Genomic DNA, 57671 nt, shown 5'->3' with positions numbered 1-57671 from the left:
ATCAAAGGTTCGCATACCTGGGGCAAGGGCTTCCGGCCCATGCGCTTCGACGGCACGCGGCTCTATGCCAACGACGATTTCGAAGTGATGCCCGATATCGAGGCGATGCGCCCCACGCTCGACGTCGCGGGCTGGGACATGCAGCCGGGCGACGCCATCGCCTTCAATTTCCGGACGGTGCACGGCGCGCCGGGTAACCAGTCGCCGCGCGCGCGCCGTGTCTTCTCGGCGCGCTGGGTCGGCGACGACGCCGTCTTCGCGAAGCGCGCCGGCCGGACCTCGCCGCCCTTCCCCGATCTCGGGCTGCAGGATGGTGACCCTCTCGACACGCCGCTCTTTCCCGTCGTCTATCGTTCGTAACACTCAGATCAAAGGGAGCTTCATCATGTCCAAGTTCACAGCAGTGGCCGCCGTTCTGGCGGCAACGGCCTTCGCCGGCGGCGCCGCGGCGCAGGACACCAAGGTCGCCATCGGCATCTCCGGCTGGACCGGCTTCGCGCCGATCACGCTCGCCAAGGAGGCCGGCATCTACAAGGCCAACGGCCTCGACGTGACGATCAAGAAGATCCCGCAGAAGGACCGCCACCTCGCCATCGCCTCGGGCGACCTGCAGTGCGCCGCGACCACGGTCGAGACCTGGATCGTGTGGAACACCAACGGCATCGCCACCACCCAGCTCTTCAAGATGGACCAGGGCATGGGCTCGGACGGCATCGTCGCCCGCAACGACATCGCCAAGGTCACCGACCTCAAGGGCAAGACGGTCGCCGCCTCGGCGCCGGGCACCAACCCGCACTTCACCCTGGCCTGGATCCTGAAGAAGAACGGCATGTCGCTGAAGGACGTGAAGCTCGTCACCCTGGAGCCGGCGCCCGCCGCCAACGCCTTCGTCACCGGCAAGGACCTCGACGCCGCCGTCACCTACGAGCCCTATCTCAGCCTGGTGCGCGACAAGCCCGAGACCGGCAAGCTGATCGCCGATTCGCTGCAGTACCCGATGGTGTTCGACTCCTTCGGCTGCACGCCGAAGTTCATCAAGGAGAACCCCAAGGCGGTGAAGGCGCTGGTCGAGAGCTACTTCCAGGCCCTCGACATGATCGAGAAGGACAAGCAGAAGGCCTTCACGATCATGGGCGCCGACGTGAAGCAGACCGCCGAGCAGTTCGAGAAGTCACAGGCCAAGATCAAGTGGGCCGACCGCGAGGCCAACAAGAAGTTCTTCAGCGGCGAGATCCAGGCCTTCAACAAGGAAGCCGCGGAGCTGCTGCTCGAGATCGGCGTGATCAAGAGCAAGCCGGACAACATGGATACGCTCTTCGACACGACGTACATCAAGTAGCCAGCCTTTTGCCTCCCCCGTTAGCGGGGGAGGTGCCTCGTCCTGTGAGGCGGAGGGGTCATGACCCCTCCGTCGGCGTAGGACGCCGACACCTCCCTATTTGAATGGGGAGGAAGGTTTGAGAAGAGATCATGAAACTGCTGGTTCCCGTCAAACGGGAGAATCGCATCGTCCTGGGCGTGGCGTTCTTCGTCGCCTTCGTCGCGCTCTGGTGGCTGATCACCTGGACCGGCGCCGTCCCGAAGCACTTCCTCGCCTCGCCCTGGCAGACGCTGGTTTCCGCCTGGAGCCTCTTTGCCACGCAGGGATTCACCTACGACGTCGGCATGACCATCTGGCGCGTGGTCGGCGGCTTCGTGCTCGCCGCCGTCATCGCCGTGCCACTCGGTATCGCGATGGGAGTCTACAAGCCGATCGAGGCCTTCTTCGAACCCTTCGTCTCCTTCGCGCGCTACCTGCCGGCCTCGGCCTTCATCCCGCTGCTGATCCTGTGGGTCGGCATCGGCGAGGCGCAGAAGCTCACTGTCATCTTCATCGGTTGCTTCTTCCAGCTCACCCTCATGATCGCCATGATCGTGGCCGGCACGCGCCGCGACCTGGTCGAGGCTGCCTATACGCTGGGCTGCAAGGATACCGGCGTGATCCGCAGGGTCGTCCTGCCCGGCGCCGCGCCCGACATCGCCGAGGCGCTGCGCCAGGTGCTGGGGCTGGGCTGGACCTACATCATCGTCGCCGAGCTGATCGGCGCCTCGTCGGGCATCGGCCACATGATCACCGACAGCCAGGCCCTGATGGCTACCGATCACATCATCGCGGGTATCGTGGTGATCGGCCTGGTCGGCCTGATCTCCGACGTGCTGTTCAAGAAGGTGAACCAGTACCTCTTCGCGTGGAGCCTGCTGCGATGAGCCGGCTTTCCATCCGCAACGTTTCCAAGACCTTCCCCGGCCACCGGCGCAACGTGCCGCCGACGCAGGCGCTGTTGCCGGTCGATCTCGAGGTCGGCGACAACGATTTCATCACCGTGCTGGGTCCCTCGGGCTGCGGCAAGTCCACCCTGCTGCGGCTGGTCGCCGGGCTCGAGACGCCGACCACGGGCGAGATCAAGCTCGACGGCACGAACATCTCGGGCGCCGGCGCCGACCGTGGCGTCGTGTTCCAGAGCTACACGCTCTTTCCCTGGCTGAACGTGCGCCAGAACATCTGCTTCGGCTTGCGCGAGAAGGGCATGAAGCTCTCGGAGCAGCGCGAGATCAGCGACCGCTTCATCGCCCAGGTCGGCCTGCGCGGCTTCGAGGACCATTTTCCCAAGCAGCTTTCGGGTGGCATGCAGCAGAGGGTGGCGATCGCCCGCGCGCTGGCCAACGACCCCAAGATCCTGCTGCTCGACGAGCCGTTCGGCGCACTCGACAACCAGACGCGCGTCCTGATGCAGGAGCTGCTGCTCGGCATCTGGGAACAGGCGCAGAAGACGGTGATGTTCATCACCCACGACATCGACGAGGCCATCTTCATGGCCAGCCGGGTCGTTGTGTTCAGCGCCCGGCCGGGTCGCATCAAGACCGAGCTGGACGTCGGCCTGCCCCATCCCAGGCACTACACGGTCAAGACCACGCCTGAGTTCATGGCGCTGAAGGCCCGCCTCACCGAGGAGATCCGGGTCGAAGCCATCGCCGCGGATCACTGAGGGGCCGATGGAACCGACCGCGCTCTACCAGCAGGTCGAGGACTATATCGTGCGCCACATCCAGGACGGATCGTGGCCGCCGGGCCATCGCCTGCCTTCGGAGCACGAGCTGGTGAGCCGGTTCGGCATGTCGCGCATGACCGTGAACCGGGCGCTGCGCGATCTCGTCCAGCAGGGCCGCATCGTACGGGTCGCGGGAGTCGGCAGCTTCGTGGCCGAGGACAAGCCGCAATCGACTCTTCTGCACATCGCCAGCATTGCCCGCGAGGTTCGCCAGCGCGGCCACGACTATCGCTGCGCGCTACTCTCGGCCGAGAGGGTGGCGGCGCCCGGTGACATCGCCGCCTGGCTCGGTTTGCGCTCGGGACAGTCGGTCTTTCATTCGGTGTGCCTTCACCTCGAGAACGAGGTGCCGGTCCAGTTCGAGGACCGCTACGTCAACCCGCAAGTGGTGCCGGCCTTCCTGGAGCAGGATTTCAGCGACATCCCGCCGGGTGAATATCTGGTGCAGAACGTGCCGTTCGACGAGATCGAGCATGTCGTCGACGCCGTCCTGCCGACGCCGGAGCAGGCGAACCGCCTGCAGATCGAGTCCTCGGAACCCTGCCTGTTGCTGACGCGGCGCACCTGGACGCGTACGACGCCGGTCACGATGGTGCGCTGCCTGCACCCCTCATCACGGTACAGGCTGGGCTGCCGCTTCGATGCGGTGGGAAATCAGAGATTAGGCTGAAGAGCCTTCGTGGCCGTAAGGGCCGCCCAGGACCGTGAGGCCTGCTGGGCCCAGAGCGCCCGCTTCATCTCGGCTTCGAGGCGTTCACGGGCGGTGCGGTCGGCCGGTTGGATCGGCTCTTCGGAAGAGGGGGTATCGCGGGGCATGCGGATCAAACGCCGCAGCCCACGATAAAGTTGCATCGATCAGGTCGCCTTGAGTTTCATCCCCGGCGGCGGCACCGCCGCTTCCGGATCGACGGCGCGGATCACATAGGCGTAGGCTTCGGGCTCGTACTTCGTCCAGAGACGGGCCAGTTCGGCGATCGGCTGGGCATGATCGTCGATTCGCAGATCGACATAGGGAAAGGACTCCCTGTCGACGACGAGCAAGGCCGCCGAGGTCACCGGCTGGAATTCACCGCCCGCCGCCTCGCCGGCCGCCAGCGCATCGAGCAGGCGGCGCGCCAGCGGCAGATCCGGAGACGCCTCGAAGGCTCCCACCATGACCTGAGGCAGCGACGCCGATCGCACGATATTGGCGATGGAGGCGCAGTCCTTGCCCTGCGCCTCGCCGCGCTCGGCCCGGACATTTGCGCCGGAATAGACGGCGGTGCGGCCGGCCGCATCGATCAGGGCCAGTTGCCGCCAATGCCGGTGCGGCGTCGCCGCGACCACCGCCTGCATCGCCTCCGGCGCCGAGAAACCATGGGCCAGCAGGTCCAGCGCCAGCGGCCCCAGCCTCGGATCGGTGCGGTGCTGCGTGAGCGCCGCGCCGATGCCCGCCCGCGCATGTGAGCAGCGCGAGCCGACCGAAATCGATGAGGTGGTCACTGCAGCGCCCAGCATACCGGTCCGCGCACAGCGTCCGACGATCGAGAAGGTCATGTCAGTATCCCCATTCTTCACCTCCCCGTTTGAGGGGGAGGAAAGATTCTCAAAGACTAGGCAGATTGAGCCCCTTCTCGCGGGCGCAGTCGATGGCGTCCTGATAGCCGGCATCGGCATGGCGCATCACGCCGGTCGCCGGGTCGTTCCACAGGACGCGCTCGACCCGCTTGGCCGCCTCCGGTGTGCCGTCGCAGACGATGACCATGCCGGCATGCTGGGAGAAGCCCATGCCGACGCCGCCGCCATGATGCAGCGACACCCAGGTCGCGCCCGAGGCGCAGTTGAGCAGCGCGTTGAGCAGCGGCCAGTCGGACACCGCGTCCGAGCCGTCGCGCATGCCTTCGGTCTCGCGGTTGGGGCTGGCGACCGAGCCCGAGTCGAGATGATCGCGGCCGATCACGATCGGCGCCTTGAGTTCGCCCTTCGCAACCATCTCGTTGAAGGCGAGGCCGAGGCGATGACGGTCGCCGAGCCCGACCCAGCAGATGCGCGCCGGCAGGCCCTGGAATTTGATGCGCTTCTTCGCCATGTCGAGCCAGTTGTGGAGATCCTTGTTGTCCGGCAGCAGCTCCTTCACCTTCTCGTCGGTGCGATAGATGTCCTCGGGATCGCCCGAGAGGGCGGCCCAGCGGAACGGCCCGACGCCACGGCAGAACAGCGGACGGATATAGGCCGGGACGAAGCCCGGGAAGCTGAACGCGTCGGCCACACCCTCTTCCAGTGCCATCTGCCGGATATTGTTGCCGTAATCGACCGTGGGCACGCCGAGCTTGTGAAACTCCAGCATCGCGCGCACGTGACCGGCCATCGACTGCTTCGCGGCTTTGGCGACGCCGGCGGGATCGCTGGCGCGCCTGGCTTCCCAGTCCGCCAGGGTCCAGCCCTTGGGCAGGTAGCCGTTCACCGGATCGTGGGCCGAGGTCTGGTCGGTCACGCAGTCGGGCCGCACGCCGCGGCGCAGCAGCTCGGGCAGAACATCGGCAGCGTTGCCCAGCAGGCCGACCGAGACGGCTTTCTTCTCCGTCACCGCCTTGGCGATGATCTGCAGCGCGTCATCGAGGTCCCTGGCCTGGACGTCGAGATAACCGGTGCGCAGGCGGAACTCGATGCTGCTGGGACGGCATTCGACGGCAAGGCACGAGGCACCGGCCATCGTCGCCGCCAGGGTCTGCGCGCCGCCCATGCCGCCCAGGCCTGCGGTCAGGATCCAGCGGCCCGCGAGGCTGCCGCCGTAATGCTGGCGCGCCATTTCGACGAAGGTCTCGTAGGTGCCCTGCACGATGCCCTGGCTGCCGATGTAGATCCACGAGCCGGCCGTCATCTGGCCGTACATCATGAGGCCCTTGCGATCGAGCTCGTTGAAATGCTCCCAGGTCGCCCAGCGCGGCACGAGGTTGGAGTTGGCGATCAGCACCCGGGGCGCATCGGCATGGGTGCGGAACACGCCGACCGGCTTGCCCGACTGGACCAGCAGCGTCTCGTCGGCCTCGAGCTTGCGCAGCGATGCCACGATGCGGTCGAAGCTCTCCCAGTCGCGCGCGGCGCGGCCGATGCCGCCGTAGACAACGAGCTCGCCGGGCTTCTCGGCGACGTCGGGATCGACGTTGTTCATCAGCATGCGCAAGGGCGCTTCGGTCAGCCAGCTCTTGGCGGAGAGTTCGGTGCCGTGCGGCGCCCGGATGGTGCGGGCATTGTCGATGCGGTTCATGGTGTCTCCTGAAGGGCGGGCAGGAAGCCGGGGCCGACGGTGGCGACGATCGTGCCGTCGGCAACGAGCGAGGTGGCCTTCTCGATGTCGGGATGGAAATGGCGGTCGTCCTCGAGATGCGGCACGGCGTTGCGCAGCAAGGTGCGGACGGCCTCAAGCGGCGGGCTGGAGACCAGCGGCCGATGGAAGTCGCATCCCTGCGCCGCCGCCAGCAACTCGATGCCGATGACGGCGGAAAGATTGGCCGCCATGTCGAGCAGACGGCGCGCGCCGTGCGCGGCCATCGAGACATGGTCTTCCTGGTTGGCCGAGGTCGGGATCGAATCGACGCTGGCGGGATGGGCGCGCTGCTTGTTCTCCGACACCAGCGCCGCGGCCGTGACCTGCGGGATCATGAAGCCCGAGTTGAGGCCGGGCCGCGGCGTCAGGAAGGCTGGCAGGCCTGACAGGGCCGGATCGACCAGCATGGCGATGCGGCGCTCCGACAGCGAGCCGATCTCGCACAGCGCCAGCGCGATGATGTCGGCGGCGAACGCCACCGGTTCGGCGTGGAAGTTGCCACCCGACAGCGCTTCGTCGGGATCGGTGAAGATCAGCGGATTGTCGGTGACGCCATTGGCTTCCGTTTCCAGCGTCGCCGCCGCCTGGCGCAATATATCGAGAACGGCGCCCATGACCTGTGGCTGGCAACGCAGGCAGTAGGGATCCTGCACCCGCTCGTCGCCCACCAGATGCGAGGCGCGGATCGGCGAGCCCGCCATCAGACGGCGAAGCGACTCGGCGGCCGCGATCTGGCCGCCGTGACGGCGCAGGTGATGGATGCGCGGATCGAACGGCGCGTCCGAGCCGCGCGCCGCGTCGGTCGAGAGCGCGCCGGTGACCAGCGCCGCGCCATAGAGGTTCTCGGCCTCGAAGAGACCGGCCAGCGCATAGGCGGTCGAGAACTGCGTGCCGTTCAGCAGCGCGAGCCCTTCCTTGGCGCCCAGCACCAGCGGCTTCAGCCCGACATCGCCCAGCGCCTTGGCAGCCGGCACGACCTCGCCCTCGACCAGGAAATTGCCGACGCCGATCATCGCCGCGCTCATATGCGCGAGCGGCGCGAGATCGCCCGACGCGCCGACCGAGCCCTGGCAGGGCACGACCGGAGTCAGGCCTTCGGCCAGCAGCGTTTCCAGCAGCCGCACCGTCGCGGGCTGCACACCCGACGCGCCCTGTGACAGGCTGCCGAGCTTCAACGCCATCATCAGGCGCACGACGGCGACCGGCATCGGCGCACCGACACCGGCGGCGTGGCTGAGCACGATGTTGCGCTGCAAGGTTTTCAGGTCGGCTTCCTCGATGCGGACGCTGGCCAGCTTTCCGAAGCCCGTATTGATGCCGTAGACGGGTTGGTGCCTGGCGAGGATCGACGATACCGCCCGCGCCGACTTCTCGATCGCCTCATAGGCGGCGGGATCGAGGCTCACCGCCGCACCGCGATAGATGTCGCGCCAGGCCGACAGCGGAACCGTTCCCGGCGTGATCACGATCGCCTTCATCGGCCCCTCCAGACTCGCGCGTGCAGCGGATTGAAGCCCATGCGGTAGACCAGCTCGGCCGGGCGCTCGATGTCCCAGATCGCGAGATCACACCACTTGCCGGCCTCCAGCGTGCCGACATCGTCGAGACAACCCAGCGCCCGCGCCGCCTCGCGCGTCACGCCCGCCAGGCATTCGTCGACCGTCAGCCGGAACAAGGTGGCGCCCATGTTCATCGCCAGCAGCAGCGAGGTGAGCGGCGAGGTGCCGGGATTGCTGTCGGACGCCAGCGCGATCTTCACGCCGTGTTGCCGCAGCAGATCGACCGATGGCTTGTGCGTCTCGCGCACGAAATAGAACGCACCCGGCAGCAGCACGGCGACGGTCCCGGCTTGCGCAAGCGCCTTCACGCCCGTTTCGTCGATATGCTCCAGATGATCGGCCGAGAGCGCGTTGTAACGGGCCGCCAGGCTTGCGCCATGCAGGTTGGAAAGCTGCTCGGCATGCAGTCTTACGCGCAACCCCTTGGCCTTGGCCGCCTCGAATACCCGTTCGATCTGCTGCGGCGTGAAGGCAATGCCCTCACAGAAACCGTCGACCGCATCGGCCAGCCCGGCTTTTACCACGGCCGGCAGCATCTCGTCGCAAACGACGGCAATGTAGGCATCCTTGTCGCCCTTGGCTTCCGGCGGCAGCGCGTGCGCACCGAGGAAGGTGGTCTTGACCGAAAGCGGCCGTACCTCGCCGATGCGGCGCGCGGCGCGCAGGGATTTCATCTCTGCGGCCGTATCGAGTCCGTAGCCCGACTTGATCTCCAGTGTGGTCACGCCCTCAGCGATCAACGTATCGACCCGCGGTAAGGCGCTGGCGACCAACTCCTCCTCCGTCGCCGCGCGAGTCGCCCGCATCGTCGACACGATGCCGCCGCCCGCGCGCGCGATCTCCTCGTAGCTGGCGCCGGCCAGACGCAACTCGAACTCGTGGGCGCGGTTGCCGCCGTAGACGATGTGCGTATGGCAGTCGACCAGGCCCGGGGTGACCCAGCGGCCGTCGCAATCGATCGTCTCGTCGGCATTGATCGACGGCGCTTCCGCTGTCGCGCCGGCAAAGACGATGCGGCCGTCGTGCGCGGCCACGAGCCCGTCCTCGACGAGGCCCAAGCCGTCGCCGGCCAGGGTCGCGAGGCGTGCGTTCTTCCAGAGGCGGTCACATTGCATGGCGGCGTTATTATGACTATACATAATAATATGTCCAGAACCGCCCTCTGGTTTCGCTCCCTGCTCCTGCCCGACGGCTGGGCCGGTGGCGTGCGCCTCGTCATGGTGGACGGGCGCATTGAAACCTTGATGAAGGGCGCCCCTGCCGAAGCAGGGGATGAAATCCACGGAATCGGCCTGCCCGGCCTGCCCAACCTGCACAGCCATGCTTTCCAGCGCGGCATGGCGGGTCTCACGGAGCGGCGCGGCAGCACGGAAGACAGTTTCTGGACGTGGCGCGAGGCCATGTATCGCTTCGTCGACCATATGGGTCCCGACGAGGTCGAGGCGATCGCCGCGCAGGCCTATGTGGAAATGCTCGAAAGCGGCTTCACCCGGGTTGGCGAGTTCCACTACGTGCATCACGATCCCGGCGGCGCGCCCTATGCGAACATCGCCGAGCTGGCGACACGGATCGCCGCCGCGGCCGGCGAGACCGGCATCGCGCTGACGCTGCTGCCTGTTTTCTATCTTCATGCAGGCTTTGGGGGTCTGCCCGCCGCTCCGGGCCAGCGCCGCTTCATCAACGAAGTCGCCCGGTACGGAAGGCTGATCGAGGCCAGCCGCAAGGCCGTATCGTCGCTGTCCGGTGCCGTGGTCGGCATCGCGCCGCACAGTCTGCGCGCAGCAACATCCGAAGAGATCGCGGCCATCCTGCCGTTCGCCAACGGCGGTCCCGTCCACATCCATGTCGCCGAGCAGACCAAAGAAGTCGAGGATTGCTTCGCCTGGTCGGGCAAGCGACCAGTCGAGTTACTGCTGGATCGCCTGCCGGTCGACGAACGCTGGTGCCTCGTCCACGCGACACATGTCACCGACGCCGAGAGCGCCGGCATCGCCGCGCGTCGCGCGGTCGTGGGCCTCTGCCCCATCACCGAGGCCAATCTCGGCGACGGACTGTTTCCCGCGCAGTCCTTCATGGCGCGCGGCGGCCGGTTCGGTGTCGGCTCGGACTCCAATGTCCTGATCGATGCCGCCGAGGAGCTGCGTCTCCTCGAATATGGACAGCGCCTCGCCCTGCGCACGCGCAACGCGCTGGCCCGGGCCTCGACGCCGTCGGTCGGACGCAGCCTGTTCGACGCGGCTCTTGCCGGCGGCGCACAGGCGCTCGGTGCGTCCTCGACGCTCGCCGCAGGCCAGTCTGCGGATCTCGTGAGCCTGAAGGCCGACGACAACGCGCTCGCGCATCGTCGCGGCGACCGGTGGCTGGATGGCTGGATCTTCTCAGGCGGCCGCCAGGCGGTGGACTGCGTCTGGCGGGCTGGCAGGAAGCTCGTGAAGGACGGCCGGCACATCCATCGCGACGCGATCGGCAAGCGCTACCGGCAGGCGCTGCACAAGGTGCTGCACGCCTCATGAGCAGCGCGGCCACTTCCCTGCACCAGAAAATCCTCGGCGACCTGCAGGGCAAGATCCTGTCGGGCAAGCTGGCGCCCGGCGCCCGCATCGCCACCGAGCATGAGCTGGCCGAAGCCTACGACTGTTCTCGCATGACGGTGAGCAACGTGCTGGCCAAGCTGGCGCGTGCCGGCCTGGTCGAGCGCCGCCGCAAGGCCGGCACCTTCGTCACGCGGCCGCAATCCCAGGCAGCGGTCCTCGAGATCCACGACATCAAGGCGGAAGTGCTGGCGCTGGGCCTTCCCTACCGCTTCGAGCTGGTCTCCCGCGCCAACAGGCGAAGCACGGCGTCGGATCGTGAGCGACTGGAGACCAAATCCGCCGGCCGCGTCGTCGAACTCGTCACCCGCCATTTCGCCGGCGACAGGGTCTTCTGCCTGGAGGAGCGTTTGATCAATGCCGAGGCAGTGCCCGAGGCAGCGCATGAACGCTTCCACGACATCGCGCCGGGACGATGGCTGCTCGACAGTGTCCCCTGGACCGCTGCGGAGCATCGCATCGGCGCAAGCAGTGCCGGCAAAGACGTGGCCGCGTCGCTGTCAGTGCCCGTGAACACGGCGTGCCTGATCATCGAACGCCGCACCTGGCGCGCGGCCTTGCCCGTCACCCACGTTCGGCTCACCTATCCCGGCGATTCCCACCAGCTGGTCGCGCGCTTCACCCCTACGTCCCTCTAACGCCGACGGAGAATGGCCCGTATCCTGCTCCGGCGGCGCCAGGGAGCGTGACATATGTCGGAAAGTGGTTGGCAGGTCGGGATCGACATCGGAGGAACTTTCACCGATCTGGTGGCCCTGCTGCCGTCGACCGGCGACGTGCGCTCGATCAAGGTTCCGACCCAGCGCAACGATCCCGTCGCCAGCATCCGCGCCGCCCTCGCGGCCGCTGATCTCTCTGCCGAGTCCGTGGACGATCTCGTCCACGGAACGACGCTCGTCACCAATGCGATCGTCGAGGACAGGGTCGAGCCCGTCGCACTGGTGGCGACGGAGGGCTTCGAGGATGTGCTCGATATCGGCCGCGCGGGGCGCCAGCATCTCTATCGGCTCGACCTGCCGCCGCGGCGCGAGGCACAGGTGCCGCCGGAACGCCGCATCGCCCTGGCCGAGCGTGTCGATTTCACCGGCGCGGCGGTCCGGATACCCGACACCGCCGCGATCGACGCGGTGGTGACACAGGCACAGGCCATGGGCATCGAGAGCATCGCCGTGTCGCTGCTCCACGCCTATGCCAATGCCGACCATGAGCGCGCCGTCGGCGCGGCGCTGGCCAAGGCCTTTCCCTTCGTCTCGCTGTCGCACCAGGTCAATCCGGAGACCCGCGAATTCGAGCGCACAGCGACCACGGTCCTCAACGCCTCCGTCATGCCGATCGCGGCGCGCTACCTCGATCGCCTGCAGCGTGAAGTGAAGGGCGCGCGCCTGCACGTCATGCATTCGGCCGGCGGCATGGCCTCCCCCGACGCCGCGGCCAGGCGGCCGCTCTCGATGGCGTTGTCCGGCCCGGCCGCGGGCATCTCCGCGGCGGCCAGCGTTGCCGCATCGCTCGGCCTGGAGAAGGTGCTGACCTTCGACATGGGCGGCACGACGACCGACGTCTGCCTGATCCTGAACGGCGCGGCCGAGATCTCCACCGATTCCAAGCTCGCAGGCCGGCCGGTGCGCCAGCCCATGGTCGCCGTCGAATCGATCGGCGCCGGCGGCGGATCGCTGGTGACCCTGGGCACCGGCGGCCTCTCCATCGGTCCCCAGAGTGCGGGCGCGGAGCCAGGCCCGGCCGCCTATGGGCGCGGCGGCACGCGCGCCACCGTCACCGACGCCAACGCGGTCCTCGGCTATCTCGACCCGGCAAAGCGCCTGGGTGGTGCCATCGCGCTCGATGTTGCCGCGGCCGAAGCCGCCCTCGCGCCGCTCGCCGCCCGCCTCGGTGTCGGCATCGTCGAGCTGGCGCTGGGCGTCCAGAGGGTCGCCAACGCCGCCATGGTGCGGGCACTGGCGAGGGTCACCGTGGAGCGCGGCGTCGACGGTCGGCAATGCACCCTCCTCGCCTTCGGCGGCGCCGGCCCAATGCATGCCGTGGGCCTCGCGCGCGAATTCGGCATCGCCGAGATCGTGGTGCCGCGCTTCTCCTCGGGCTTCTCCGCCCTGGGCTGCATCGTCGCCGACATGAGCTACACGCAGCAGCAATCCGTACGCATGCTGAGCACCGGCTGGGACGCGACCCGTTTCGCCGCGCTCCATGACGACATGCTCGCGGCGCTTATGGCGCCGCTGCACAGCCACGGACACGGCGCCGACGAGATCGACGTGGAGCGCACCGCCCTCGTCCGCTATGTCGGCCAGAGCTACGCCGTCGAGGTGCCTTTCGCCCAGCCGCTCGACCTCGACCGCCTCGGCCGCGATTTCCGCCAGCGCCACCACGAGATCTACGGCTACGCGACCGAAGAGCATTGGGAGATGCAGAGCCTGCGCATGTGCGCCCTGGTCGCGCGACGCACGACCTTCGGGCCGCTCGGCATCCCGGGCGAAGGCGCCGTGCCGACCTCGGTCAATCCCTGCTGGTTCGAGCCCGCCGCGCCGCATCAGACTCCGCGTTACGATCGCGACCGGCTGCCGACCGGTGCCCGCATCGCGGGGCCCGCGATCGTCGAGGATGCCTGGTCGACCATCGTCGTGCCGCCCGGTTACACGCTCAGCTCGGATGCGATGGGCCATCTCTGGATTCGCGAGGATGCACGATGAGGAACAGCGTCGATCCCTTCACCGTCGAGGTGATCCGGCATGCGCTGACCGCCGCCGCCGAGGAGATGTCGTTCGTGGTCATGCGCTCGGCCCGCTCGCCTCTGCTGCGCGAGGCGGGCGACCTGTCGTCCGCCCTCACCGATCACAAGGGCGACCTGATCGCGCAGGGACGGGACATTCCGATCCATCTCGGCGTCATGAGCTTCACGGTGAAGAAGTTCCTGGAACGCGTCCCGGCAGAGCGGCTGCGGCCGGGCGACGTCTGGTTCCTCAACCTGCCCGAGGTCGGCGGCAACCATCTGCCCGATGTGAAGGCGATCCGGCCGATCTTCCTCGAGGGCCGTCTGTTCGCCTTCGCCGTCAGCCTTGCCCATTGGGGCGACATCGGCGGCGCCTGGGCCGGCAGCTACTTCGCCGCCGCCACCGAGACCTGGCAGGAAGGCGTGCGCATCCCGCCGCTGCGCCTCTTCACGGCCGACGGCATCGACGAGGAGAAGCGCGACTTCCTGCTGGCCAACCTGCGCGGACCGGCCGAGCGCGAGGGCGACCTGATGGCCCAGATGGCCTCGACGCGCGCCGCCGAAGGACGGTTGCTGCGGCTGGGCGAGGAGCATGGCGCCGCCACCCTGCGCGCCGCGCTCGACCGGCTCGACGATCTCTCGGAGGCGCAGATGCGCGAGGCGATCGCCGGCCTGCCCGACGGCGTCTACGAAGGCGAAGACTTCCTCGACGATGACGGCCCCAACGGACAGCCCGCGGCCATTCGCGTGCGGGTGGAGATCGCGGGCGAGACGGCGAAGTTCGACTTCTCCGGCACCGACGACGCCGTCGCGGGGCCGCTCAACACGACGCCATTCGTAGCGATGGCGGCCGTCTACTATGCGATCAAGGCAGTCGCTGGCCCCGAGATCCAGCCCAATGGCGGCTGCTATCGTCCGCTGGAGATCCGCACACGGCCCGGCTCCATCCTCGAACCCGGTATCGATAAGCCTGTCGTCGGCGGCAACCACGAGACCTCGCAGCGTGCGGTCGACGCCATCATGCGGGCGTTCGAGAAGGCCGTGCCGGAGCGCCTCACCGCCGGCGGCTCGACCACCGCGGGCCTGCTGATCTTCGGCGGCACGCGGCGCGACGGCGCCATCGGCACCTTCTACGAGACGCACGGCGGCGGGGAAGGCGCCCGCACTGACCGCGACGGCGCGCCCGTGGTGCGCGTCCACCTCACCAACACGATGAACACGCCGGCCGAGATCGTCGAATCGGAATACATGATCCGGGTCGACGAGCAGCGGCTCCGGCGCGGCTCCGGTGGCACGGGTCGCCATCGCGGCGGCGACGGCATGCGCCGTGCCTATACGGTGATGGAAGACGGTCTATCACTCACCACCATGTTCGAACGTCGCGTGATCGCACCCTACGGGCTGCAGGGCGGCGCCGACGGAGCTCCGTTCAGGGTGACGCTCCATCGCGCCGCGGGCGGCAGCCGCGAACTGTCGGGCAAGGAGAACCTCGCGCTGGCCAAAGGCGACCGGGTGGTGATGGAAACGTCGGGCGGCGGCGGCTACGGCACGCCAGCTGAGGAACAAGCCGGGGAATGAGAAGATGACCACCACGAAAAAAGAGTTGCTGCTGCGCCGCGCCGTCGACTGTCGCGTGTCGCGCATCTCGCCGGCCGACACCAACAAATTCGCGATGCTGGTCGATCCTCTCGCCGACCGGACTCCTTTCGTCTCGGCCGTCGAGATCTTCGAGGTCGGCGGCAGGACACCGCCGCACTTCCATGCGACGGCGCACGAGATGTTCTACGTGCTGAGCGGGACCGGCCGTTGCCGCTGCGACGACGGCAGCGTCCACGAGATCGCGCAGGGCGACACGCTGGTACTGCCGCCCGGCCGCGAGCATGTGATCGAGAATACCGGCGCCGAACGGCTCTATTGCCTCACGGTCATGGTGCCCAACGAAGGCTTCGCCGAGATGATCCGCAACGGCCAGCCGATGGCACTCGACCAGACCGATCGCGCCGTCATTGCTGGTTCTGGGACTCCTCGCCCGTCGCCATCCGGCTCCAGTCCAGCTCGACCTGCTTGACGTCGTAGGCCAGCAGCGATTCCCAGTGGCGCTGCAGGTCGCCGGCGAACAGGCCGCGTGTGACGCCCGCCACCACTTTGGGAATTGCGGTCGTCATGGCGTTGATGCTGCTGCCCGACGGGCCGAAGCTCAAGGTGGCGCCGATGCCGAAGACATGGATGTCGGCCAGCCACGGCGCCTCACCCGCCTTGCGTTCGAGCAGGGCATAGTCCGGACCGAGATAGGGGTAGGCCGCGAGCAGCTCGTCCTCCTCGCCCGGCGGCGGTGTGTAGCGGTCCTTCCAGAGCGCGATCTTGTCGGCGAAGGCAGCGAGTTCGGGACGCTGCGCCGGGTCCTGGCGGATGCCGGTGCCGCAGATCGCATAGTCGGCATGGAACGGTCCGCGCGTCGTCTCGATGCGGATGCGGTCCCCCTCCATGCGTGCATCCGTCCAGGCGCGGTTGAGCTGCATGACGAAGTTCGGGAAGGCCATGACCCTCTTGTAGGTGTCGGTCGGGAAGCCTTCGCGGGCGGTGAGGATGTTGCCCATGATCCGCCAGCGCCATTCGTCGGGCATCTCGCCGATATGCTTCAGGAAGCCGGCGAAGGTAAGCCAGCGATAACGCTGCACGACCGATGGCATGGCGCGGCGCACGAAGAGATGCACGTCGGCGCCGTGCTCGAGCGCCACAGCGGCATTGTCCATGGCGGAAGCGCCCGAGCCCAGCACGGCGACGGTCTTCCCGCGCAGACGCTCGAAGTCGATCATCTCGCAGGTATGGGCGCGGCGATCCGGCGGCAGGGCGCGCACGAAATCGGGCATCCACCATTCGCCCGTGCCGTCCTGGCCGGTGGCCAGCACCAGCTTGCGCGCCGCCAGGACCTCGCCGGTCGACAGGGTGACCAGCAGGCAGGTTCCGCCGTCGTCGAGCCGGCCGGGTTCGATTGCCGTGGCGGCTACGTCGTTGCGCACGGGGATGTCGAGCACGCGGCGATACCATTGCAGATAGTCGTGCCACGCGCCGCTCGGGATGAGATGCAGGCCGGCGAAGCTGCCGGGCCCGCGCAACGCATCGTACCAGGCCTCGAAGGTGAGGCTCGGGATTCCCTGATCCGGCCCCGTCTGGTCCTTGGGACTGCGCAGCGTCGGCATGCGGGCGAAAGTGACCCAGGGTCCTTCCCGGCCCGCCGGTGCGCGATCGATCAGCAGGATGTTGTGCACCCGGTCGCGCATCAGCGCGAAACCGATACACAGCCCCGACTGGCCGGCGCCGACGATCAACACGTCGAGCGCCGGCTTGCCCCGGTAGAGTCGCGGCGTCATCCACTCCGTACGCGGATGCGCGGTCATTTCAAGGTCCCGCTTCACGCGGGCTTCGAGGGAAGAGAGATCGCCTGCCGTCATGACATCACGCCGTCTTCAAGAGCTCCGTGCGCTGCGGATCGAAATAGGGCACCGCGTCCAGGAGCATCCGCGTGTAGGCTGCCTGCGGCCGCTGGAAGATCGACTGGCTCGGCCCCGTCTCCACGACCTTGCCGGCCTGCAGCACCACCAGATCGTCGCACAGCATGCGCACGACATTCAGGTCGTGGCTGACGAACAGCAACCCGATCCCGTCCTCACGCCGCAACCGGTCGAGCAACTGCAGGATCACCGCCTGCACCGACACGTCGAGCGCCGCGGTCGGCTCGTCCAGGATCAGCAGGCGCGGTCGCGGCGCGACGGCCCGCGCAATGCCGACCCGCGCCTTCTGGCCGCCGGAGAGCTGGTGCGGAAATCGTTCGAGAAGGTCCATCGGCAGGCCGGCGCGGCGGGCGGCTTCGCGCACCCGCGTCTGCAGCGCCGGCCCGTCGCGCAGCCCTTCGAGCCGGCGCAGCGGATGGGCGATGCTGTCGAACGCCGTGTAGCGCGGATTGAGACTGTCGTTGGGATCCTGGAAAACGATCTGGATGTCGCGGCGGCGCGGCGAGAGATGGAACTCGCGCGCCGGGGTCCGCGCGATCGATTCGCCGTCGAAAACGATGTCGCCGTCGTCCGGATCGATCAGCCGGCAGATCAGGCGCGACAGGGTGCTCTTGCCCGAGCCGGATTCGCCCACGAGGCCCAGCGATCCTCCGCGCGGGATCTGGAACGAGACGTCGTCGACCGCACGGGTCGGGCCGCCGAACGACTTCACGACATGCACCAGTTCGAGCAGCGGCGGCGTGCCCGGCTTGCGCTCGCGCGGCGCTGCCACGACCGGCGGCGCATCCCGCGCCAGGTCGGGCGGCGCGAGATCGGCCAGGGTCGAAGCCCGGGTCGGCGAGGCGGCCACCAGGCGTTTCGTATAGGGATGGGCCGGGGCCTCGAACAGCGCCACGGTCTCGCCCTGCTCCACCACGCGGCCCGCCTCCATCACCGCGATACGGTCGCACCAGCGGGCGGCGAGGCCGAGATCGTGCGTGATGAGGATCATCGCCATGCCGCGTTCGGCCTGGATGCGAGCCAGCAGCTCCATGACCGTCTGCTGCGTCGTCACGTCGAGGCCCGTGGTCGGCTCGTCGGCAATCAGCAGCACGGGCTCGCAGGCGATGGCCATGGCGATCATGACCCGCTGGCACATGCCGCCCGACAGTTCGTGCGGATAGGCGCTCAATCGAGCTTCGGGATCGCGGATCAGCACGGCGCGCAGCAGGTCGAGCGCCTGCGTCCGCGCATTGGCGCGCGACAGCTTGCCATGGGCGGCCAGCACGTCGACGATCTGCTGCTCCACCGTGCGGATCGGGTTCAGCGCCGCGCGCGGGTTCTGGAAGATCATCGAGAGCGCGGAGCCGCGCAGCCGCCGCAGGTCGGCATGACCAGCATGCGTGATGTCGCGCCCCTCGAAGGTCACGCGGCCGCCGGTGATCCGGCCGGCGCGATCGAGCAGGCGCATCACGGCGAGCGAGGTGACGGACTTGCCCGAGCCGCTCTCGCCCACGATGCCCAGGGTCTCGCCGGCCTTCAGCGCGATGTCGATGCCGTGCAGCGCCGTGACAGTGCCGTGACGCGTCGAGAAGGTGACCTGCAGGTTCTCGACCCGCAGCAGGTCCTGCGTCATGTGCGCATCCGCGGATCGAGGATGTCGCGCAGCCCGTCGCCCAGCAGGTTGAAGCACAGGACCGTCAGCATCAGCGCGAGACCCGGCATGGCGACGAGCCACCACTTGCCCGTGGTGATGAAGCGCGCGCCCTCCGCGACCATGATCCCCCATTCCGGCGTCGGCGCCGTGACTCCGAGGCCGATGAAGGAGAGGCCGGCAGCGTTGAGGATCGCCCAGCCGAGGTTGAGCGAGATCTGCACCGCCATGGCCGGCAGGACGTTGGGCAACAGCACACGCAGCACGACCGAAAGATGGCTGTCGCCGCAGGCGCGCGCCGCCTCGACCCAGCCGGCATTGCGCCGCACGTTCACCTCGGCGCGCGCGAACCGGATATAGAAAGGCAGGTTGATGACCGCGGTGGCGATGACGATGTTCTCCACCCGGTTGCCCAGCGCGGCGACCATCGCCATCGCCAGCACGAACAGGGGGAAGGCCATGAGCACGTCGACGAAGCGGCCGACCCAGCGGTCGAGCCGTCCGCCGCGATAGCCGCAGAAGCCGCCGATGACGGCACCCGTGACGAACGACAGGCTGACGGCCGAAACAGCGATCACCAGGTCGAGTCGCGCCGCCCATATGATGCGACTCAATATGTCGCGCCCGAGCTGATCGGTGCCGGCCAGATGCGACCACGAAGGCGGCTGAAGCGCCTGCGGCACGTTGGAGGCGACGGGATCGTACGGTGCGAGAACCGGTGCGAGGATCGCGATCAGGACCAGCAGCAGCGTACCCGTGGCCGCCAATGCCGTGACCGGGTTCGAGCGCAGCACGTAAACGATGTGGCGGCCGGTCGAGGAACCATTGAGGACGAGGTCGCTCATGCGACGGAGACCCGCGGATCGGCAATGCCGTACAGGACGTCGATGGTGACGTTCACCATGACGAAGATCATCGCCATCAGGAGAACGAAGGCCTGCACCGGCGCGTAGTCGGAGGCGAGCAGCGCATCGAGCGCATAGGAGGCGACACCGGGCCAGGAGAAGACCTTCTCCACCAGCACGTTGGCGCCCAGCATGGTCGAGAACACGATCCCGGTGATGGTCAGCACCGGCAGCAGCGCGTTGCGCAGTGCATAGGCCACGATGATGCGCAGCCGCGACAGGCCCATCGCGTGCGCAGTGCGGATGAAGTCGCTGCCCAGAACCGCCAGCATCGAGGCGCGCGTCATGCGGGCGAGCGGCGCAAGCACGAACAGCGCCATGGTGCAGGCGGGCAGCAGGAGCTGCGAGAAGGCCGCCATCCATCCCTCCCAGTCGCCCTTCAGGGCGAAGTCGATCAGGAAGAAGCCGGTGATGTCGGGCGGGGCCGAGGCGAAGATGTCGATGCGGCCCGTCGGATCGGGCGCCCAGCCGAGCAGATAGTAGAAGGCATAGATCAGCAGCAGGCCGGACACGAAGGTCGGCACGCAGACTCCGAGCGTGCACAGCATGCGAACGACATGGTCGATCGCCGTGCCGGGCCGCAGTGCCGCCGCCACGCCTAGCGGGATGGAGAACATCAGCGCGATGAAGAGCGCCGTGCAGGTGAGTTCGAGCGACGCCGGCAGGCGGCGCGTCATGTCCGATATGACAGGCTGGCCCGTCGTCATCGAGCGCCCGAGATTGCCGGTGGCGACCTCGCCCAGATAACGCACGAGCTGCACCGGGATCGGCCGGTCGAGCCCCATGCTCCGGCGCAGTTCCTCGATCTCCTCCTTGCCGGCGGAGGGGCCGGAGGAGAAGAACACCGCCGGGTCGCCCGGCAGCACCCGCATCAGCACGAAAGTGACGACCACCACGCCGAACAGGGCCGGGATCGACGCCAGCAGGCGTCGACCGACCCGGCGCAGGATGCCGGTCAGCAAGGTGCTAGACCCGCTTGAGGTCGCGGAAATCGGCCTGGCGGTAGAACTGGTAGGTATAGCCGTCCACCGACTTGGCCATCACGGCGTCATGGTTGGGCTGCCACAGCATGATCAACGGCGTCTCCGCGTTGAACAGCTCGATCATCTGCTTGCAGTCCTCCTCGTACTTCGCCTTGTCCGTCTGGTAGCGGGCGTCGAGCGTCAGGTCCTCCATCTTCTTGCTCTTGAAGCTCGCGAAGTTCCAACGCTGGTCGCGCGTGAAGTAGAGATAGAAGAAGTAGTAGGTATAGGGCAGCCACGCGGTCGCACCGTCGGTGAAGAGCGGCATCTTCTTCTCCGACTCGAGGGTGTTGAACTCGGCATCGGGCTTCTTCTGGATCTCGACCTGGATGCCGATCTTGCCCAGCGATTCCTTGACCAGCGCCGCCATCGGTTCCGCCGTCGCCGTTTGGCCCGCGGTGAAGGCGAAGGTCGTGGAAAAGCCGTTGGGATGCCCCGCCTCGGCCAGCAGGGCTTTGGCCTTCGCCAGATCCGTCTTGTTGGGAATGGCCTGCGGGAAGCTCGCATCCGGCGGCACGGTGGACCAGGTCGCGTTGTAGAGCTTGGTGCCGCGGCTGAAGATCGCCGCCTTGAACATGTCCTCGTAGGGCAAGGCCATGGCGACGGCCTGGCGGACCTTGAGATTGTCGAACGGCGCCATCTGCGTGTTCATCGAGATGTGCGTGAAGCCGTTGGTCTGCGGGATCGACACGACCTTGGACTTGGCCGACTTCTCGATGGTCGGCAGATCGCTGGCCGCCAGATCGATGGCGAGGTCGGCATCGCCGCGCTCGATCAGGTTGGCGCGGGTCGCGGGCTCCGGCACCGTCTGGATGATGATGCGCTTGAAGAAGGGCAGCGCGCCGCCGGCGCCGCCGATCCACTTTTCATTGCGGCGGAGCACCGTGCTCTCGCCCGGCTTGTGGCTGTCCACGATGTAGGCACCGCTGGCCGCAGTATTCGTCTTCATCCATTCCATCGCCCACGGGTCGTCGGCGGTCGCATGTTTCTTCGCCAGCTTGCTGTTGATCATGATGGCGTAGCAGACGCACAGGTTGGCAAGCGCAAGACGGTCCGGCTTGTCGAGCGTCACGGTCACCGTCTGCGGATCGACGATCTTGAACTGATCGGCCTTGGTCAGCGAACCGGTGGTGAACTGCGGCGCCGCGAGGGACTTCGCCGTGACATGCCGGTCGAGCGACCACTTTACGTCTTCCGCCGTCACCGGCGTGCCGTCATGCCAGGTCGCATCAGGCCGCAAGGTGATCGTGATGACCTTGCTGTCGGGGCTGATGCTGTAGGACTTGGCCAGTTCGCCGCGGATCGTGTCGGGATCGAATGCCCAATTCTCGCCCACCTTCTTGCGGCCGAAGCTGAACAGCCGATCATAGACGTTCATGCTGAGGCCGAATGCCTCGCGCGTCGCGCCGGGCATCGTCGTATCGAGCGTGTTGATGGTCGCGCCCGTCACATAGCGCAGGGTTTCGGCGCGGCTCTGGGCCGCCGCCGGAAGTGCCCCGCCCGCCATAAACGCTGCACCCGCCGCACCCTGCAGAAGAACTCGCCGCTTCATATCGCCACCATTCATCGGATGAAAGGACGCCGTCCGCCGTCTTTCACGTCATCCATCGCCAGCGCCCCAAGACGCTTCGATGACGACTGCACCCCCATGCCACCCGCCGTAACGGGTCGTGAATCGCGAACAGTCTTTGCGGCAACGACGCAAATCCCATGCCACCGACGCCAATTCTTCCCCTCCCTCGTCTTACGGGGGAGGAGACAAGAGTGAGCTAACGGTTCGCGCGGGCGACGGCAGCGTTCAGCAGGAGGTTGGCGCCGGGAACGGAGCGGGCGAGCTCGATCGCCTCGTTCACGTTGTGGCTGATACCCTCGAAGCACGGCGTGAAGATCATCGCCGTCGGCGCCACGGTCGCCACCGCGTAGGCATCGTGACCGGCTTGGCTGCGCATCTCGCGATAAGGCAGGCCGAGCTCCTTGGCGGTTGTCTTCAGCAGTTCGATGCATTCCGGCGCAAACAGTTCGCTGCCCCAGCTCCAGCCCTCGGCGACCTCGATCTCGACATTGGCCTTCTTCGCCGCCGCCGCAATCGCGGCATCGACCTCGGCGCGCATCGCCTTGAAGCGGTCGGCATCGATGTGACGGAAGTCGATGGTGAGCTTGACCTGCTCGGCATAGGTGCCGGCGAGGTTGGGAAAGCTTTCGATGCGGGTCGTCGTGGTGCGGCCCTCGTCTTCGGCATAGGCGAGGCCGATGTCGTTGACCGCGGCGATGACGTAGCCGGCCCCGACCAGCGCGTTGCGCCGCTGCGCCATCGGCGTGCCGCCGGCATGGCCGGTATCGCCGTTGATCGTGAGCCGCAGTGCCTGGGTCTTGTAGCCGCCGACCACGATGCCGACGTCGCAGCCCTCGCGGTCCAGCACCGGCGCCTGCTCGATGTGCAGTTCCAGATAGGCGTCGAATTCACGGCCCACCGGCGCGGGGCCGGCATAGCCGATCTCGTTGAGCGCCCGCTCGACCGTGATACCGGCATCGTCGGTGGTGGCCAGCACGCTCTCCAGGGTCAGCACCTTGGCGAAGGCCATGGAGCCCATCATCGGCGGATTGAAGCGCGCGCCTTCCTCGTTGGTCCAGCAGATCACCTCGATGCCGCGCTTGGTCTGCAGGCCGCGATCGTTCAAGGTGCGCACGACCTCCAGGCCGCACAGCACGCCCAGGATGCCGTCGTACCGGCCGCCGCAGATCTGCGTGTCGAGATGGCTGCCGATCGCCACCGGCGGCAGCGACGGATCGGTACCCGGCCGGCGTGCGAAGATATTGCCGAGACGATCGATCTCGACGGTGCAGCCCGCCGTCCTCGCCCACTCGACGAACAGGTCGCGCATCTGCTTGTCCTCGGCCGACAAGGCGAGGCGACGCAGGCCGACGTCACGGAAGCGTCCGATCTCGGCCGATCGCTCGAGACTGTCCCATAGGCGCTCGGGATTGACCTCCAGGACGTTTGCGACCATGCGGCGCTCCTTTTGCATGCGGCTTTCTGAACGGGCGATGGCATTCTACCAAGAAGCATGCCAGCCCTTCGAGAGCAGTGACCCCTCATGGACAACGAGTACGACTACATCATCATCGGCGGCGGTTCGGCCGGCGCGACGCTCGCGGCGCGCCTGAGCGAGGATCCGGCGCTGCGCGTGCTGCTGCTCGAAGCCGGCCGCGACTTCCGCACCGCCGAAACGCCGCACCACCTGCGCATCCCCAATCCGCTGCGCGCCATCGGCGACGACAACTACCGCTACCCGAAGCTGCTGGCGCGCCGCACCGAGCGCCAGGAACCGAAGCTCCTGTGGCGCGGTCGCGCGATCGGCGGCAGCTCGACCATCAACGGCCAGATCGCCATTCGCGGCATCCCCGAGGATTTCGAGGACTGGGCTTCCCTGGGCGCCGCAGGTTGGGGCTGGGAGGCGGTCCTCCCCTACTTCCGCAAGCTCGAAACCGACGTCGATTTCGGCGACGCGCCCTATCACGGCAACCAGGGGCCGATTCCGGTCTATCGCGCGCCTGTCGATCAATGGGGCACGGTCGATCGTGCCCTGAGGGAAGCCGCCCTCGGCCTCGGCTATCCGTGGTGCGCCGACCACAATGCGCCGACCGGCAGCGGCGTCGGACCCTACGCGATCAACAGCCGGCAGGGCCTGCGCATCTCGACCAATGACGGCTATCTCGAGCCGGCGCGCGGCCGGTCCAACCTCACGATCGTGGGCGAAGCCGTCGTCGATACGCTTCAATTCGAGGGCAATCGCCCGCATGTCAGCGGCGTCCGCGTGAATGTCGGCGGCGAAGCCCGCAACGTGCGCGCCCGCCGCGAGGTCATCCTGTCGGCCGGCGCCATCCATTCGCCGGCGATCCTGCAGCGCTCCGGCATCGGTCCGCGCGCGCTGCTCGCGGGCCTTGGCATCGAGGTCGTGGCCGAGCGGCCGGTCGGCGAGCACCTGCTCGATCACCCGATCCTTGGCCTCATGCTCGACCTGCACGACGATGCGCGGGTGAGCACGCTGATGCATCGCCACACCAATTGCTGCCTGCGCTATTCCTCGGAGCTGGCGGGCGCGGGTGTCAACGACATGATCATGATCGCCGGCAACCTGCGGCCGGCGGAAGATGGCGGCACCGCAAGGGCGCGGCTCGCCGTCTCGGCCTTCCAGGCCTTCAGCGAGGGCACGGTACGTATCACCACGCGCGATCCCGCCATCGACCCCCGGGTCGACGAGCGCATGCTGTCGGACGAAAGCGATCTCATCCGCATGCGCGACGGCGTGCAGCGGATGCGGGACCTCTGCCTGCAGCCCGCCTTCAAGGCGATCTCGACGCGGGTCGAATACGGCACCACCGGACGCTCGATCGAGGATGCTTTCGAATCCCAGGCGCTGGACGACTGGATGTTCGACGAATGCTCCGACGCGCAGCATGCCAGCGGCACCTGCCGCATGGGCGCCGCGGACGATCCACGCTCGGTGGTCGATCCGGAATGCCGGGTGATCGGCGTCTCAGGACTGCGCGTCATCGACGCATCAGTCATGCCGACCGTCGTGCGCGCCAATACGCACTTCACGACGGTCATGATCGCAGAAAAGATGGCGGACGAGCTGAAGCGATCCCGTCCGCAGAGCGGTACCTAGCTCGGAAGAGCCTTCGAGCGGGCACGGTTCTGGGCGTCGGTGCAGTTCTGGCCCTTGAGCGGAGCGCGGATCTTCCAGCACATCGTTTCGTCATCCCTGGTGACGCCGGAGTTGCAGTAGAAGACATCCTTCTTCTTCTGCAGCCAGACGCCGCCCGGAACCGCCGCCTTGATCTCATAGCTGTCGGCCAGCAGATCCGACGTCGACAGACCCGGTTGCTCCTGATGCTGCGACGCACATGTCACTTCACCTGGCATCACAGATGATCGCGGCATAGATGCAGATTGTTGCACAGCCTGCGGGCCGGCTGAATCAGTGAACCCGGCCGTCTGCGCATAGGCAATGGCTGCAATCGACAGAACAGCAGCCGCCACACCCGAAACAATGAATTTCGTGTTCGTTTCCATGTTTCTAGACCCCAGGCTCCGAGCCGGCGCCCCACGCGCCGGCCGGAACTCGTTACCCACTTCCCACACTTTATAATTGCATCATTACGGCAACCTTTCAAGTGGCATTCTGGGTGAAATTATATGCAGGCCTCAGGCGAGGCTCTTGGAAGCGATTTCGAAGACGTCGCGCGACAGGCCAGGCTCGGCGACGATGCGCTGGAGTTCGCGCTTCATCAGCTCCTGCCTGACCGCGTCGTAGCGGCGCCAGGAACCCAGAGGGCCGAGCAGGCGGGCCGCGATCTGCGGATTGAGCCTGTCGGTGGCCAGGACCTGGTCGGCAAGAAAGCGATAGCCGGCGCCACCGGCCTGGTGGAACTGCACCGGATTGCCCGACGCGAACGCGCCGATCAGCGAATAGACGCGGTTGGGGTTCCGGCGGTCGTAGGATGGATGGTCGACGAGACGCTTCACGCGCTCCAGCGTCCCCTCGGTCGGCGTTCGGGCCTGGATGCCGAACCACTTGTCGAGGACCAGCGCCTCGCCCTTCCAGCGTTCGTAGAAGGCAGCCAGCGCCGCCTCGCCTTCAGCGCCGCCGAGTTCCGCCAGCACGGTCAGGCCCGCGATGGACTCCGTCATGTTGCCGGCGCTCTCGAAATAGGCGACCGCCCGCTTCCGCGCCGCATCCCCCTTGTCGGTCGAGAGGTACGAAAGCGCCGTGCTGCGCAGGCGACGGCGTCCCACCTCCCCGGGCGTGAAGCGGTAGGGACCGGATGCGTGGTTGGCGTCATAGACGGAGCCCCAGCGGTCGGCGAGCTGGTCGGACAGGACCGAACGAACGCGCTGCTGTGCGGCCCACAGCCCGTCGATGTCGATCTCCGGCATCAGTTCGCCCAGGAAGGCGAGACCGGGCAGGGTGACGACGTCGGCGATGAAGGAGCGGTCGAGCCGCTGGTCGTCGAGCGTGCGGCGGATGGCGTCGACGAAATGGTCCGGCACGGCCATCGGCTTGCCGGCCTTGCGCGCCTCGACAAGCTCGAGGATCAACCGGGCGGCGAGCTGCTGGCCGGCCTCCCAGCGCGCGAAGGGATCGCTGTCGTGCGCCATCAGGAAGGTCAGTTCGTCGTCCGAGCGCGGCGCGTCGAGCTTCACCGGCGCGGAGAAGCCGCGCAGCAACGAGGCGACCGGCTCCTCGGGCACATCCTCGAAGACGAAAACGTCGCGCGTGTTGCGCACATCGAGCACGCGTGTCGTGCCGCCCGCCGCCGCCTCGCCGGCAAGCTTCAGCGGCAGGTCGCGGCCGGCGCCGTCGAGCAGCCCGACGGAGAGCGGGATGTGCATCGGCTTCTTCTCCGGCTGCCCGGGTGTCGGCCGCAGATGCTGGCCGACCGTCAGCGTGTAGCGCTTTGCCGCGGCGTCGTAGCGGCCCTCGACCCTGACATCCGGCGTGCCGGCCTGCGCATACCACAGGCGGAACTGGGCGAGGTCGACGCCCGACGCGTCTTCCATGGCGCTCGCGAAATCGTCGCAGGTGACGGCCTGGCCGTCATGGCGCTGGAAGTAGAGGTCGATGCCCTTGCGGAAGCGTTCCGGCCCCAGCAGCGTGTGCATCATCCGCACCACCTCCGCCCCCTTCTGGTACACGGTCGCGGTGTAGAAATTGTTGATCTCGATGTACGAATCCGGCCGCACGGGATGGGCCATCGGCCCGGCATCCTCCGGAAACTGGCCGGCGCGCAGACGGCGGACATCGTCGATACGGGCATCCGCGGCCGAGCCCATGTCGGCCGAGAATTGCTGGTCGCGGAAAACGGTCAGCCCCTCCTTGAGCGAAAGCTGGAACCAGTCGCGGCAGGTGACGCGGTTGCCGGTCCAGTTGTGGAAGTATTCGTGGGCGACGACGGCCTCGATCGAATGATAGTCGAGATCGGTCGCGGTCTCCGGATTGGCCAGCACGAGCTTCGAGTTGAAGACGTTCAACCCCTTGTTCTCCATCGCGCCCATGTTGAAGTCGTCGATGGCGACGATCATGAACGTATCGAGGTCGTATTCGAGGCCGTAGACATCCTCGTCCCACTTCATCGACTTCTTGAGCGATTCCATCGCATGGCCGCAGCGCCCGACGTCGCCGGGGCGGACGTAGATGCGCAGCGTCACCTCGCGACCGGAGCGCGCCGTGAAACGGTCCTCGAGGCATTCGAGCGGCCCCGCGACCAGCGCGAACAGATAGGACGGCTTGGGAAATGGATCTTCCCATTTGGCGAAGTGCCGGCCGTCCCCGAGATCTCCGCTGTCGACCAGATTGCCGTTGGACAGCAGCACCGGCGCCAGCGCCCGGTCGGCCACGATGCGCGTCGTGTAGCGCGCCATCACGTCGGGGCGGTCGAGGAAATAGGTGATGCGGCGGAAGCCTTCGGCCTCGCACTGCGTGCAGAAAAGATCGCGTGACTTGTAGAGGCCCGTCAGCTCGGTATTGTCCTGTGGACTCAGGCGCGTGGTGATCTCGAGCGCGAAACTGTCGGGAACGCCGCGAAGGGTCAGGGTCTCCGGCGTCAGCTCGTGGGCCGCCGGCATGCCGTTCAGACGGACCGACACGAACTCCATCTTCTTGCCGTCGAGGATCAGATCGGCAGGCTGCGACGGCGCCGCCGGATTGCGTCGTACGGCCAGTCGCGCGACGACGCCGGTCGTCTCCGTCCCAAGCTCGACATCGAGGTCGACGGTTTCGATCAGGAACGGCGGCGGCGTGTAGTCGACACGGCGAATCGTCCCGGGCGGCGTGGTCATGTCCTTGCTGATATCCATGGTTTCTCCATACGACGGCCGCGCCACTCAACGAAATCGGGCTTGCCCCGGGTGACCGTTCGCCGCAATCCTGAGGGATCGAAAGCGACCTTCCCACGGGAATCGCGCGCTCTTGGCACGGCATCGTGCCGCAAACCCGCCACATGGCCTCTTTAGGCCTACCAGCCGGCCTTTCTTGGATGCGGATGACGATTGGATCTCTGGTAACACGGACCTTCGGCGTCGGATTGGGATTGCTGCTCCTGTCCGGCTGCGATGTGATGCAGGCGGCGCGCAACGATCTGGCCAGCCTCGGTGCGTCGAAGCCGCCGCCTCCGGCGGCGCCCGTGCGCAAGGCCGCACCGCAGCCGGTCGCAGCCGCGCGGCCCGCGAAGCCGGTATCGGCGGCAGCCGCGGCCGATGTTGCTGCCGCTCCCACGGCGGCGGCCGAGACGCCGGCGCCCTTGCTGACCGGCTATCGCGAGTCCGAGTTGCGCGCCCTGCTCGGACCGCCGACCAGCGTGGAGGATCGTCCTCCCGGCAAGCAGTGGCGCTACCGCAACGGCAAGTGCATTCTCGACGTCCAGCTCTATCCGGATGTCGAAACCAAGCAGTACGGAACCCTCTCGTACAAGGTGAAGAGCGATGACGACACAGACGAAGGACGACGCCTCTGCCTGGCCCAGCTCCAATCCCGGATACAGGCCGGACGCTGAAAGCGACGCCGGGGTCGAAACCGGCCGACGCGTCCGCATCGCCTTCGTGGAGGACGATGACGACTTCCGCGAGGCCGCGAGCGGCGAGCTCGGGGACTACGGCTTCGACGTCGCCGCCTTCCGCGACGGCACCGGCCTGGTCGAATTCCTGGAGACGGCAGGCGACATCGAGATCGTCGTCCTCGACTGGGGCCTGCCGCGCGTCTCCGGCATCGACCTGCTGCCCAAGCTGCAGCGTGCCGGCATCAACCTTCCGGTGGTGTTCCTGACGGGACACAGCGAGCCCAACTACGAACAGCTTGCGCTGGATCGGGGCGCCATCGACTTCGTCGACAAGTCGCGCGGCGTGCCGATCCTGGCCCGCCGCCTGCGGCTCATCGCGGATCGCGTCGACAAGCCGATGTCGGCGGATGGCGAAGGCAATTTCCATTGCGGCCGCCTGCTGCTGAAGCCGACCGTCAGCCGCGCCTTCTGGGACGAGACCGACCTCAACCTGACGGTGACGGAATTCAAGATCGTGCATACGCTCGCGGCCAACGTCGGCAGCTATGTGAGCTACCGGGCCGTCTACGACTGCATGCACTACGTCGGCTTCATCGCGGGGAGCGGTGAGAATGGCTACCGAACCAACGTCCGCTCCTGCATCAAGCGCATCCGCAACAAGTTCCGCGCCATCGATCCCGAGTTCAGCGAGATCCAGAACTACCAGTCGTTCGGCTATCGCTGGGGCAAGGACTGACGTTCCGGTGCTGCGCCGGCTCGCCGCGTCGCTCACGCTGAAGCTGGTGGCGCTGATCGGCCTGTTCGTGGCGCTGCCCATCGTCCTCTACGGGCAGTTCGAAAGCGCCGACGGCCAGATGCAGATCCTGGTGACGCGCGCCGTCCAGGACCGCAGCGCGCTGATCGCCGAGGCGCTGACCCCGGTGCTGCGCGAGACCGACCCGTCGGAGCCGATGAACCTCAACCGCGCGCTCGAAAAGTATGCGAGCAGCGGCACGGTCCTGAAGCTGATGTACCAGCCGCCAGCCGCGCGCACGGCGAGCCGTTTCTACCTGGTGGCGTCGGCGCCGCCCCTGGCGCCGGAAGCGGTGACGGCGGAACTGGAGGAGCTCGGCCAGCGCGGCATCCTGCAGCGCCTGTCGGAAGCCTGTACCTGGAACGCCTCCGACGAGATGCGCTACAGCCGCGCCGACGGAACGGTCGAGCTGCTGACCTCGATCGTCCCGATCCGCGTCCGGGGCAATTGCTGGATCCTGACGACCACGCACGTCGCCTCGGATTTCCTCAATACGTCGATCGGCCGCCCCTACTGGCAGACACGCGAAATCCGCATCGCCGCGGCGATCTACCTGGTCGGCGCATTGCTCGCCGTGCTGGTGGCGCTGGGCATTCGCCTCAGCCTGCGCCGCTTCCGCAACGTCGCCGACGAGATCGCTCTGGGCCGGACAGCAGACGCAACCTTCGTCCAGCGCAACACGGTGCCCGAACTGTCGGGCGTGGCGCGCGACTTCGACCGGCTGGTTCACGAGCTGCGCCGCGTGTCGCGCGAAATCCGTCAGTCGGCCGAGGACAATGCGCATTCCTTCAAGACGCCGCTCGCGGCCGTGCAGTCGGCGCTGCGTCCGGTGCGCCGCGCCGTGCCGGAGGAAGACCAGCGCGCCCGGCGTGCGCTCGAGATCGTCGACTCCTCGCTGGCGCGCCTACTGAACCTGGTGAATGCCGCCCAGCGCCACGACATGGGAACGGCCGACCTGATCGACGCGCCGCGCGTGCCGACCGACCTCGCGCTCCTCATCGAAGACGCCGCGCGGCACTTCCGGGAGATCCTCGCGGCCCGCGACATCGGCCTCGTGGTGAAGCTCGACCGCGGCGCCATCGTCCGCACGGCAACGGGCATGATGGAGATCGTCCTGCAGAACGTGCTCGAGAACGCGATCAGCTTTTCGCCCACCGGCTCGAAGATCGCCGTTTCGCTGCGCGTCTCCGCCGATACCGTGGAACTGGCGGTCGATGACGAGGGGCCGGGCATCGACGCCGAGAAGATCGACAGCGTCTTCCAGCGCTACTTCTCTTTGCGCCCGGAGGATGGCATAGGCAGCGACCGTGCCGTCGAGCATTCGGGCCTCGGCCTGTGGATCGTGCGGCGCAACGTCGAGGCATTGGGTGGTCAGGTCATCGCGGCCAACCGTCCCGGCGGCGGCCTGTCGATCAGGATGGTGCTGCCGCGGTTCGTCATCCATTAGCCGGCTTTCGAAAGGTCTGGAGTCATGAGCGCCGTCACCGCAGCCAGGAGAGTGAGCACGCCGCAGATCCGTGCCCGCAAGGGCGGCGAACCGATCGTGTGCCTGACCGCCTACACCACGCAGATGGCGCGCTGGCTCGATCCGCATGTCGACCTGCTGCTGGTCGGCGATTCGCTGGGCATGGTGGTCTACGGCTTCGACAGCACGCTGCCCGTCACGCTCGACATGATGATCGCCCACGGCTCGGCCGTGATGCGCGGCGCCGAGCGCGCCTGCGTGATCGTCGACCTGCCCTTCGGCAGCTATCAGGCGAGTCCCGAGCAGGCCTTCCGCAGTGCCGCGCGCATCATGTCCGAGACCGGCGCCAGCGGCGTGAAGCTCGAGGGCGGCGAGGTCATGGCCGCGACGGTGCGCTACCTCGTGCAGCGCGGCATCCCGGTCTGCGCGCATGTCGGGTTGATGCCGCAGGCGGTGAACGTGGCCGGCGGCTTCAAGGCGACCGGCCGTTCCAACGAGGAGGCAAGGCAGGTGACGCGCGACGCCGAGGCAATGGCCGACGCCGGTGCCTTCGCGGTCGTGCTGGAAGGAACCCTGGAGCCGGTCGCCGCCGCCATTACAGCCTCGATCTCGATCCCGACCATCGGCATCGGTGCCTCGCCGGCCTGCGATGGCCAGATCCTGGTGTCGGAGGACGTGTTCGGCCTGTTCAGCGATTTCACCCCGCGGTTCGTGAAGCGCTACGCCGACCTTGGCGGGAAGATATCCGAGGCGGCTGCCGCCTATTCAGCCGATGTGCGGGCCCGACGTTTTCCCGCGATGGAGCATTGCTTCCTGCCCAAATCCAGTGGTCAATCCAGACCATAAGGGAGGAAGCAACCGGATGGAGAGTTTCGACTATGTGATCGTGGGCGCCGGCTCGGCGGGCAGCGTGCTCGCGAGCCGGTTGAGCGAGGATCCCAACGTCACGGTCTGCGTGCTCGAGGCCGGTCCGCGCGACTGGCATCCCTTCATCCACATCCCGGCCGGCTTCATGTACACCCTGGTCGATCCCAAGGTGAACTGGCTCTACAAGTCCGAGCCCAGCGAATGGACCGGCGGCCGTGCCATCGCCGCCCCGCGCGGCAAGACCCTGGGCGGTTCGAGCTCGATCAATGGCCACATCTACAATCGCGGCCAGCGCCTCGACTTCGACGGCTGGGCGCAGCGCGGCAATCGCGGCTGGGGCTATTCAGACGTGCTCCCCTACTTCCGCCGCAGCGAACACCGCATGGCGGGCGACGCCGACGCGACCTTCCGCGGCAGCGAAGGCAACCTGCCCATCACCGACCTCGAATGGCGCGATCCCCTGTGCGAGGCCTTCATCGAGGGCGCGGTGGAACAGGGCATCCCGCGCAACCCCGACTACAACGGCACGAAGCAGGCAGGCGTGAGCTACGTCCAGCGCATCATCAGGAACGGCCGCCGGGTCAGCGCCGCGCGCGGCTACCTGCATCCCGCCATGTCGCGGCCCAACCTCACGGTGCGCACCCACGCGCAGGCGACGTCGGTCGTGCTCGAGGGCAAACGCGCCGTCGGCGTGCGCTACCGCAAGGGCGGCCGCAGCGGCACGCCGATGGAAGTCCGTGCGCGGAAGGAGGTCATCCTGAGCGGCGGCACCGTGAACTCGCCGCAGCTCCTGCAGCTTTCGGGCATCGGTCCGGCACCCCTGCTGAAGTCTCTGGGCATCGAGGTGAAGCACGAGCTGGCGGGTGTCGGCGAGAATTTGCGCGACCACTATGCGCCCCGCTTCGTCGCGCGTGTGAAGAACGCCACCAGCATCAACGAGCGCTCCAAGGGACTGCGTCTCGCCGGCGAGATCCTGAAATACGTCACGATGCGCAAGGGCCTGCTGACGCTCAATCCGACGCTGATCTACGTCTTCTGGAAGTCCGACGAGAGCATCGAGAACTACGACCTGCAGCTCACCTTCACGCCGGCGAGCTACAAGGAAGGCGTGCAGTCGACGCTTGACGACTTCCCCGGCATGACCATCGCCTCGTGGCAGCAGCGGCCCGACTCGATCGGCTATGTCCGCGCCCGCTCCGCCGATCCCTTCGAGCATCCGATCATCCAGCCGAATTACCTGGGCGCGGAGAGCGACCGGCGTGTGCTGCTGGCGGGTATGAAGCTGGCCCGGCGCCTGCTGGGCTCGAAGGCGCTCAGCAAATACTACGACCGTGAAGAGTTCCCCGGCGCAGAGAAGCAGTCGGATGCCGACCTGATGCAGGCCGCCAAGGAACGCGGCACCACGACGTTCCATCTGATGGGCTCGTGCCGCATGGCGCCGGACAGCGACCCGACCGCCGTCGTAGACGACCAGTTGCGCGTGCGCGGGCTCGAAGGCCTGCGCGTGGTCGATGCCTCGATCATGCCGACCATGCCGTCCGCCAACCTCAATGCCTCGGTGCTGATGATCGCCGAGAAGGCGGCCGACATGATCCGCGGCAAGCCGCCGCTCGAAGCGACGATCCTGAAGGACTGATGTCCGAAGAGGCCGCCATCGACGCCCTCTCCGCGCTGGTGCCCGCGACCCTGCGCGCTCTTCATGCCATCGAGTTCGCCAGCCGGCACCTCTCGCCGCAGAGCCTGCCGCAGGTGCTCGAAGCCCTGGCCGGCCGCAACGACGATCTCGGCCCGGCGCTGGACGCCTCGCGCGCGCTCGACTGGCCGGGACGGCTGGCCCCGGTGCGCGATCATCTGGAGCGGGCGGCGGTGTTCGCCGGCGAGGCGATCACGGGCCTGCTCGCCGCGCCCGAGGCGCCGCAGCCCATCGTCGCCGCCTATCGCGCGCTGCGGGGCTATCCGCGCGCCTGCGAGTCGCTGTATCCGCTGTCGCCCTATCTGAAACCCATCAGCAACTTCTTCCTCGAACAGGCCGCGCGCAGCGACGCCGATCTGCAGGCTCGTCTCGCCGCCTCCGATCCGACGCGCGAGGGCGTGGGCTTCATGCACATTGCCGGCCCGTCCGGCACCCGCGGCGCCTTTTCGCTCTACGTGCCTGAGTACTACGACCCGGCGAAGAGCTGGCCGCTGGTCGTGGCGCTGCATGGCGGCAGCGGCAACGGCGGTGCCTTCCTGTGGAGCTGGGTGCGCGAGGCGCGCACGCGCGGCTTCATCGTGCTGGCGCCCACGGCATCCGGCGCCACCTGGTCGCTGATGGAGCCGGAGGTCGACGGACCACGCATCGATCGCATGGCCGAGGACGTCGCCAACGACTGGAACATCGACGCCGCGCACCAGCTCCTGACCGGCATGAGCGACGGCGGCACCTTCACCTATGTGATCGGCCTGCGCGGCGATTGCCGCTTCACCCATCTCGCGCCGATCGCCGCGAGCTTCCATCCCATGCTGATGACCTTCGCCGATGCCGACCGCGTCCGCGGCCTGCCGGTGCACATCGTTCACGGCACACAGGACTGGATGTTCCCGCCGGAGATGGCGCAGGGCGCGCAGCGCGCGCTGCAGCAGGCCAGCGCCGATGTGACCTATCGCGAGATCACCGACCTCTCGCATACCTATCCGCGCGACGAGAATGCGCGGATCCTCGACTGGTTCCTGCCCCGCGCGAACTAGGGTTCCGTCATCTCGCAGACGCGAGCGAGGATAGCCGGCGGGCAGCGGCGTCGGCGCTGTCTTCCGGTCGCGTGTTGAATGCGATCGAGGCGTTTGGCGCGCCCCGATGCACGGCATTTATGATGCTCTCGAACAACAGGAGACTTTTGGGCGGCAGTCGAACGCCGGCGCCGACAACGACGCAATCGTACGACGCGGTACCGAGCTGCCGTTCCAGAGTGTGAGCGGCGGTCGCGTCGGGTTCGACCAGGCAGGACTCGGCATGCCAGCCGCGATCGGCCATTTGCGCCAGGGTCAGAGCAATTCCCGCACGAATCTTCTCTGCATTCATGCCTGGCGGCAGTGCGGGATCCGAAAAGTCGACGGCTTCGGGCCGTAGCCCAACGAGCAAAACGCGTGTCATGTCATCTTCCCCCTCTGGGTGCGGCTACACCGATGTGAACGCCCGGCTAGGAGCGGCGTCCCTCGTCCACGCCGACCGGTGAGAGAACGCCGGTCGTGACCGGCGGCAGCGGCGCCTTCCCGGCGAGCCGCAGGGTGCGCTCCAGCAGCAGTTCGTAGATCGGCCGTCCGCCCAATGCCTGCGATACGGCGTTGGCCGTCACACAGGTCACGATCAGCGGCAGGATGAGCGCGTAGCCGCCGGTCAGCTCGGCCGCCAGCACGACGCCGACCAGCGGCGCGCGAATGGAAGCGGAAAACAGCCCGCCCATCGCGGCGATGGCGAAGGCCGCACCCGTCAGCGGCGGCAGCGGCACGGCCATCTGCAGCAGCGAGGCCGCGATCAGGCCCACCGTGGTGGCAAGCGTCAGCAGAGGCGCGAAGATGCCGCCGGGAACACCGACCGGATAGCTCACCATGACGCCGACGAACCGCAACAGGCAGAGCAGCAACAGAATCTGGATCGGCAGGTTGGCGGTGACGAGGCCCGGAATCAGCAGTTCGCCGCCGCCGACGGCCAGAGGCAGCACGAGCGCCAGCACGCCGATCGCAGCCCCGACCACGAGCGCCGGCAAGAACGGCACTTTGCGAAAGGCAGCCGCCACCCAGTCAAGCAGGAAGAGCAGCGTGCGGTTGAAGACGATGCCGAGTCCGCCCAGGAACACGCCGAGCACGAAGAACGCCGGCAGCAGCGACAGCGGCATCTCGGCATTGTCGAGCTTGAGCTGCGGCGCGGTACCGCCCACCAGTTCCATTCCGACGGCGCTGGCCGTCGAGGCGATGATGACGGCGGTGTAGGAGCGCAGCGTGTAGCGGAACTGTTTGCGCGTCTCTTCGATCACGAAAAGGATCGCAGCCAGCGGCGCATTGAAGGCGGCCGCGAGGCCGGCCGCTGCACCGGCGGCGAGCAGACCGCGCAACTCCGCCTCCGAGAGCTTCATGCGCTCCGAGACGGCCTGCGCGATCGACGCACCCATGTGGATGGTCGGACCCTCGCGGCCCGCCACGAGCCCGGACGACAGGGCCAGCACGCCGCCAACGAATTTCACCGGCAACACGCGCCGCCAGCGTACGTCGCGCAATCCCTCCATCGCTCCTTCGATTTCCTGGACGCCGCTGCCGGCCGCTTCGGGTGCGACAAGGCGCGTGAGGAAGAAGGCCGCGACCAGTGCGGCGGCGGCAATCGCGGCGGCTGCCGCAAGGGTGAGAGCCCCGTGTCCGAGGTACGCCACCAGCCAGGACGGCCACCGGACCAGTGTATCGACGACGAGATGGAAGGCCGCGCCCAAGACACCGGTGGCCAGCCCGCAAAGGCCTGCCAGAAAGTACAAGGCGCCATCGGAGATCGATTGCTCTGGCGGCCGATCCCCTGATGTCACACATACCCTCCCACGGTGCAGCGCAATAATGCCCGGCAAAGAAAGCGTGTCAAAGCGTCAACGCGTGAAGACGACATCGGCAAGGTCGCTGCGCACTTCCCAGTGATGCCGCTCGAGTTCGGGATCGAGATGCTCCTCGGCCGGGAAGCCGAGGCACAGGTAGGCGACGAGGTTCCAGCCGGCCGGCACATCGAGCGCTTGCGTCACCTTCCTCGGATCGAGAATCGAGACCCAGCCCATGCCGATCCCGTCGGCGCGCGCGGCCAGCCACAGGGTCTGGATCGCCGCCACCACGGAGTAATGCAGCGTTTCCGGCATGGTCTGCTGGCCGAGACCGCTGCCGGTGTGCGTGCCGTCATCGGAGAAGACGGCGAGATGGACCGGCGCTTCCTTGAGGCCCGCGAGCTTCAGGCCGGCATAGATCGCGTGCTTCTCGCCGGCGTATCCCGCGAGCGCCTGCTCGTTCGCCTGCGTGAAGCTCTCCACCACGGCGCGGCGGCGCTCCGCCGATTCGACATGCACGAACCGCCAGGGCTGGCTGAGGCCGACCGATGGGGCATGGCTCGCCACCTCCAGCAGCGCGTCGATGCGTTCGCGCGCCACCGGATCGGTACGGAAGCGGCGCACGTCGCGCCGCCACAGGACGAGTTCGCGGAACTCGGCCCGGAAGGCCGCGTCGAAAACCGGATGCGCCATCAACTCCACCGAATGAACGAAAGAACGAGAATGGTCATACCCCTCGCAGAGGGATCATGACAGCGGACGGTCGACGGCATTCGACTCCGGTGCGCGGGGACGCAGGCTTCAGCCGATCAGGCCGGCCGCTTCGATGGCGGCGACGCCGCCCGCCACCATCACGAGGCAGCCGGCGATCATCAACGCGGTCCGCCGCGCCGGCCACCTGGTCGCGCCCAAGGTGATGGCGCAGGAGGCGACGCCGAGCGCGGTCTGGGCGACCAGCAGGCCCGTGACATAGGCGACGATCGGCACGGCATCGGCGCCCACCAGCACCGAGCCGAGGGAATAGCCATGCACCAGCCCCGCGACGGCGAAGACGATCGACGCCACCGTGGGACTGAGCGGTTGTCGCAGCAGGATGAGGACGCCGATGACCATCGTCGTCAGGGCCACGAAGAGGCCGTCCGCCGGAATGTCATAGGGGCTGAGCTGTATTCCCACGCCGGCGATGGCGGCCACGCCGAAGGCCAGGACGGGTATGATGCCTCGCGCGGCGATACCGACCAGGATGCCGATCCCGATCATGGCAGCGAGATGATAGATGCTGATCACAGGCAGGCCCACGCCCTGCATGAAGCCCTCGGCGAAGGTCTTCGGCAGCTCGTCCTCGACAGCCGGTTGGGCGAGTGCCGACACTTGCCACACAGCGAACAGCACGCCCCACGACAGCCCCCAAAATCGCTTCGAAACCGACATCGCCTTCCCAGGTCTTTCCTTTGACACGTTTCTTGGGGCTCCTGTTCATTCCAGATGCGGCCCTGCGTTCGCGCCCGTCAATCCATTATTCGCATTTTAAGTGAAATTTGCATACACTCAGTTTGCTCCCTCTTTTTGCTCCTCTTTCCGAGATCCATGCAAGCGCGCGTACTGATGATCCAGGGGACCGGCTCCGATGTCGGCAAATCATTGCTGGTCGCGGGCCTCGCCCGGGCCTTCGTGCGGCGGGGCCTCCGGGTGCGGCCGTTCAAGCCGCAGAACATGTCCAACAATGCCGCCGTCACGGCCGACGGCGGCGAGATCGGCCGTGCCCAGGCGCTGCAGGCGCGCGCCGCCCGCGTGGCCGCCAGCGTCCACATGAACCCGGTGCTGCTGAAGCCGCAGAGCGATGTCGGCGCCCAGCTCGTCGTGCAGGGCCGGGTCGTGGGCAATACCTGGGCGCGCGACTACCAGAGCATCAAGGCGGGCCTTCTCGATTCCGTGCTCGACAGTTTCGGCCGTCTCGCTGAAGAAGCCGATCTCGTGCTGGTGGAGGGCGCGGGGTCGGCATCCGAAGTCAATCTGCGCGCCGACGACATCGCCAACATGGGCTTCGCGCGGGCTGCGGGCGTGCCGGTCGTGCTCGTGGGCGACATCGACCGCGGCGGCGTCATCGCGAGCCTCGTCGGCACCCGGGCGGTGATCGATCCCGAAGACGCGGCGATGATCGAGGGTTTCATCGTCAACCGTTTCCGCGGCGATGCGAGCCTGTTCACCGACGGCATGACGCTGATCGCGGAGCGGACCGGCTGGCCGGCACTCGGCCTCGTGCCCTACTTCCCGGAGGCCGTCCGGCTCCCCGCCGAGGATGCGCTCAGCCTGCCCGTATCCATGGCGCCGGGCGGCATCGTGAAGATCGTCGTGCTGGCCTATCCGCACCTCGCCAACTTCGACGATGTCGATCCGCTGCGCCAGGAGCCGGACGTCGACGTCGTGTTCGTGCAGCCCGGCCAGCCGATCCCGGGCGATGCGACGCTGGTCGTCCTGCCCGGGTCCAAAGCCACGATCGCCGACCTCGGCGCCCTGCGCGAGGCCGGCTGGGACATCGATCTCAAGGCTCATCTGCGGCGCGGCGGCCACGTGCTGGGACTCTGCGGCGGCTATCAGATGCTGGGCCGACGCGTCGCCGATCCCGACGGAATCGAAGGACCGCCGTGCAGCGTCGAGGGGCTGGGCCTGCTCGACGCGGAGACCGTGCTGGGCGGCGACAAGGTCCTGATCGAGGTCACCGGCAAGACAAAGGACGAGGGCGTGCCGTTCAAGGGCTATGAGATGCATGTTGGCCGCACGATCACGAGCGCGCGCCCACTGCTCGAACTCGACGGCGGCGGCACCGATGGCGCGATCGACGCGAGCGGTCGGGTTGCCGGCTGCTACATCCACGGTCTGCTGGCCGACGATCGCCAGCGGCGTCACTGGCTGCAGCGCATCGGCGCCGCGAGTTCCGGTTTCGACTACGAGGCGGGAATAGAGGACACGCTCGACCGACTGGCCGATCATCTCGAAGAGCATGTCGATTGTGCGCGGCTCCTGGACATCGCACGCGCGCCCCGGATCGGTGCTACGAAGTAGGCGAACTCTTTCCGAGGACTCCGTGACCCATCCTTCGCGCAGGACCTTCATCGCCGGCGGCGCCGCTCTCGCGGTCAATGCCGCTTGCGAAACGCCCGCCCGGGCGCAGACGGCCCGCATCACCGGCGGCATCGAATCGGCCTTCCCGTCCGCCGAGGCGCCGGGTTCGAACGAGGGCGGCTACAACATCCTCTTCATCCTGACGGACCAGGAACATTACATGGGCCCCCGCTGGCCCATACCGCTGCCGGGACACGAGCGGCTGCGCACGATGGGAACATTCTTCGAGAACCACCAGATCGCGGCGGACATGTGCTCGGCCTCGCGCGCGGTGATCTATACCGGCCTGCACATGCCGCATAACGGCATCTTCGACAATGCCGGCGTGCCCTACATGAAGAGCCTGGATCCTTCGTTGCCGACCATCGGCAAGATCCTGCGCAAGATGGGCTACTACACCGCCTACAAGGGCAAGTGGCACCTGAACGGCGCGATGGCGATGGAGAACCATGCCGACGACATCAAGACGCTGTTCGAGACCATGATGGATCGCGACTACGGCTTCTACGACTATACCGGTGTCGGCGACTTCATCGAAGGCGCGCAGGGCGGCTACCAGTACGACCAGATCACGGCGGCCCAGGCCATCCAGTGGCTGAAGGCCAAGGGCCGGCCGATGACCGACCGGAAGCAGCCCTGGTATCTCGCGGTCAATCTCGTGAACCCGCACGACGTCATGTGGGTGAACACCGACAGGCGCGGCGAGAAGCCGGTGCAGGCGGTCGAGGCCAAGCTCAAGATCGACCATCCGCCGGACGATTCCTTCTATCGGCAGGAATGGAACGAGATTCCGCTGCAGAAGACCTGGCAGCAGTCGCTCGACACGCCCGACCGCGTGCCGGCGCATCGCATCTATAAAGGCGCCAACGCCATCCTGACCGGGCTGATCCCGCAGGAGGAATGGCGCATGCGGCTCCGGCAGAATTACTACTTCAACGCCATTCGCGACGCCGACCAGCAGATCGTGCAGGTGCTGGAGCAACTCGACCGGCTGGGACTCACCGACAAGACCATCGTGATCTTCACGTCGGACCACGGCGAGCTGCTGGCCAGTCACGGCGGCCTGCAGGGCAAGGGCACGACGACCTACAGCCAGCAGAACCACGTGCCGATGCTGGTGGTGCATCCGGAGATCAAGGGCGGCCAGCGCTGCCTGGAGCTCACCTCGCATCTCGATTTCGTACCGACCATCGTCGCGCTGACGGGCAAGTCGACGGCGCCGGTCGCCGACACGATGACGCGGATGAAGGGGCAGGATTTCTCGTCCCTGCTGCACCAGCCGGCCAATCCCGCCTTCACTCAGAGGCGTGTCGGCACGCTGTTCTGCTACAGCCAGCTCATGGTGCACGACGCCAATTTCACGCGCACTCTCTACGAAACCCTGCAGGACAAATCGATCGCCCGGTCGGAACAATTCAAGAAGATCGAGTCGTTCCCGGTCGACTGGAAGCTTCGCGTCTGCATCCGCTCCGTCGTCGACGAGCGCCACAAGTTCAGCCGCTACTTCCCGTTCCACGGCTTCAACACGCCGGCGACGCTCGAGGAACTGCGGGCGAAGAACGACCTCGAACTCTACGACCTCGTGAACGATCCCGACGAGATCGTGAACCTGGCCCACGATTTCGACCGCAACCGCGACCTGATCGCGATGATGAACGGCAAATTGAACGCCCTGATCGCCCGCGAGATCGGCACCGACGACGGACGGTTCATGCATCTCGACCGATGGATCGACTGGAAGGATGCGCGGCCGACCGCCGTCAATCTTTGACCTGTGATCGTTCTTTCTTCGACGCTCCCGGACATTGCTGCGCAATGTCCTGCCGCTCAGCGGCCGAGCTTCGCTCGGCCTACGTCCCGCAGAACGTCCGATAGACGCGCTGGTCCTCTGGCGGCGGTTCGGCGTAAGCGGCGAAGTCCGGCCGCTCCTCGTACGGCTTCGCCAGCACCGTGAGCAATTCCTCGAATGGCGCGTAATCGCCACGCTCGGCGGCGGCGGTGAGCGCCAATTCAACCCTATGATTGCGCGGGATGTAGAGTGGATTCACGGCATGCATCGCCGCGCGCCGGCTGGCGCCGTCCTGCGGTTCGCGGGACAGGCGATCCCGCCAGCGCGGGAGCCAGGCGTCGAACGATTCGGGCTTGTTCTCGAACAGGCCGCGCACTTCGGCGTCGGCCGCGGGATCGGCGGCGGCCTCTCCCAGGCGGCGGAAGGTGAGCGTGAAGTCGGCCTGCCCGTCGGTCATGGCGTTGAGCAGATCCTGCGCCAGCGCGGCATCGCCCTCCTCTTCGGTGAACAGGCCGAGCTTGCGGCGCAGGCCGCCGATCAGCGCATCGACGTAGTGCGCGCGATAGGTACCCAGCACCTCGTTGGCGATCGCCAGCGCCTTGTCGCCGTCCTCGGCCAGCAGCGGCAGCAGGGTCTCGCCGAATCGCGCCAGGTTCCAATGCGCGATGCCCGGCTGGTGGGCATAGGCGTAGCGGCCCTGCTGGTCGATCGAGCTGAACACCGTCTCGGGATTGTAGGCGTCCATGAAGGCGCAGGGGCCGTAGTCGATGGTCTCTCCGGCAATCGAGCAATTGTCGGTGTTCATCACGCCATGGATGAAGCCGACGAGCAGCCACTTCGCCACCAACGAGGCCTGCCGGGCGATCACCGCCTGGAACAGGGCCCGATAGGGCTCGGCGACCTCGCGGGCCTGCGGGTAATGCCGCGCGATCACATGGTCGGCGAGCAGGCGCAGCGCCTCGGTGTCGCCGCGTGCCGCGAAGAACTGGAAGGTGCCGACGCGGATGTGGCTGGAGGCGACGCGCGTCAGCACGGCGCCCGGCAATTCGCCGTCGCGCCAGATCGGCTCGCCGGTCGTGACGGCGGCCAACGAGCGGGTCGTCGGGATACCGAGCGCTGCCATCGCCTCGCTCACGATGTATTCGCGCAGCACCGACCCGACCGCGGCGCGGCCATCGCCGCTACGCGAGAAGGGCGTTGGGCCCGAGCCCTTGAGCTGGATATCGCGGCGCCGGCCGTCGCGGTCCACGACCTCGCCCAGCAGGATGGCGCGGCCATCGCCGAGTTGCGGCACGAAGTTACCGAACTGGTGACCGGCGTAGGCGAGCGCAATCGGCTCCGATCCCGGCGCCACGCGGTTGCCGGCCAGCATCTCCACACCCTGCGGCGAGGCCAGCGCTCCGGGATCGAGACCGAGCTGCTCGGCAAGCGCCTCGTTCAGCTTCACCAGCCGCGGCGCCGCCACCGGCGTGGGCGCCAGCCGGGCATAGAACCGCTCCGGCAACCTCGCATAGCTGTTGTCGAACGGCAGACCCAGCAAGGCGTCCATGTTGCTACTCGTCGTAACGGGCGGTGGTGATGCCGCTCATGCGGTCGTAGTGGAGCGAGATGTTATTCAGCGTGCAGAGGTTCAGGTAGCCCCAGACGGCCGGGGGGCCGCCATCGGCGAAGGTGACCTTCAGGTCGCCCATGCACCAGTCGGTCGGGGCGCGGTAGGACACTTCGCGGGCCTCGCCCGGGCGGATGATCGGCGGGCGCAGGAAGTTCGGCCCCCACATGTTGAGCTGGGTCGGCGAGACCGAGAGCTGGGCGATCGGATATTCCATCGAATTCTTCAGCCGGAAGGTGGTTTCCTGGGCGGCGGCCTGCCCCGCGAAAAGGACCAGGGCGGCAAAGGCCAGACAGCGCAACTTGGACAAAACAACCTCACAGCGATCGATGGGTTGCGGGCGACTCTGTCGCAGATCGCCGAAGCGCGCTAGAGGGGAAGCATGACGCTGCTGATCAGCCATCCGTCGTTCCTCGAGCACGACACCGGAGACTATCACCCGGAGCGGCCCGACCGGCTGCGCGCGGTGACCGCGGCCCTGGCGGACGAGGAGTTCGAAAGCCTCACCCGTCTGATCGCGCCCGCCGCCACGATCGAGCAACTGACGCGCGTCCATCCGCAGGAATATGTCGAAGCCATCCTGGGCATCCGCCCGCCGGAAGGCGAGTTGGTCCATGTCGATGCCGACACCGTGATGAGCGCCGGCAGCGCCAACGCCGCCCGCCACGCCGCCGGCGCGGTCGTGGCCGCCATCGACGGCGTGATGGGCGGCCAGGCCCGTACCGCCTTCGCCGCCGTCCGGCCGCCCGGCCATCATGCCACGCCCGACGTGCCCGGCGGCTTCTGCCTGTTCAGCAATGCCGCGATCGGCGCCCTGCATGCTCGCACCGTGTATGGCGTGCAGCGCATCGCCCTCGTGGATTTCGACGTCCATCATGGCCAGGGCACGCAGGCGGTGGTCGAGACCGATCCCGACCTGTTCTATGCCTCGTCCCACCAGTATCCGCTCTATCCCGGCACCGGCTCGCCGCGCGAACGCGGCATCGATGGCAATGTCGCGAACGTGCCGCTGGCCGCGGGCAGTGGCAGCGCGGCCTTCCGCACCGCCTGGGCCGACCGGCTGCTGCCGGCGCTCGATACTTTCGCGCCCGAACTCGTCATCGTCTCCGCGGGTTTCGACGCCCATCGCCGCGACCCGCTGGCGCAGCTCGACGTCGAGACCGAGGACTTCGCGTGGCTAACCGGGGAACTGCTGGCCATCGCCGACCGTCACGCCCACGGCCGGCTCGTGTCGGTCCTCGAAGGCGGCTACGACCTCGGTGCCTTGGCCGAGTCCGTCGCCGCGCATGTGCGGTCACTGATGCGCGCCTGAAAACGTCTTGCGCGTGTAACGGTCCCGGGCGAACTTCCCGATGCGTGAAAAATAACAGCTACTGCATTTTCATCGGCACTCTGCTTTGGGTCGCCGCCGCTGTGTTCGCCGGGCCGACGCTGGCCGCCGGCGGCGCCCATATCGTCGACGATTCCGAGGTCGAGACGCCGGGAACCTGCCATGTCGAACTCTGGGTCTCGGATTTCGTGCCGGGCGACGGCTACGGGAACTTCGCGCCGGCCTGCACCAGCCTCAAGATTCCGTGGCTCGAGATCGGCGCGGCCTATCAGCATTACTGGGACCAGACCATCGGCGGACCGCTGCTCGGCCCGCAGCTCAAGATCAACTTCCAGCCGGCCTCGAAGGGTGTCGGTTTCGGACTGGGTCTGACCGCCGCGGTCAATGTGAGGACCGGGGACCTCGGTCTGGCGAGCCTGCTCGGTCTCGTGACGATCCCCGTGACGGAGAAGTTCAGGATCAACGTCAACGGCGGATGGAGTTACCTCGACAGCGACAATCCCACCGCCTTCTTCTGGGGCGGCCAGGTCGAAGTCGATGTCGGCTGGGACATCACGCTGATGATGGAAGCCTTCGGCCGCCAGCCCGGCGTGATCGGCAACCAGATGGGCCTGCGTTACACACCGTCCGCCCATCCGAGGTTCGATTTCGACCTGCTCGTGGGGACCACCTACGATGTCGTGAACACCAAATTCTTCACGCTGGGTGTAACCGTCAGGTTCTGAAATCGTCGCAGGGCCGCAACACTGTCCGCATGATATCGAGCGGCCATGGCGGCGAGATCATCACCCTTCGAGATACGGAGGGGCGGTCAGGTATGGACGGGTATCGTCGCACTCGCCGTTGTCCTGCTCGCAGGCTTGCCCGTGCGAGCGGACGAGCCCGGCGCGTCGCGCTCGGGCTTCTATGTCGGCGGCCATGTCGGCTATCTCTTCGGCACCGCCGCGGCCACCTTCGCCGATCCGGTCCCCGGCGCGGCGGCCGGCGGCACCACGGCTTACGGCACCGTCTTCGGCGGCGTGCAGGCCGGCTACGAGCATTATTTCCCGTCCCGGCTGATGCTCGGCCTCGAACTCGACATGTCCTTTCCCGGCGCGCAGGACCTGGGGCAGGTCATGTCGTACCGGGCGACGCCCACGGCGACTGCCAACCAGCAGCTCGAGTATCTCGCCAGCCTGCGCGGCCGTGTCGGTTATGCACTGGACCGGTGGACGCCCTTCGTGACCGGCGGCATCGCCTGGGCGAGCGTTCGCTCCGAGCGCATCGACCTCACGACCGGCAATGACGACGCCACGCCCGGCAACGTGCGGGCCGGCTACGTGCTGGGGGCCGGCGTCGACTACCGGCTGGATTCGCAGTGGTCGGCGCGCGCGGAATATCTCTACACCAGCCTGCCGCTGAACGGCTTCACCTTCGCTTCGCCGTCGCGCTACGATTCGCTCTACGACCTGCATCGGGTCAGGCTCGGCCTGAACTACAAGTTCGGCGCGCCCGACAAGAAGGCGGCGGACAAGCCCGACCGCGGCCCGGGTTCGTGGGAAATCCACGGGCAGACGACCTTCATCTTCCAGGGCTATCCGCCGATCGCCGCGGCCTATTCGGGCGCCAACAGCCTGCCGCCCGAGGGTCAGAGCCGCGAGACCTGGACGGTCTCGGCCTTCCTCGGCGTGCGCCTCTGGCAGGGCGGCGAACTCTACTACAACCCCGAACTGCTGCAGGGCTTCGGCGTCGCCAACACGACGGGCGCCGGCGGCTATCCCAACGGCGAGGCGCAGAAGTCGAACTTCCCCTACCCGCGCTACAACACCTCGCGGCTGTTCCTGCGCCAGGAGATCGGCCTGGGCGGCGAGCGCGAGAAGGTCGAGGGCGAATACGGCCAGCTTTCGGGCGAGCGCGACGTCTCGCGCATCACGCTGCAGATCGGCAAGTATTCGGTGAAGGACATCTTCGACGGCAACACCTACGCCGAGGACCCACGCGTCGATTTCCTCAACTGGTCGATCTGGGCGTCCGGCGCTTTCGACTATCCCGCCGATCGCCTGGGCCTCACCTGGGGCTTCACCGCCGACCTCAACCGGCAGAACTGGGCCGTGCGCGCCGGCTACTTCCTGGTGGGCAACGAGCCCAATGCGAATACGTTCGACACGGCCCTGTTTGTCCGCGGCGGTTACGTCGGCGAACTCGAGCTGCGCTACCGGCCGTTCGGCCGGTCGGGCGCGGTGCGCCTCGGCACCTGGATGAACAGCGCCTTCTCCGGCTCCTACGACGAGGCCGTCGCACTTGCCGCCCTCACCCCCGGCCTGACCGCCAACGACACGATCGCCCAGACGCGCCGCGGCCGCACCAAGTACGGGCTCTACCTGAATCTCGAGCAGGAGATCACCGACGACATCGGCCTGTTCGGCCGCTTCAGCTGGAACAACGGCGCGTCGGAGATCATGGCCTTCACCGACATCGATACCAGCATATCGCTGGGCGCTTCGATCAAGGGAACGGGCTGGCACCGGCCCGACGACCGCATCGGCATCGCGGGCGCCCTCAACGCCCTCTCGGCCGATCACAGCAACTACCTGGCGGCTGGAGGCCTGGGCGTGCTGGTCGGCGACGGCGCCCTCACCTATGCATCCGAAGCCGTCGTGGAAGCCTACTATGCCTTCCAGATCACCAAGGGTCTCGTCGCCACCGCCGACTATCAGCTTCTCGTCAACCCGGCCTACAACGCCGTGCGCGGCCCGGTGAACGTCTTCAGCGGACGCCTCTCGGCCCGCTTCTGAAAGTCTACTTCTGGTCCATGCGCCAGGTGCCGTCCCATCCGGCCGGCGCACCGTCGCGCAGGAACCTTTCGCACCGCCCGATGAAGACGTGGCAGGGCGGGTCCTCCTCGCGTATCGCCGAGGCGGCCCGGAAGGCGGCCAGTGCGTCCTCGAAGCGGCCCGCGACATAGGCCTCACGGGCCGTCTCCCAGGCGGCAAGGAACGAAGCATGCTCGGCGCGGGTGGCGGCTTCGCCCATCGGCTCATAGACGTCGTGCGGTTCCGTGGTGCCGACGGCCACCACGCGGTCGATGTGCCGCCACACGAACAGGGTCGAGGTCGGCCCCGCGATTTCGCCGCTGGCCAGGATCTCGGTGCCGTAGACCTTGTTCATGCCTTCGAGGCGTGAGGCCTGGTTGGCGACCTGGCCGACCAGCGTGTAGTTGATGCGCTCGCGGGCGCCGACATTGCCGACCACCGCAGGACCGGTGTGCAAACCGAAGCGGGTGCGGAAGCCTGGCCGCCCACGCTCCCGCCACTTCTCCGAAAGGGCTCGGCCCGCGGCGGCGGCCTGCAGCGCGCCGCGGCAGGCGTTGGCGATGTGGTCCGGATCGGTCTCCGGCGCGTTCCAGAACGCCATGATGCTGTCGCCGATATACTTGTCGATCGTGCCGCGATTGGCCGAGATCGCCGAACCCAGCGCCTCGAAGTACCGCGACAGCCGGCTGGTCAGCAGCTCCGGCTCCATCGTCTCGGTGAGCAGCGAGAAGCCCTCGATGTCGGAGAACATCACCGTGATCTCGCGGCGCGTGCCGCCGACGCCGCTGCTCTCGGGCGACCGCATGATCTGCTGCACGAGATTCTTGGACACGTAGCGCCCGAATATTTCCAGGCCCGCGCGCATGTTCTCGACCGCATCGGACAGGCGGACGATCTCGGTGATGCGGCTGCGCACCGGCTGCCGGTCGGAGAAATCGAGCTGACGGATGCGCTCGGTCTTGAGCGCGATGCGGGCGATCGAACGCGACAGGATCAGTGACGCCGCCAACGCACCGATTGCGGCGAGTGCAACGGCCACGGCGGCGGCGGCGGCGGCTCGTTGCAGAAGCACGCGCGATTCGGCCGTCAGCTCCAGCACCGGCACCGCAGCGCCGATCACGAAGCGCTGGCCCAGAAGGGGCCGCATTCGGTGCACGATGACGCGATAGGCGTGGCCTCCGGCTTCGACCTGGCGGTCGATCTTCGCGTCGGTGGCGACCGCCTCCTCCACGGCCTTGTGCAGGAGCTGACGCACGGCCGCATCGGCCGGCAGGCACCCGGGCAGCGTCGGAGCGCAGGGTTCCGATTCGATCTCGACCTTGCCGCCCGAGTGGCCCACCACGATCACGGAGTTTTCGGTGATCTTGTATGCGGTGAGTAGCTCCGACAGGGTCCGAAGCGTGAAATCGAAACCCAAGACACCGAGACCGGTGCGCAGCGGGATGCCGGCGGAGATGCCGGCGTCGGGCGTCTGGGCGAAGCGATAGGGATCGGTGAGGATCGCCTGCTTCGCCTTCATCGCATCGACGTACCAGGGCCGGGTGCGGGCATCGAAGCTGGTCGTGGTCGTGCGGGCAGGGCCGTGGCTGCCATCCGGCAGATAGAACCAGTAGGTTTCCTTGCGCGGAGGCTCGCCTGCCTCGATCACCCGCACGATGATCGATTCTCCGTCCGGGGCATCCAGTTCGATGCGCTGCTCGATGGTGAAGGTTTCCGGCCGTCCGGCATAGATGAAACTGCCGTCGGCATAGCCGACGAATGCCGACTGAACCGCCCGATGACGGTCCAGCAGGGCAATGAGTTGGTGCCGTCGCTCCTCGTCGGTCACCGGATTTTCCGTGGCGTTGAAGCTCGGGCCGAAGGCCAGGGTCTGGCCGACGGAAACCACCACATGCAGGCCGTCGATGAGGAAATCTTCCACCGCCGACTCGAGATGGGAAACTTTCTGGTCGGCACTGCGCTGTTCGAGCAGGTCGACGGAACGCCAGCCGAGCCACAGCAGCACGCTCGTGAGCGGCACCACGACCAGGGCCATCAGCGTCAGAATCGTGATGCTGAACGGAATCGACCGCCGCACCGGCTTCATATCTCGCAGGAACGCGGAAGCCGCAAAATCAGACCTTCACCGCATTCCACTTGCAGCCACCGTCCTGGCTCTGCGCCACCAGCGTCGGCGGTGTCGCGCCGAGATCGGCGGTATAGATGATGTTCATACGGCCCAGGTCGAAGCGGCCTTCATAGACGTTCGCGCGGATCGACTTCATTTTCACGTCGATGCCGCCCGCCGACTTGAGCTCGACCTGACCGTTGACGATCGTGAAAGTGTGCTCGCGGGTAAAGGACGGATCGAGCTGGATGCAGCCCGAGATGCTGTTGGGATTCTCCTTGAACCGGAACTTCACTTCGACGTTCTGCTGGGCGGCCGCGGCCAGCGGCATAAGTGCGACGAGGACGAGTGGGGCAAGTCTCTTGATGAGCATGGCGGATCGTCCTTCATTGGTCTTGGGCTTGTCCCGCACTCTACAGCGCCCGGACGGCCCCGTCAGTCCTTGCTGCGCAGCAAACCGTAGGCAGCGCCGGCGATCGCGCCGCCCAGCAGCGGCGCCACCCAGAACAGCCAGAGCTGCGACAGGGCCGCGCCGCCCACGAACAGCGCCGGCGCCGTGCTGCGCGCCGGGTTCACCGACGTATTGGTCACCGGAATGGTCACGAGATGAATGAGCGTGAGCGCGAGGCCGATCGCGAGGCCCGCCACCGCCGGGCTGACGCGCTTGTCGGTGGCGCCCAGGATGATGGTCACGAAGCCGAAGGTCATTACGGTCTCGATGACCAGCGCCGCGACCAGCCCGTATTTGCCGGGCGAGTGATCGCCATAGCCGTTGGTCGCGAAGCCGCCGATCTCGGCGCCGGCCTTGCCGGTGGCGATGACATAGAGGATGGCGGCGCCTGCAATGCCGCCCAGTACCTGCGCGGCGACGTATTGCACGACCTCTCCGATAGGAAAGCGGCCCGCAACGGCCAGTCCGACCGTGACCGCCGGATTGAAATGACCGCCCGACACGCCGCCCACGGCATAGACCATCGTCAGGACGGTGAGGCCGAAGGCGAGCGCTACGCCTGCGAAGCCGATGCCGAGCTGAGGAAAGCCGGCGGCGAGCACGGCGCTGCCGCAGCCGCCGAGCACCAGCCAGGCCGTTCCCAGAAATTCCGCATAAAGGCGATTGGCAATAGGCATGATCATCTCCCCGGTTGCCGGAGCTGAATCTACGCCTTCTCCGCCTACTCTCCCAGCCCATGCGCAAACCTGCGGCGCATAGCACAGCGGTGGATGATCTCCCGCAGTGCAACAAGCGAAGCGTCACCGAACGGAAACCTCTCGTTCACGGAAAAGCCCTAGCGTGCCGGTCCTGTCGTCCAAGGGGTTCACGCCATGTTTCTGCGCCGCCGCGCTTTGATCGCCGCATCCGGCCTCGCCGCCACCAGCTTCGGCCTGCCGCGCATTGCGCTCGGCCAGTCCGACCGCCGGCCCGTCATCACCATCGCGGTGCAGCAAATCGCCAACAGCGCCGCGCTGGAGCCGTTGCGCGAGCAGTCCAATGTCGGCCAACGCGTCTTCTCCTTCATCTTCGAACGGCTGATCATGCAGGACCTGCTCGCCAAGCTGGAGGAGGTGCCAGGCCTCGCCGAGAGCTGGAAGCGCATCGACGACCGCACCGTCGAGTTCACCCTGCGCAAGGGCGTGAAGTTCCACAACGGCGACGAGATGACCGCCGATGACGTGGTCTTCACCTTCAGCCGCGACCGCATGTTCGGGCCGGACTACGACATCACCTCGAACAAGACGCTGTTCACCTCGGTGCTGATCCGCGACGCGGTGCAGGGCAAGAACCTGCCGCCGGAAGTGCCCGCCGTCGCCAAGCGCCTGTTCCCGGCGCTGGAGAAGGTCGAGGCCGTCGACAAGTACACGGTGCGCTTCGTCAACCGCACGCCGGACGTGACCATGGAGGGCCGCATCGGCCGCCTGGGCAGCGACATCGTCTCGCGTCGCGCCTACGAGGAGTCCAAGAGCTGGCTCGACTGGGCGCGCGCGCCGGTCTCGACCGGCCCCTACAAGGTGCGCGAGTTCTTGCCCGACCAGTCGCTGACCCTGGACGCGCATGACGATTACTGGGGCGGCCGCCCGCCGCTCAAGAGCGTGCGCATCATGGTGGTGCCCGAGGTCGCGACCCGCATCAACGGCCTGCTGGCCGGCCAGTTCGACTTCATCTGCGACGTGCCGCCGGACCAGATCCCCGGCATCGAGAAGAACCCGAAGTTCGAGGTGCTGGGCAGCACCATCGTCAATCACCGCATCACGGTTTTCGACAAGAACCATCCGCGCCTTGCCGACCCGCGCATCCGACAGGCTTTCACGCATGCGATCGACCGCCAGGCGATCGTCGACGCGCTGTGGTCGGGCCGCACCCGCGTGCCGGCCGGCCTGCAGTGGGAATTCTACGGCCCGATGTTCGTCGAGAACTGGACGGTCCCGGCCTACGACCTCGCCAAGGCCAAGGCCCTGCTGAAGGAAGCCAATTACAAGGGCGATCCGATCCCCTACCGCCTGCTCAACAACTACTACACCAACCAGGTATCGACCGCGCAGGTGCTGGTCGAGATGTGGCGTGCGGCCGGCCTCAACGTGCAGATCGAGATGAAGGAGAACTGGCAGCAGATCTTCGACGCAAACGGCGCGCGCGCCGTGCGCGACTGGTCCAACAGCGCCGGCTTCAACGATCCGATCTCCTCGCTTGTCGCCCAGCACGGGCCGCAGGGCCAGCAGCAGCAGGTCGGCGAATGGACCAACGAGGAGATGAACAAGCTGTCGGTCGCGATGGAGGTCGAGACCGACATGGGCAAACGCAAGGCAATGTTCCGGCGCATGCTCGAGATCTGCGAGCGGGAGGATCCCGCCTATACGGTGCTGCACCAGAACGCGACCTTCACGGCCAAGCGCAAGGATATCAAGTGGAAGGCTTCGCCGTCCTTCGCCATGGAGTTCCGCAGCAACAACTTCTCGATCTGAGGGCGGTGCGATGACGGCTCCTCTCGTCGCGGTGCGCGATCTCACCGTCGATTTCGCGGGCGGCGCGCAGGCCTCGCGCGCCGTCGACGGCGTGAGCCTCGACATCGCACCGGGCGAAGCCCTGGGCATCGTGGGCGAATCGGGCTCGGGCAAGAGCGTGACCTGGCTGGCCGCGCTCGGTCTCCTGCCAACCAAAGCCCGCGTGACGGGCTCGGTCCGGATCGAAGGAAAGGAACTGGTCGGCGCCGCGCGCCGCGACCTCGAACAGGTACGCGGCAAGCGCATCGCCATGATCTTCCAGGACCCGTCGAGCTGCCTCAATCCGGTCCACCGCATCGGCCGCCAGCTCGTCGAGGCGCTCGGCCTGCATCGCGGCCTCACCGGACGCGCCGCCGAAGCCGAGACCCTGCGCCTGCTCGACCAGGTCGGCATCGCCGATGCCCGCCGGCGCCTCATGGACTATCCGCATCTCCTTTCCGGCGGTCTGAACCAGAGGGTCATGATCGCCATGGCACTGGCTGGCGAACCCGACCTGCTGGTCGCCGACGAACCCACGACGGCACTGGACGCCACCATCCAGGCGCAGATCCTCGCCCTGCTGGGCAGCATCCGGCGCGACACCGGCATGGCGCTGATCCTGATCAGCCATGACCTGGGCGTCGTGGCCGAGAACGTCGACCGCGTGGCGGTGATGTATGCCGGACGCCTCGTCGAGGAAGCGCCCGGCGCCGACCTGTTCGGCGCGGCCCGCCACCCCTACACGCAGGGCCTGCTGGCGGCCCTGCCCACGCTCACCGGGCCGCGCCGCCGGCTGGCCGCCATTCCGGGCACCGTGCCGGAACCGGGCAGGGTGCCCGTCGGTTGCCGTTTCGCGCCACGCTGCCCGGTCGCCGAGACCAAATGCGCGACGGTGCCGCCGCCGTCCCGCCTCGTCGGCTTCCGGCATGCCGCCGCCTGTCACCGACGTCTCGAGCCGGGTGCCTCTGCCTGGAACCAGCCGCAGGCCGCAGAATGAGCGCGCTGCTCGAGGCCACAAATCTCCGCCGTCACTACCGGGTTCGTGCCGGCCAGGGTCTGTTCGCCCCCAAGGCCGTGCTGCGCGCCGTCGACGGCGTGTCGCTGGCGCTGCGGCCGGGTCGCACCCTGGGCCTGGTGGGCGAATCGGGGTGCGGCAAGTCGACGACCGGCAAGCTGGTGCTGGGACTGGTGCCGCCCACGTCCGGCACCGTGCACTATCGCGGACAGACGCTGCCGCCCGTCGGCACGCCGGCCTGGCGCGGACTGCGCCGACACATCCAGATGGTCTACCAGGATCCGCTGGGCGCCCTCGACCGCCGCCTGCCGATCGGCACGCAGATCGGGGAGCCGCTGGTCATCCATGAACAGACGACCGCCACGGAGCGCCGCGACCGTGCGCTGGCAGCGATGGAATCGGTCGGCCTGCAGCGGCACCAGTACGAGCGCTATCCGCACGAACTGTCGGGCGGCCAGCGCCAGAGGGTCGTGCTGGCGCGCGCCCTGATGACGGGGCCGGACCTGCTGGTCTGCGACGAGCCGATCTCAGCGCTCGACGTTTCCATCCAGGCGCAGGTCGTCAACTTGCTGCTCGACCTGCAGGAACGACTGGGCATCGCCTATCTGTTCATCAGCCACGATCTCAAGGTCGTGCGCCAGGTGAGCCACGACGTCGCCGTCATGTATCTCGGCCGCATCGTCGAGCAGGGCGAGGCGGAGAGCCTGTTCGCCGCGCCGGCCCATCCCTATACGCGTGCCCTGGTGGCGGCGATCCCGACCGTCGATTTCGGCGGCGGACCGAAACGCGAGCGCATGCTGCTGCAGGGCGATCCGCCCAATCCGGTGAACGTGCCTTCCGGTTGCGCCTTCCACACGCGCTGTCCCTTTGCCACCGCACAGTGTCGCGCCGAAGCGCCGACGCTCCAGCCTCTGGCCGGCGGCCGCATGGTCGCCTGCCACCGCGTCCACGAACCCGCCCTGCAGGTCGCCGCCTGATGCTGATGTTCGCCACCTCGCGCCTGCTGCGCGCGGGCCTCACCATCCTGTTCGTGATGACCTTCGCCTTCGTGGTGCTGCGGCTGTCGGGCGACCCGGCGCTGCTCATCATGTCGGTCGACGCGCCGCCCGAGGCGATTGCCGCCTTCCGCGAGTCCTGGGGTCTCAACCAGCCGATCTGGGAACAGTACCTGTCCTATATCGGCCATGCCCTCACGGGCGATTTCGGCAAGTCGATGCGCGACGGGCGGCCGGCCATCGACCTCGTGATGGAAAGAGTGCCGGCGACCCTCGCCATCACCCTGCCGGCGCTGGCGCTCAAGATCGGCCTCGGCATTCCCGCCGGCATCTATGCCGCGCTGCATCGCAACTCGATGGCCGACCGGCTGACCATGGCGGCGTCGGTCGCGGGCTTCACCATGCCGAGTTTCGTGCTGGCGTTGCTGCTGGTGCTGGTGTTCGCGGTGCAGCTCGGCTGGCTGCCGGCCAGCGGCAGCAGCGGGATCTCCTCCGCCATCCTGCCGATCATCACGCTGGGCACCGGGGGCGCCGCGATCATGGCGCGCTTCACGCGCTCGGCCATGCTCGAAGTCCTGGGCCAGCCCTATATCCGCGCCGCCTCGGCCAAGGGCGTGACCTGGCACGCCGTCGTGACCCGCCATGCGCTGCCCAATGCCGCCATCCCGACCGTGACCATCATCGGATTCATGGTGGGCAGCCTGGTGGCCGGCGCCGTCGTCGTCGAAAGCGTCTTCTCCTGGCCGGGCGTCGGCCGGCTGCTGGTGTCGGCCGTGGCCAACCGCGACCTCGCCGTCGTGCAGGCCATCCTGATGGTGATCGCGGCCTGGATGGTGATGGCCAACCTCACCGTCGACCTGGCCTATGGCTGGCTCGATCCGCGCGTGCGCGGCTCGGCCGCGGCGCACTAGGAGGAGCAGCATGGCCATCGCCGAACGCGCGCCCGCTCCTGCCATCCGTCGCTGGCTCCCCGCCCTGCCGCTCGGTGTCATCCTGGCGCTGGCCTGGCTCGCGCTGATGATCGTGACGGCGCTGGGCGCGGATTTTCTCGTGCCCTATTCCATCACCGCGCTCGATCTCAAGGCGCGCCTCGCACCGCCGGCCCTGATGGGCGGCACCTGGGCCCATCCGCTGGGCACCGACGAACTCGGCCGCGACGTGCTCTCGCGTCTCATCATGTCGATCCGCATGAGCCTGCTGATCGCCTTCTTCGGCACGATCATCGCGGCAACGCTCGGCACGGCGCTGGGCTTCCTGGCCGCGCACTTCCGCAGGGCCGTCGAACAGGTCGTGCTGATGGCCATCGACTTCCAGGCCAGCATGCCCTTCATGATCATCGCTCTGGCGGTGCTGGCCTTCCTGGGGAACAGCCTGCCGCTGTTCATCGCGCTGATGGGCTTCCATTCCTGGGAACGCTACGCCCGCATCTCCCGCGGCCTTACGCTCGCCGCCAACGAGCAGGGCTATGCCGCCGCGATCCGCCAGCTCGGCGCGAGCCCGGCCCGCATCTACGGCCTGCACATCCTGCCCAACATCGCCTCGACCCTGATCGTGTCTATGACGCTCACCTTCCCCGAGATCATCCTGCTGGAGAGCGGCCTGTCGTTCCTCGGCCTCGGCGTCCAGCCGCCACTCGCCTCTCTGGGCAACATGGTGGGCTATGGCCGCGAATACATCAGCCACGCGCCGTGGATCATGCTGGCCCCGGCCGCCACGATCGTCCTCACGACCCTGTCGATCAGCCTCCTGGGCGACTGGCTGCGTGACCGGTTGGATCCGACGTTGCGCTGACGCACGAAGGCGACAAAGGTCCCTCGCTTACGCTCGGGATGACAACATTGTTGAAATCGGCGCAGGTGCGTCGATGACAAAAACAATGTCATCCCGAGCGAAAGCGAGGGACCTTTCGCTACTTCTTCTTCCCCTGCGGATGGATCGTCTCGCCGCGCTTCAGCATCTCGACGAAGGAAGCAATCTTCTTCTTCCGCCCCGCCTCGGTCTTCATGTTCTGCGTCCGAAAGACCAACGCGAAGCGATTCTGGGCGCTGAGCATGGCCAGCATGGCCCTCGCCTTGGGCTCGGCGTCGATGGCCGCCTGCAGGTCGTCCGGGATCTTCGAGTCCTTGCTTCGATAGGCACGGTCCCAGCGGCCGTCCTGCTTTGCCGCCTCGACCTGCTTCAGCCCATGCTCGGTCATGCGGCCCGCCTCGACCAAGCGCGCGACGTTGTCGACGTTGATCTGGCTCCAGACACTCTTGCGGCCACGCGGCGTGTACGTTGCAGGAAGCTCGTCTCGTCGAGGCCCTTGCGGATGCCGTCGATCCAGCCCCAGCACAGGACGACGTCGATCGCCTCCTTCGGCGTGATCGACTTCAGGCCGGAGCCGACCTTGTGGATCCTGATCCAGACTTCGCTTTCCGCGTCGTGATGCTTGCCCAGCCACCTGTAGAAGCTGGCTTCCGTCGCAAACTCGCGGACCTTGTCCGGGTCTACCGTGACCGGCGCCATCAGCAGATCCGGTAGCGTTCGACGGCATCCCGATCGAGTTCGATGCCGAGGCCAGGGCCTTCCGGCAACAGGATGTGCCCGGCTTCGAGCTTGAGCGGCGTCTCGAGGAGCTTCGTGCGCAGCTCGTTGTCGCTCATGTCGTATTCCAGCATCGAGGGGTGCGGCGGATGTTCGGTGTGCGGCGTCGCCGGCAGCGCCGCGAGGAAATGGCAGGCCGTCGCGAGACCCACGGCACCGCCCCAGACATGCGGTGCGACCCGCAGGTTCTGCGCATGCGCCAGCGCCACGATGCGCTTGGCCTCGGTGATGCCGCCGACGCCGGGAATGGAGGGCTGCACGATGTCGATGCAGCGCCCGTCGATCAGCGCGCGGAAGTCGCGGACGGTATGGTGGGCTTCGCCGGCCGCCAGCGCGATCGGCGAGCGCGCTCGCAGCTCGGCGTAGCCGCGGAAGTCGCCCGGCGGCAGAGGCTCCTCGATCCAGTGGATATTGAACGGCTCGATCGCGCGGGCGCATTCCAGCGCCACGTCGACCGTATAGGCACCGTTGATGTCGACGAGCAGCAGCTTGTCCGGTCCCAGCGCTTCGCGGGCAAGCTTCACGCGCTCGACGTCGTTCCTGATGCCGCGACCGATCTTGATCTTGGCGCCGGCATAGGGATGGGAAGCCGCCTCCGCCATCATGTGTTCGAGCTGGCGGTCGGGATCGTCGGAAAAGAAGCCGGTCGAGGCATAGGCCGGGAAGCGCGTCGTGCCGCAGCCGCCGATCAGGTCGCAGATCCTCACGCCGAAGCCGCGTGCCATCGCGTCCCACAAAGCGACATTGATGCCTGCGAGGCAGGAGGTGAGCTGGT

49 protein-coding genes and 1 pseudogene (2 of these 50 cut by a window edge) are annotated in these 57671 nt (G+C 67.2%); 27 read left to right on the top strand and 23 right to left on the bottom strand.

Going from position 1 to position 57671, the window contains the following annotated elements; genetic code table 11:
* The 5 genes from EPO41_RS02550 to hutC (EPO41_RS02530) all read left to right on the top strand — a co-directional run.
* On the top strand, positions 1-360 hold the final stretch of the coding sequence (locus tag EPO41_RS02550; RefSeq protein ID WP_296319911.1) for a phytanoyl-CoA dioxygenase family protein. It extends 447 nt beyond the left edge of the window; 360 of the gene's 807 nt are visible here — the last part of the coding sequence; its start codon lies off the left edge, out of view; the stop codon is at positions 358-360.
* A gap of 25 nt (positions 361-385) precedes the next feature.
* Positions 386-1339 (top strand): ABC transporter substrate-binding protein, encoded by a 954-nt coding sequence (locus EPO41_RS02545; protein WP_296319910.1) that lies wholly within the window; start codon positions 386-388, stop codon positions 1337-1339.
* Positions 1340-1470: 131 nt separating this feature from the next.
* Positions 1471-2247 carry an ABC transporter permease gene (locus EPO41_RS02540; protein WP_296319907.1) on the top strand — a complete coding sequence of 259 codons (777 nt, stop codon included), beginning with the start codon at positions 1471-1473 and terminating at the stop codon, positions 2245-2247.
* Positions 2244-3026, top strand: a complete 783-nt coding sequence (locus tag EPO41_RS02535) for an ABC transporter ATP-binding protein (protein WP_296319904.1) — start codon at positions 2244-2246, stop codon at positions 3024-3026. The genes EPO41_RS02540 and EPO41_RS02535 overlap by 4 nt, the downstream gene beginning before the upstream one ends.
* A 7-nt stretch (positions 3027-3033) precedes the next feature.
* Entirely contained in the window at positions 3034-3759 is a 726-nt protein-coding gene (gene hutC, locus EPO41_RS02530; protein ID WP_296319901.1) for a histidine utilization repressor, read from the top strand.
* A 185-nt stretch (positions 3760-3944) separates the two neighbouring features.
* Here hutC (EPO41_RS02530) and EPO41_RS02525 read toward each other — a convergent pair whose 3' ends face one another.
* From EPO41_RS02525 to hutI, 4 genes are read right to left on the bottom strand one after another with little or no spacing between them, the layout of a single operon-like run.
* Positions 3945-4625, bottom strand: a complete 681-nt coding sequence (locus tag EPO41_RS02525) for a DUF1028 domain-containing protein (RefSeq protein ID WP_296319898.1) — start codon at positions 4623-4625, stop codon at positions 3945-3947.
* Between the two features lie 49 nt (positions 4626-4674).
* The gene (gene hutU / locus EPO41_RS02520) at positions 4675-6336 is read right to left on the bottom strand and encodes a urocanate hydratase (RefSeq protein ID WP_296319895.1); all 1662 of its coding nucleotides are present in this window, start codon (positions 6334-6336) and stop codon (positions 4675-4677) included.
* The gene (hutH, locus tag EPO41_RS02515) at positions 6333-7874 is read right to left on the bottom strand and encodes a histidine ammonia-lyase (protein WP_296319893.1); all 1542 of its coding nucleotides are present in this window, start codon (positions 7872-7874) and stop codon (positions 6333-6335) included. Before hutH ends, hutU begins: the two co-directional genes overlap by 4 nt.
* On the bottom strand, positions 7871-9070 hold the full coding sequence (gene hutI / locus EPO41_RS02510; protein WP_296319892.1) for an imidazolonepropionase: 1200 nt from the start codon (positions 9068-9070) through the stop codon (positions 7871-7873). Before hutI ends, hutH begins: the two co-directional genes overlap by 4 nt.
* A 30-nt stretch (positions 9071-9100) precedes the next feature.
* Between hutI and EPO41_RS02505 the strand changes: the two genes are divergently transcribed.
* Genes EPO41_RS02505 through EPO41_RS02485 form a run of 5 tightly spaced genes read left to right on the top strand, consistent with a single transcriptional unit; the run spans position 9101 to position 15336 of the window.
* Positions 9101-10468 carry a formimidoylglutamate deiminase gene (locus EPO41_RS02505; protein WP_296319889.1) on the top strand — a complete coding sequence of 456 codons (1368 nt, stop codon included), beginning with the start codon at positions 9101-9103 and terminating at the stop codon, positions 10466-10468.
* Positions 10465-11184: a histidine utilization repressor gene (hutC, locus tag EPO41_RS02500; RefSeq protein WP_296319886.1), complete on the top strand. Its 720-nt coding sequence runs from the start codon at positions 10465-10467 to the stop codon at positions 11182-11184. The genes EPO41_RS02505 and hutC (EPO41_RS02500) overlap by 4 nt, the downstream gene beginning before the upstream one ends.
* Positions 11185-11238: 54 nt before the next feature.
* Positions 11239-13248 (top strand): hydantoinase/oxoprolinase family protein, encoded by a 2010-nt coding sequence (locus EPO41_RS02495; protein WP_296319883.1) that lies wholly within the window; start codon positions 11239-11241, stop codon positions 13246-13248.
* Positions 13245-14846 (top strand): hydantoinase B/oxoprolinase family protein, encoded by a 1602-nt coding sequence (locus EPO41_RS02490; protein ID WP_296319880.1) that lies wholly within the window; start codon positions 13245-13247, stop codon positions 14844-14846. Before EPO41_RS02495 ends, EPO41_RS02490 begins: the two co-directional genes overlap by 4 nt.
* Before the next feature lie 4 nt (positions 14847-14850).
* The gene (locus EPO41_RS02485; RefSeq protein ID WP_296319877.1) at positions 14851-15336 is read left to right on the top strand and encodes a cupin domain-containing protein; all 486 of its coding nucleotides are present in this window, start codon (positions 14851-14853) and stop codon (positions 15334-15336) included.
* Here the strand turns inward: EPO41_RS02485 and EPO41_RS02480 are convergent.
* From EPO41_RS02480 to EPO41_RS02455, 6 genes are all read right to left on the bottom strand, one after another.
* Entirely contained in the window at positions 15272-16666 is a 1395-nt protein-coding gene (locus EPO41_RS02480; protein WP_296319873.1) for an NAD(P)/FAD-dependent oxidoreductase, read from the bottom strand. The genes EPO41_RS02485 and EPO41_RS02480 overlap by 65 nt on opposite strands.
* 58 nt (positions 16667-16724) lie before the next feature.
* The gene (locus EPO41_RS02475; protein WP_296319868.1) at positions 16725-18395 is read right to left on the bottom strand and encodes an ABC transporter ATP-binding protein; all 1671 of its coding nucleotides are present in this window, start codon (positions 18393-18395) and stop codon (positions 16725-16727) included.
* A complete protein-coding gene (locus EPO41_RS02470) occupies positions 18392-19258 on the bottom strand; it encodes an ABC transporter permease (RefSeq protein WP_296319863.1) in 867 nt (288 codons plus the stop codon). The genes EPO41_RS02475 and EPO41_RS02470 overlap by 4 nt, the downstream gene beginning before the upstream one ends.
* Positions 19255-20280, bottom strand: a complete 1026-nt coding sequence (locus tag EPO41_RS02465) for an ABC transporter permease (protein WP_296319860.1) — start codon at positions 20278-20280, stop codon at positions 19255-19257. The genes EPO41_RS02470 and EPO41_RS02465 overlap by 4 nt, the downstream gene beginning before the upstream one ends.
* Positions 20281-20284: 4 nt before the next feature.
* A complete protein-coding gene (locus tag EPO41_RS02460; protein WP_296319857.1) occupies positions 20285-21892 on the bottom strand; it encodes an ABC transporter substrate-binding protein in 1608 nt (535 codons plus the stop codon).
* A gap of 217 nt (positions 21893-22109) precedes the next feature.
* A complete protein-coding gene (locus EPO41_RS02455) occupies positions 22110-23348 on the bottom strand; it encodes a Zn-dependent hydrolase (protein ID WP_296319854.1) in 1239 nt (412 codons plus the stop codon).
* Positions 23349-23435: 87 nt separating this feature from the next.
* On the opposite strand from EPO41_RS02455, the gene EPO41_RS02450 reads away from it, so the two are divergent.
* Entirely contained in the window at positions 23436-25010 is a 1575-nt protein-coding gene (locus EPO41_RS02450; protein WP_296319851.1) for a GMC family oxidoreductase N-terminal domain-containing protein, read from the top strand.
* On the opposite strand, the gene EPO41_RS02445 is transcribed toward EPO41_RS02450, so the two are convergent.
* Together EPO41_RS02445 and pepN are read right to left on the bottom strand one after the other, a co-directional pair.
* Positions 25007-25417, bottom strand: coding sequence for a hypothetical protein (locus EPO41_RS02445; RefSeq protein WP_296319848.1), 411 nt, complete (start codon positions 25415-25417; stop codon positions 25007-25009). The genes EPO41_RS02450 and EPO41_RS02445 overlap by 4 nt on opposite strands.
* Before the next feature lie 132 nt (positions 25418-25549).
* A complete protein-coding gene (gene pepN / locus EPO41_RS02440) occupies positions 25550-28201 on the bottom strand; it encodes an aminopeptidase N (protein ID WP_296319847.1) in 2652 nt (883 codons plus the stop codon).
* A gap of 185 nt (positions 28202-28386) precedes the next feature.
* Here pepN and EPO41_RS02435 point away from each other — a divergent pair, with 185 nt between their 5' ends.
* From EPO41_RS02435 to EPO41_RS02410, 6 genes are read left to right on the top strand one after another with little or no spacing between them, the layout of a single operon-like run.
* Complete coding sequence (locus EPO41_RS02435) at positions 28387-28896, top strand: hypothetical protein (RefSeq protein ID WP_296319844.1); 510 nt, start codon at positions 28387-28389, stop codon at positions 28894-28896.
* Positions 28826-29635: a response regulator transcription factor gene (locus tag EPO41_RS02430; RefSeq protein WP_296319842.1), complete on the top strand. Its 810-nt coding sequence runs from the start codon at positions 28826-28828 to the stop codon at positions 29633-29635. Before EPO41_RS02435 ends, EPO41_RS02430 begins: the two co-directional genes overlap by 71 nt.
* 7 nt (positions 29636-29642) lie before the next feature.
* On the top strand, positions 29643-31139 hold the full coding sequence (locus EPO41_RS02425; protein ID WP_296319840.1) for an ATP-binding protein: 1497 nt from the start codon (positions 29643-29645) through the stop codon (positions 31137-31139).
* A gap of 24 nt (positions 31140-31163) precedes the next feature.
* Positions 31164-32003 (top strand): 3-methyl-2-oxobutanoate hydroxymethyltransferase, encoded by an 840-nt coding sequence (gene panB / locus EPO41_RS02420; protein ID WP_296319838.1) that lies wholly within the window; start codon positions 31164-31166, stop codon positions 32001-32003.
* A 16-nt stretch (positions 32004-32019) separates the two neighbouring features.
* A complete protein-coding gene (locus EPO41_RS02415) occupies positions 32020-33660 on the top strand; it encodes a GMC family oxidoreductase N-terminal domain-containing protein (RefSeq protein ID WP_296319836.1) in 1641 nt (546 codons plus the stop codon).
* Positions 33660-34751, top strand: a complete 1092-nt coding sequence (locus EPO41_RS02410; RefSeq protein WP_296319834.1) for a phospholipase — start codon at positions 33660-33662, stop codon at positions 34749-34751. Before EPO41_RS02415 ends, EPO41_RS02410 begins: the two co-directional genes overlap by 1 nt.
* Before the next feature lie 7 nt (positions 34752-34758).
* Here the strand turns inward: EPO41_RS02410 and EPO41_RS02405 are convergent, their stop codons facing one another.
* The 4 genes from EPO41_RS02405 to EPO41_RS02390 all read right to left on the bottom strand — a co-directional run bounded on the left by EPO41_RS02405 (position 34759) and on the right by EPO41_RS02390 (position 38005).
* Positions 34759-35082 (bottom strand): hypothetical protein, encoded by a 324-nt coding sequence (locus EPO41_RS02405; protein ID WP_296319832.1) that lies wholly within the window; start codon positions 35080-35082, stop codon positions 34759-34761.
* Between the two features lie 118 nt (positions 35083-35200).
* Positions 35201-36523 carry a H(+)/Cl(-) exchange transporter ClcA gene (gene clcA / locus EPO41_RS02400; RefSeq protein WP_296319830.1) on the bottom strand — a complete coding sequence of 441 codons (1323 nt, stop codon included), beginning with the start codon at positions 36521-36523 and terminating at the stop codon, positions 35201-35203.
* A 105-nt stretch (positions 36524-36628) separates the two neighbouring features.
* The gene (gene bluB / locus EPO41_RS02395) at positions 36629-37267 is read right to left on the bottom strand and encodes a 5,6-dimethylbenzimidazole synthase (protein WP_296319828.1); all 639 of its coding nucleotides are present in this window, start codon (positions 37265-37267) and stop codon (positions 36629-36631) included.
* Between the two features lie 108 nt (positions 37268-37375).
* Positions 37376-38005 (bottom strand): HupE/UreJ family protein, encoded by a 630-nt coding sequence (locus EPO41_RS02390; protein ID WP_296319827.1) that lies wholly within the window; start codon positions 38003-38005, stop codon positions 37376-37378.
* Positions 38006-38161: 156 nt separating this feature from the next.
* Here EPO41_RS02390 and EPO41_RS02385 point away from each other — a divergent pair, with 156 nt between their 5' ends.
* A complete protein-coding gene (locus tag EPO41_RS02385) occupies positions 38162-39637 on the top strand; it encodes a cobyric acid synthase (RefSeq protein ID WP_296319825.1) in 1476 nt (491 codons plus the stop codon).
* Positions 39638-39659: 22 nt separating this feature from the next.
* Positions 39660-41468, top strand: a complete 1809-nt coding sequence (locus EPO41_RS02380; protein WP_296319823.1) for a sulfatase-like hydrolase/transferase — start codon at positions 39660-39662, stop codon at positions 41466-41468.
* Positions 41469-41547: 79 nt separating this feature from the next.
* On the opposite strand, the gene EPO41_RS02375 is transcribed toward EPO41_RS02380, so the two are convergent.
* Positions 41548-43035 carry a protein adenylyltransferase SelO gene (locus EPO41_RS02375; protein ID WP_296319821.1) on the bottom strand — a complete coding sequence of 496 codons (1488 nt, stop codon included), beginning with the start codon at positions 43033-43035 and terminating at the stop codon, positions 41548-41550.
* Between the two features lie 4 nt (positions 43036-43039).
* The gene (locus EPO41_RS02370) at positions 43040-43405 is read right to left on the bottom strand and encodes a hypothetical protein (protein WP_296319820.1); all 366 of its coding nucleotides are present in this window, start codon (positions 43403-43405) and stop codon (positions 43040-43042) included.
* A 72-nt stretch (positions 43406-43477) separates the two neighbouring features.
* Here EPO41_RS02370 and EPO41_RS02365 point away from each other — a divergent pair, with 72 nt between their 5' ends.
* Genes EPO41_RS02365 through EPO41_RS02355 form a run of 3 tightly spaced genes read left to right on the top strand, consistent with a single transcriptional unit; the run spans position 43478 to position 47199 of the window.
* Entirely contained in the window at positions 43478-44407 is a 930-nt protein-coding gene (locus EPO41_RS02365) for a histone deacetylase family protein (RefSeq protein ID WP_296319818.1), read from the top strand.
* Positions 44408-44451: 44 nt separating this feature from the next.
* Positions 44452-45150, top strand: coding sequence for a hypothetical protein (locus EPO41_RS02360; protein ID WP_296319816.1), 699 nt, complete (start codon positions 44452-44454; stop codon positions 45148-45150).
* A 45-nt stretch (positions 45151-45195) separates the two neighbouring features.
* Positions 45196-47199: a carbohydrate porin gene (locus tag EPO41_RS02355; RefSeq protein ID WP_296319812.1), complete on the top strand. Its 2004-nt coding sequence runs from the start codon at positions 45196-45198 to the stop codon at positions 47197-47199.
* Between the two features lie 4 nt (positions 47200-47203).
* Here the strand turns inward: EPO41_RS02355 and EPO41_RS02350 are convergent, their stop codons facing one another.
* The 3 genes from EPO41_RS02350 to aqpZ all read right to left on the bottom strand — a co-directional run bounded on the left by EPO41_RS02350 (position 47204) and on the right by aqpZ (position 50446).
* Positions 47204-49294: an adenylate/guanylate cyclase domain-containing protein gene (locus EPO41_RS02350; RefSeq protein WP_296319810.1), complete on the bottom strand. Its 2091-nt coding sequence runs from the start codon at positions 49292-49294 to the stop codon at positions 47204-47206.
* Positions 49295-49331: 37 nt separating this feature from the next.
* Positions 49332-49697, bottom strand: a complete 366-nt coding sequence (locus EPO41_RS02345; protein ID WP_296319808.1) for a hypothetical protein — start codon at positions 49695-49697, stop codon at positions 49332-49334.
* Positions 49698-49759: 62 nt separating this feature from the next.
* Positions 49760-50446, bottom strand: a complete 687-nt coding sequence (gene aqpZ, locus EPO41_RS02340; protein WP_296320057.1) for an aquaporin Z — start codon at positions 50444-50446, stop codon at positions 49760-49762.
* Between the two features lie 201 nt (positions 50447-50647).
* Here aqpZ and EPO41_RS02335 point away from each other — a divergent pair, with 201 nt between their 5' ends.
* From EPO41_RS02335 to EPO41_RS02315, 5 genes are read left to right on the top strand one after another with little or no spacing between them, the layout of a single operon-like run.
* Positions 50648-52282, top strand: coding sequence for an ABC transporter substrate-binding protein (locus EPO41_RS02335; protein WP_296319805.1), 1635 nt, complete (start codon positions 50648-50650; stop codon positions 52280-52282).
* Between the two features lie 10 nt (positions 52283-52292).
* Positions 52293-53297 (top strand): ABC transporter ATP-binding protein, encoded by a 1005-nt coding sequence (locus EPO41_RS02330; protein ID WP_296319804.1) that lies wholly within the window; start codon positions 52293-52295, stop codon positions 53295-53297.
* Positions 53294-54292: an oligopeptide/dipeptide ABC transporter ATP-binding protein gene (locus tag EPO41_RS02325; protein WP_296319802.1), complete on the top strand. Its 999-nt coding sequence runs from the start codon at positions 53294-53296 to the stop codon at positions 54290-54292. The genes EPO41_RS02330 and EPO41_RS02325 overlap by 4 nt, the downstream gene beginning before the upstream one ends.
* Complete coding sequence (locus EPO41_RS02320) at positions 54292-55221, top strand: ABC transporter permease (protein ID WP_296319800.1); 930 nt, start codon at positions 54292-54294, stop codon at positions 55219-55221. The genes EPO41_RS02325 and EPO41_RS02320 overlap by 1 nt, the downstream gene beginning before the upstream one ends.
* Positions 55222-55231: 10 nt before the next feature.
* On the top strand, positions 55232-56101 hold the full coding sequence (locus EPO41_RS02315; RefSeq protein ID WP_296319798.1) for an ABC transporter permease: 870 nt from the start codon (positions 55232-55234) through the stop codon (positions 56099-56101).
* Between the two features lie 118 nt (positions 56102-56219).
* On the opposite strand, the pseudogene EPO41_RS02310 reads toward EPO41_RS02315, so the two are convergent.
* Positions 56220-56818: pseudogene (locus EPO41_RS02310) on the bottom strand (YdeI/OmpD-associated family protein).
* On the bottom strand, positions 56818-57671 hold the 3' portion of the coding sequence (locus tag EPO41_RS02305; protein ID WP_296319796.1) for a mandelate racemase/muconate lactonizing enzyme family protein. It continues 283 nt past the right edge of the window; the window shows 854 of its 1137 coding nt (coding positions 284-1137); the start codon falls outside the window, past its right edge — the gene reads right to left on this strand; its stop codon occupies positions 56818-56820. The pseudogene EPO41_RS02310 and the gene EPO41_RS02305 overlap by 1 nt, the downstream one beginning before the upstream one ends.

It is taken from the genome of Reyranella sp., from assembly GCF_004297265.1.
GTDB lineage: Bacteria > Pseudomonadota > Alphaproteobacteria > Reyranellales > Reyranellaceae > Reyranella.
Note: the sequence above shows the minus strand (reverse complement) of the source record. Positions and strands in the feature narration are given on the sequence as shown.

Excerpts from the sequence above, each read along its gene's own strand:
- EPO41_RS02375 (WP_296319821.1), bottom strand. The coding sequence starts at position 43,035 with ATGGACGCCTTGCTGGGTCTGCCGTTCGACAACAGCTATGCGAGGTTG.
- EPO41_RS02385 (WP_296319825.1), top strand. The coding sequence starts at position 38,162 with ATGCAAGCGCGCGTACTGATGATCCAGGGGACCGGCTCCGATGTCGGC.
- EPO41_RS02455 (WP_296319854.1), bottom strand. The coding sequence starts at position 23,348 with ATGGTCGCAAACGTCCTGGAGGTCAATCCCGAGCGCCTATGGGACAGT.
- EPO41_RS02325 (WP_296319802.1), top strand. The coding sequence starts at position 53,294 with ATGAGCGCGCTGCTCGAGGCCACAAATCTCCGCCGTCACTACCGGGTT.
- EPO41_RS02460 (WP_296319857.1), bottom strand. The coding sequence starts at position 21,892 with ATGAAGCGGCGAGTTCTTCTGCAGGGTGCGGCGGGTGCAGCGTTTATG.
- EPO41_RS02345 (WP_296319808.1), bottom strand. The coding sequence starts at position 49,697 with ATGCTCATCAAGAGACTTGCCCCACTCGTCCTCGTCGCACTTATGCCG.
- EPO41_RS02485 (WP_296319877.1), top strand. The coding sequence starts at position 14,851 with ATGACCACCACGAAAAAAGAGTTGCTGCTGCGCCGCGCCGTCGACTGT.
- EPO41_RS02490 (WP_296319880.1), top strand. The coding sequence starts at position 13,245 with ATGAGGAACAGCGTCGATCCCTTCACCGTCGAGGTGATCCGGCATGCG.
- hutC (WP_296319901.1), top strand. The coding sequence starts at position 3,034 with ATGGAACCGACCGCGCTCTACCAGCAGGTCGAGGACTATATCGTGCGC.
- EPO41_RS02445 (WP_296319848.1), bottom strand. The coding sequence starts at position 25,417 with ATGGAAACGAACACGAAATTCATTGTTTCGGGTGTGGCGGCTGCTGTT.
- EPO41_RS02410 (WP_296319834.1), top strand. The coding sequence starts at position 33,660 with ATGTCCGAAGAGGCCGCCATCGACGCCCTCTCCGCGCTGGTGCCCGCG.
- EPO41_RS02435 (WP_296319844.1), top strand. The coding sequence starts at position 28,387 with ATGACGATTGGATCTCTGGTAACACGGACCTTCGGCGTCGGATTGGGA.
- EPO41_RS02470 (WP_296319863.1), bottom strand. The coding sequence starts at position 19,258 with ATGAGCGACCTCGTCCTCAATGGTTCCTCGACCGGCCGCCACATCGTT.
- EPO41_RS02330 (WP_296319804.1), top strand. The coding sequence starts at position 52,293 with ATGACGGCTCCTCTCGTCGCGGTGCGCGATCTCACCGTCGATTTCGCG.
- hutH (WP_296319893.1), bottom strand. The coding sequence starts at position 7,874 with ATGAAGGCGATCGTGATCACGCCGGGAACGGTTCCGCTGTCGGCCTGG.
- EPO41_RS02405 (WP_296319832.1), bottom strand. The coding sequence starts at position 35,082 with ATGAATGCAGAGAAGATTCGTGCGGGAATTGCTCTGACCCTGGCGCAA.
- EPO41_RS02355 (WP_296319812.1), top strand. The coding sequence starts at position 45,196 with ATGGCGGCGAGATCATCACCCTTCGAGATACGGAGGGGCGGTCAGGTA.
- EPO41_RS02315 (WP_296319798.1), top strand. The coding sequence starts at position 55,232 with ATGGCCATCGCCGAACGCGCGCCCGCTCCTGCCATCCGTCGCTGGCTC.
- panB (WP_296319838.1), top strand. The coding sequence starts at position 31,164 with ATGAGCGCCGTCACCGCAGCCAGGAGAGTGAGCACGCCGCAGATCCGT.
- EPO41_RS02540 (WP_296319907.1), top strand. The coding sequence starts at position 1,471 with ATGAAACTGCTGGTTCCCGTCAAACGGGAGAATCGCATCGTCCTGGGC.
- EPO41_RS02480 (WP_296319873.1), bottom strand. The coding sequence starts at position 16,666 with ATGACCGCGCATCCGCGTACGGAGTGGATGACGCCGCGACTCTACCGG.
- hutC (WP_296319886.1), top strand. The coding sequence starts at position 10,465 with ATGAGCAGCGCGGCCACTTCCCTGCACCAGAAAATCCTCGGCGACCTG.
- EPO41_RS02365 (WP_296319818.1), top strand. The coding sequence starts at position 43,478 with ATGACGCTGCTGATCAGCCATCCGTCGTTCCTCGAGCACGACACCGGA.
- EPO41_RS02535 (WP_296319904.1), top strand. The coding sequence starts at position 2,244 with ATGAGCCGGCTTTCCATCCGCAACGTTTCCAAGACCTTCCCCGGCCAC.
- EPO41_RS02390 (WP_296319827.1), bottom strand. The coding sequence starts at position 38,005 with ATGTCGGTTTCGAAGCGATTTTGGGGGCTGTCGTGGGGCGTGCTGTTC.
- EPO41_RS02450 (WP_296319851.1), top strand. The coding sequence starts at position 23,436 with ATGGACAACGAGTACGACTACATCATCATCGGCGGCGGTTCGGCCGGC.
- EPO41_RS02505 (WP_296319889.1), top strand. The coding sequence starts at position 9,101 with ATGTCCAGAACCGCCCTCTGGTTTCGCTCCCTGCTCCTGCCCGACGGC.
- EPO41_RS02335 (WP_296319805.1), top strand. The coding sequence starts at position 50,648 with ATGTTTCTGCGCCGCCGCGCTTTGATCGCCGCATCCGGCCTCGCCGCC.
- EPO41_RS02320 (WP_296319800.1), top strand. The coding sequence starts at position 54,292 with ATGCTGATGTTCGCCACCTCGCGCCTGCTGCGCGCGGGCCTCACCATC.
- EPO41_RS02475 (WP_296319868.1), bottom strand. The coding sequence starts at position 18,395 with ATGACGCAGGACCTGCTGCGGGTCGAGAACCTGCAGGTCACCTTCTCG.
- EPO41_RS02525 (WP_296319898.1), bottom strand. The coding sequence starts at position 4,625 with ATGACCTTCTCGATCGTCGGACGCTGTGCGCGGACCGGTATGCTGGGC.
- EPO41_RS02430 (WP_296319842.1), top strand. The coding sequence starts at position 28,826 with ATGACGACACAGACGAAGGACGACGCCTCTGCCTGGCCCAGCTCCAAT.
- pepN (WP_296319847.1), bottom strand. The coding sequence starts at position 28,201 with ATGGATATCAGCAAGGACATGACCACGCCGCCCGGGACGATTCGCCGT.
- EPO41_RS02545 (WP_296319910.1), top strand. The coding sequence starts at position 386 with ATGTCCAAGTTCACAGCAGTGGCCGCCGTTCTGGCGGCAACGGCCTTC.
- hutU (WP_296319895.1), bottom strand. The coding sequence starts at position 6,336 with ATGAACCGCATCGACAATGCCCGCACCATCCGGGCGCCGCACGGCACC.
- bluB (WP_296319828.1), bottom strand. The coding sequence starts at position 37,267 with ATGGCGCATCCGGTTTTCGACGCGGCCTTCCGGGCCGAGTTCCGCGAA.
- EPO41_RS02495 (WP_296319883.1), top strand. The coding sequence starts at position 11,239 with ATGTCGGAAAGTGGTTGGCAGGTCGGGATCGACATCGGAGGAACTTTC.
- hutI (WP_296319892.1), bottom strand. The coding sequence starts at position 9,070 with ATGCAATGTGACCGCCTCTGGAAGAACGCACGCCTCGCGACCCTGGCC.
- EPO41_RS02415 (WP_296319836.1), top strand. The coding sequence starts at position 32,020 with ATGGAGAGTTTCGACTATGTGATCGTGGGCGCCGGCTCGGCGGGCAGC.